This is a genomic window from Rhodoglobus galactosidasius (assembly GCF_054957775.1).
This window is the reverse complement of sequence record NZ_JBQIAV010000011.1, coordinates 56,083-96,784: the sequence shown is the minus strand read 5'-3', so window position 1 is coordinate 96,784 and position 40,702 is coordinate 56,083. Positions and strand designations below refer to the sequence as shown.

39 protein-coding genes (1 of these 39 cut by a window edge) are annotated in these 40,702 nt (G+C 59.7%); 26 read left to right on the top strand and 13 right to left on the bottom strand.

What is annotated here, in order from left to right:
• Nucleotides 1-105 precede the first annotated feature (105 nt).
• The gene (locus ACTJJW_RS13430) at nt 106-345 is read right to left on the bottom strand and encodes a hypothetical protein (protein ID WP_462645457.1); all 240 of its coding nucleotides are present in this window, start codon (nt 343-345) and stop codon (nt 106-108) included.
• Between the two features lie 174 nt (nt 346-519).
• Here ACTJJW_RS13430 and ACTJJW_RS13425 point away from each other — a divergent pair, with 174 nt between their 5' ends.
• From ACTJJW_RS13425 to ACTJJW_RS13415, 3 genes are all read left to right on the top strand, one after another.
• On the top strand, nt 520-1,992 hold the full coding sequence (locus tag ACTJJW_RS13425; RefSeq protein WP_462645455.1) for an SDR family oxidoreductase: 1,473 nt from the start codon (nt 520-522) through the stop codon (nt 1,990-1,992).
• A 40-nt stretch (nt 1,993-2,032) separates the two neighbouring features.
• Nucleotides 2,033-2,947 carry a ribokinase gene (locus ACTJJW_RS13420; RefSeq protein ID WP_462645453.1) on the top strand — a complete coding sequence of 305 codons (915 nt, stop codon included), beginning with the start codon at nt 2,033-2,035 and terminating at the stop codon, nt 2,945-2,947.
• A 76-nt stretch (nt 2,948-3,023) separates the two neighbouring features.
• Nucleotides 3,024-3,968 (top strand): glycerophosphodiester phosphodiesterase, encoded by a 945-nt coding sequence (locus ACTJJW_RS13415; protein ID WP_462645451.1) that lies wholly within the window; start codon nt 3,024-3,026, stop codon nt 3,966-3,968.
• Here the strand turns inward: ACTJJW_RS13415 and ACTJJW_RS13410 are convergent.
• Nucleotides 3,965-5,296 carry a M20/M25/M40 family metallo-hydrolase gene (locus tag ACTJJW_RS13410; protein ID WP_462645449.1) on the bottom strand — a complete coding sequence of 444 codons (1,332 nt, stop codon included), beginning with the start codon at nt 5,294-5,296 and terminating at the stop codon, nt 3,965-3,967. The two genes, ACTJJW_RS13415 and ACTJJW_RS13410, sit on opposite strands and share 4 nt — an antisense overlap.
• A 105-nt stretch (nt 5,297-5,401) precedes the next feature.
• Between ACTJJW_RS13410 and ACTJJW_RS13405 the strand changes: the two genes are divergently transcribed.
• The 3 genes from ACTJJW_RS13405 (at nt 5,402) to ACTJJW_RS13395 (ending at nt 9,677) form a co-directional block, all read left to right on the top strand.
• A complete protein-coding gene (locus ACTJJW_RS13405) occupies nt 5,402-5,746 on the top strand; it encodes a DUF6804 family protein (protein ID WP_462645447.1) in 345 nt (114 codons plus the stop codon).
• A gap of 194 nt (nt 5,747-5,940) precedes the next feature.
• On the top strand, nt 5,941-8,085 hold the full coding sequence (locus ACTJJW_RS13400; protein ID WP_462645445.1) for a DEAD/DEAH box helicase: 2,145 nt from the start codon (nt 5,941-5,943) through the stop codon (nt 8,083-8,085).
• Between the two features lie 98 nt (nt 8,086-8,183).
• Nucleotides 8,184-9,677, top strand: coding sequence for an aspartate ammonia-lyase (locus tag ACTJJW_RS13395; protein WP_462645443.1), 1,494 nt, complete (start codon nt 8,184-8,186; stop codon nt 9,675-9,677).
• 13 nt (nt 9,678-9,690) lie between these two features.
• Here the strand turns inward: ACTJJW_RS13395 and ACTJJW_RS13390 are convergent, their stop codons facing one another.
• Nucleotides 9,691-10,287, bottom strand: a complete 597-nt coding sequence (locus ACTJJW_RS13390) for a protoporphyrinogen oxidase (RefSeq protein WP_462645441.1) — start codon at nt 10,285-10,287, stop codon at nt 9,691-9,693.
• 9 nt (nt 10,288-10,296) lie between these two features.
• A complete protein-coding gene (locus tag ACTJJW_RS13385) occupies nt 10,297-11,772 on the bottom strand; it encodes an AlkA N-terminal domain-containing protein (protein ID WP_462645439.1) in 1,476 nt (491 codons plus the stop codon).
• Nucleotides 11,773-11,898: 126 nt separating this feature from the next.
• Between ACTJJW_RS13385 and ACTJJW_RS13380 the strand changes: the two genes are divergently transcribed.
• The 6 genes from ACTJJW_RS13380 (at nt 11,899) to ACTJJW_RS13355 (ending at nt 18,418) form a co-directional block, all read left to right on the top strand.
• A complete protein-coding gene (locus tag ACTJJW_RS13380) occupies nt 11,899-12,726 on the top strand; it encodes a hypothetical protein (RefSeq protein WP_462645437.1) in 828 nt (275 codons plus the stop codon).
• Nucleotides 12,727-12,768: 42 nt separating this feature from the next.
• On the top strand, nt 12,769-14,013 hold the full coding sequence (locus tag ACTJJW_RS13375) for a PrsW family intramembrane metalloprotease (RefSeq protein WP_462645435.1): 1,245 nt from the start codon (nt 12,769-12,771) through the stop codon (nt 14,011-14,013).
• Nucleotides 14,014-14,262: 249 nt separating this feature from the next.
• Nucleotides 14,263-16,512: a HelD family protein gene (locus ACTJJW_RS13370; RefSeq protein ID WP_462645433.1), complete on the top strand. Its 2,250-nt coding sequence runs from the start codon at nt 14,263-14,265 to the stop codon at nt 16,510-16,512.
• Between the two features lie 266 nt (nt 16,513-16,778).
• Nucleotides 16,779-17,531 (top strand): nuclease-related domain-containing protein, encoded by a 753-nt coding sequence (locus tag ACTJJW_RS13365; RefSeq protein ID WP_462645432.1) that lies wholly within the window; start codon nt 16,779-16,781, stop codon nt 17,529-17,531.
• 83 nt (nt 17,532-17,614) lie between these two features.
• Nucleotides 17,615-18,067, top strand: coding sequence for a VanZ family protein (locus ACTJJW_RS13360; RefSeq protein WP_462645430.1), 453 nt, complete (start codon nt 17,615-17,617; stop codon nt 18,065-18,067).
• A 48-nt stretch (nt 18,068-18,115) separates the two neighbouring features.
• On the top strand, nt 18,116-18,418 hold the full coding sequence (locus ACTJJW_RS13355; protein ID WP_462645429.1) for a hypothetical protein: 303 nt from the start codon (nt 18,116-18,118) through the stop codon (nt 18,416-18,418).
• 200 nt (nt 18,419-18,618) lie between these two features.
• Here the strand turns inward: ACTJJW_RS13355 and ACTJJW_RS13350 are convergent, their stop codons facing one another.
• Nucleotides 18,619-19,800 (bottom strand): MarP family serine protease, encoded by a 1,182-nt coding sequence (locus ACTJJW_RS13350; protein WP_462645427.1) that lies wholly within the window; start codon nt 19,798-19,800, stop codon nt 18,619-18,621.
• 94 nt (nt 19,801-19,894) lie between these two features.
• Between ACTJJW_RS13350 and ACTJJW_RS13345 the strand changes: the two genes are divergently transcribed.
• Nucleotides 19,895-20,740 (top strand): hypothetical protein, encoded by an 846-nt coding sequence (locus ACTJJW_RS13345; RefSeq protein ID WP_462645425.1) that lies wholly within the window; start codon nt 19,895-19,897, stop codon nt 20,738-20,740.
• Nucleotides 20,741-20,871: 131 nt separating this feature from the next.
• Nucleotides 20,872-21,141, top strand: coding sequence for a 30S ribosomal protein S15 (rpsO, locus tag ACTJJW_RS13340; protein WP_462645423.1), 270 nt, complete (start codon nt 20,872-20,874; stop codon nt 21,139-21,141).
• A 128-nt stretch (nt 21,142-21,269) separates the two neighbouring features.
• Here the strand turns inward: rpsO and ACTJJW_RS13335 are convergent, their stop codons facing one another.
• Nucleotides 21,270-21,872 (bottom strand): HdeD family acid-resistance protein, encoded by a 603-nt coding sequence (locus tag ACTJJW_RS13335; protein ID WP_462645421.1) that lies wholly within the window; start codon nt 21,870-21,872, stop codon nt 21,270-21,272.
• Nucleotides 21,873-21,973: 101 nt separating this feature from the next.
• Here ACTJJW_RS13335 and ACTJJW_RS13330 point away from each other — a divergent pair, with 101 nt between their 5' ends.
• Nucleotides 21,974-22,891 carry an NADP-dependent oxidoreductase gene (locus tag ACTJJW_RS13330; RefSeq protein WP_462645419.1) on the top strand — a complete coding sequence of 306 codons (918 nt, stop codon included), beginning with the start codon at nt 21,974-21,976 and terminating at the stop codon, nt 22,889-22,891.
• Between the two features lie 380 nt (nt 22,892-23,271).
• Nucleotides 23,272-24,165 (top strand): ScbA/BarX family gamma-butyrolactone biosynthesis protein, encoded by an 894-nt coding sequence (locus tag ACTJJW_RS13325; protein ID WP_462645417.1) that lies wholly within the window; start codon nt 23,272-23,274, stop codon nt 24,163-24,165.
• On the opposite strand, the gene ACTJJW_RS13320 is transcribed toward ACTJJW_RS13325, so the two are convergent.
• A complete protein-coding gene (locus tag ACTJJW_RS13320) occupies nt 24,162-24,803 on the bottom strand; it encodes a ScbR family autoregulator-binding transcription factor (protein WP_462645415.1) in 642 nt (213 codons plus the stop codon). The genes ACTJJW_RS13325 and ACTJJW_RS13320 overlap by 4 nt on opposite strands.
• Before the next feature lie 314 nt (nt 24,804-25,117).
• Nucleotides 25,118-26,032, bottom strand: a complete 915-nt coding sequence (locus tag ACTJJW_RS13315; RefSeq protein WP_462645413.1) for an NAD-dependent epimerase/dehydratase family protein — start codon at nt 26,030-26,032, stop codon at nt 25,118-25,120.
• Between the two features lie 173 nt (nt 26,033-26,205).
• Here ACTJJW_RS13315 and ACTJJW_RS13310 point away from each other — a divergent pair, with 173 nt between their 5' ends.
• The 3 genes from ACTJJW_RS13310 to ACTJJW_RS13300 all read left to right on the top strand — a co-directional run bounded on the left by ACTJJW_RS13310 (nt 26,206) and on the right by ACTJJW_RS13300 (nt 29,709).
• Nucleotides 26,206-26,586: a peptidase inhibitor family I36 protein gene (locus ACTJJW_RS13310; protein WP_462645411.1), complete on the top strand. Its 381-nt coding sequence runs from the start codon at nt 26,206-26,208 to the stop codon at nt 26,584-26,586.
• Nucleotides 26,587-26,614: 28 nt separating this feature from the next.
• Nucleotides 26,615-27,307 carry an ABC transporter ATP-binding protein gene (locus ACTJJW_RS13305; RefSeq protein WP_462645409.1) on the top strand — a complete coding sequence of 231 codons (693 nt, stop codon included), beginning with the start codon at nt 26,615-26,617 and terminating at the stop codon, nt 27,305-27,307.
• 200 nt (nt 27,308-27,507) lie between these two features.
• On the top strand, nt 27,508-29,709 hold the full coding sequence (locus tag ACTJJW_RS13300) for a hypothetical protein (RefSeq protein WP_462645407.1): 2,202 nt from the start codon (nt 27,508-27,510) through the stop codon (nt 29,707-29,709).
• A gap of 107 nt (nt 29,710-29,816) precedes the next feature.
• Here ACTJJW_RS13300 and ACTJJW_RS13295 read toward each other — a convergent pair whose 3' ends face one another.
• Nucleotides 29,817-30,491 (bottom strand): helix-turn-helix domain-containing protein, encoded by a 675-nt coding sequence (locus ACTJJW_RS13295; RefSeq protein ID WP_462645405.1) that lies wholly within the window; start codon nt 30,489-30,491, stop codon nt 29,817-29,819.
• Between the two features lie 154 nt (nt 30,492-30,645).
• On the opposite strand from ACTJJW_RS13295, the gene ACTJJW_RS13290 reads away from it, so the two are divergent.
• Both ACTJJW_RS13290 and ACTJJW_RS13285 read left to right on the top strand, forming a co-directional pair.
• A complete protein-coding gene (locus ACTJJW_RS13290; protein WP_462645403.1) occupies nt 30,646-31,776 on the top strand; it encodes an LLM class flavin-dependent oxidoreductase in 1,131 nt (376 codons plus the stop codon).
• A gap of 42 nt (nt 31,777-31,818) precedes the next feature.
• The gene (locus ACTJJW_RS13285; protein ID WP_462645401.1) at nt 31,819-32,397 is read left to right on the top strand and encodes a CE1759 family FMN reductase; all 579 of its coding nucleotides are present in this window, start codon (nt 31,819-31,821) and stop codon (nt 32,395-32,397) included.
• A 149-nt stretch (nt 32,398-32,546) separates the two neighbouring features.
• Here the strand turns inward: ACTJJW_RS13285 and ACTJJW_RS13280 are convergent, their stop codons facing one another.
• Complete coding sequence (locus tag ACTJJW_RS13280; protein WP_462645400.1) at nt 32,547-32,729, bottom strand: DUF5302 domain-containing protein; 183 nt, start codon at nt 32,727-32,729, stop codon at nt 32,547-32,549.
• A 309-nt stretch (nt 32,730-33,038) separates the two neighbouring features.
• Here ACTJJW_RS13280 and ACTJJW_RS13275 point away from each other — a divergent pair, with 309 nt between their 5' ends.
• Entirely contained in the window at nt 33,039-35,288 is a 2,250-nt protein-coding gene (locus tag ACTJJW_RS13275; protein WP_462645398.1) for a polyribonucleotide nucleotidyltransferase, read from the top strand.
• Nucleotides 35,289-35,460: 172 nt separating this feature from the next.
• Nucleotides 35,461-35,646, top strand: coding sequence for a hypothetical protein (locus tag ACTJJW_RS13270; RefSeq protein WP_462645396.1), 186 nt, complete (start codon nt 35,461-35,463; stop codon nt 35,644-35,646).
• A gap of 62 nt (nt 35,647-35,708) precedes the next feature.
• Here the strand turns inward: ACTJJW_RS13270 and ACTJJW_RS13265 are convergent, their stop codons facing one another.
• Nucleotides 35,709-36,254 carry a YbhB/YbcL family Raf kinase inhibitor-like protein gene (locus ACTJJW_RS13265; RefSeq protein ID WP_462645463.1) on the bottom strand — a complete coding sequence of 182 codons (546 nt, stop codon included), beginning with the start codon at nt 36,252-36,254 and terminating at the stop codon, nt 35,709-35,711.
• A 189-nt stretch (nt 36,255-36,443) separates the two neighbouring features.
• On the opposite strand from ACTJJW_RS13265, the gene ACTJJW_RS13260 reads away from it, so the two are divergent.
• The gene (locus ACTJJW_RS13260; protein ID WP_462645394.1) at nt 36,444-37,436 is read left to right on the top strand and encodes an aldo/keto reductase; all 993 of its coding nucleotides are present in this window, start codon (nt 36,444-36,446) and stop codon (nt 37,434-37,436) included.
• A gap of 28 nt (nt 37,437-37,464) precedes the next feature.
• Here ACTJJW_RS13260 and ACTJJW_RS13255 read toward each other — a convergent pair whose 3' ends face one another.
• Nucleotides 37,465-38,061, bottom strand: a complete 597-nt coding sequence (locus tag ACTJJW_RS13255) for a TetR/AcrR family transcriptional regulator (RefSeq protein WP_462645461.1) — start codon at nt 38,059-38,061, stop codon at nt 37,465-37,467.
• A 269-nt stretch (nt 38,062-38,330) separates the two neighbouring features.
• Here ACTJJW_RS13255 and ACTJJW_RS13250 point away from each other — a divergent pair, with 269 nt between their 5' ends.
• Together ACTJJW_RS13250 and ACTJJW_RS13245 are read left to right on the top strand one after the other, a co-directional pair.
• Nucleotides 38,331-39,713, top strand: coding sequence for a M16 family metallopeptidase (locus tag ACTJJW_RS13250; protein ID WP_462645393.1), 1,383 nt, complete (start codon nt 38,331-38,333; stop codon nt 39,711-39,713).
• Nucleotides 39,713-40,315, top strand: a complete 603-nt coding sequence (locus ACTJJW_RS13245) for a histidine phosphatase family protein (RefSeq protein WP_462645391.1) — start codon at nt 39,713-39,715, stop codon at nt 40,313-40,315. The genes ACTJJW_RS13250 and ACTJJW_RS13245 overlap by 1 nt, the downstream gene beginning before the upstream one ends.
• Nucleotides 40,316-40,368: 53 nt before the next feature.
• On the opposite strand, the gene ACTJJW_RS13240 is transcribed toward ACTJJW_RS13245, so the two are convergent.
• Nucleotides 40,369-40,702 carry the 3' portion of a GNAT family N-acetyltransferase gene (locus ACTJJW_RS13240; protein WP_462645389.1) on the bottom strand. The gene runs 125 nt beyond the window's last position, so 334 of the gene's 459 nt are visible here — the last part of the coding sequence; the start codon falls outside the window, past its right edge; the stop codon is at nt 40,369-40,371.

Here is a 40,702-nt window from a genome sequence, read left to right as displayed (position 1 = left end):
GCTTCGTTCGGAAGCTCCCGCAGCCGCCAACATTCCCGACGACGACGTGGATCAACGAACCCGAAAAGGAAGGAACGAACTCAATGACCGGCTAAAGAAACTGACTCATAAAGGTTGACACCTTCCGGTGTCAGGTGCGACATCGACGATGCCGATGCCGGCCCCTCCGCCCCCTCCGCCATAGGTGAAGTACTCGGGAGCTGGCACCCCGGCCTCGAAGTCGTCGACGGTCGAGAGGGTGGCCGCCGCGGCGGGGACCCCTCCAACCGCTGTCGGCACGATGAGCGCCGGCACGGCAACCGCGGCGGCGATTATCCGTGAGAGCGCTCTCACAGTAGTGGACATTTCTGCTCCCCTAGATCGTCGACGACCCCCATTGGCCGCCTTGTCCGACCGTCGCCGGTTAGATTCCGTCATCATAGTCATGAAAATGCACGAGTCACAAAGCAAATTATTCTGGGGCGTCGCACCAAGAGGGAAACTTCCGGGATTCACAGGGGTCGCCTCTAGAGTTCTGACATGCGCGTTCTCGTAACCGGAGCAACAGGATATTTGGGTGGCCGACTCGTTCCTCGGCTAATCGATGCTGGGCACACCGTGCGTGTACTCGTGCGCAACCCCCGCAAACTGCGTGACGTTCCGTGGCGCGATGATGTTGAGACAGTCGTCGGCGATCTTACGGATGCCGAAACGCTTACCGATGCGCTAGCCGACATCGACGCGCTCTACTACCTTGTGCATGCAATGGGCGCCAAGGGTGACTTTGAGGAGACCGAAAAGCTATCGGCGACCAACGTTGCCGAGGCAGCCAAGAGCACCGGGGTATCGCGCATCGTCTATCTTGGCGGTCTCCACCCCGAGGGCGAAGTCAGCGAGCTCAGTCGGCACTTGCGCAGCCGTGCTGAGGTTGGCCGCATCCTCATGGATTCGGGTGTGCCGACTATCGCCTTCAACGCGGGCGTCGTGATCGGCTCAGGCTCGGCATCGTTCGAAATGATCCGTCACCTCACCGAAGTTTTGCCATACATGCCTGCGCCGAAGTGGGTGCGCAACTTCATTCAGCCGATCGCCGTGCGCGACGTGCTCTATTACCTTGTCAGTGCGCTTGAGCTGCCCAAAGAGCTCAACCGCAGTTTCGACATCGGTGGGCCGGATGTGCTGCGCTACGGACAGATGATGAACGGTTACGCTCTCGAGGCTGGCCTTCACCAGCGCCCCATCGCGTCCCTACCGGTGCTGACTCCCTGGCTCGCCTCGCAGTGGGTAAATCTGGTGACTCCCATTCCGCGGCTGCTCGCGGTGCCGATCATCGAGTCGCTCCAGTTCGACTGCGTCGTGCGCGATGATTCCGTTTCTGATTTCATTCCTGAGCCAGAGGGTGGCCTCACGGGCTATCGTGCCTCGGTGCGGTTGGCGCTCGTCAAGATGCGCGACGGCGAAGTTGAGACAAGTTGGCAGGATGCCACGGTTGCTGGTGCCCCGAGTGATCCGATCCCGAGCGATCCCGAGTGGACTGGCCACACAGTCTTTACCGACCTGCGTGAACGTCGCACTCCGGCGTCTCCGGATGCGCTCTGGGCGGTTGTTGAGGGCATTGGAGGAGAGAACGGGTGGTATTCGCTCCCGCTGGCGTGGGCTTTGCGAGGCTGGGCCGATAAGCTAGTCGGTGGGGTCGGTCTTCGTCGTGGACGCCGGCATCCGAGTACTCTCAACACGGGGGATGCACTCGACTTCTGGCGAGTCGAAAGCATCGATCGCGGGCACAGTCTTCGTCTTCGCGCTGAGATGAAACTGCCGGGTCGGGCATGGCTCGAATTGACCGTTGACGATAGCGGTGACGGTGGCTCGCTCTATCGACAGCGCGCAGTATTTTTTCCTAGCGGCTTGGGTGGTCGCCTGTATTGGCTCGCGATCCTTCCGTTTCATGGCGTGATCTTTAGCGGCATGGTCAACAGGATCGTTGCGGCGGCAGAAGCTGACGACGCGGACTGAGTGTTCTCCGCGAGCTGTCGGATTGCGCTACTTTTGGCTAATGTCTGGAATCGTCGTTGTCGGCAGTGCAAATATTGATCAGGTCTTTCGTGTGGATCGTATTCCTTCGCCGGGAGAGACCGTGCTCTCGCATGGAGTGAGCACAGCCCTCGGCGGCAAAGGTCAAAACCAAGCCGTCGCCGCAGCTCGCGCTGGAGTCGAGACCACCTTCATCGGTGCGGTCGGAGCGGACTCCTTTGGCGAAATGGTTCGCACGGGTCTGAGCGACGATTCCATTGGTGTCGCGCAATTGCGCACCTCAGTCAAACCAACGGGCACCGCACTGATCGCCGTTGACGGCACGGGTGAGAATACGATCATTGTCGAGCCCGGCGCCAACAGCGAAGTTACTGCTCTCACCCGCGCGGATGCTGAAGCGATCAGTGCTGCGTCGGCCTTGATGATGCAATTGGAGATTCCGCTCGCCACCGTCGTTGAGGCAGCAGGTATTGCTCAGGCGGCGGGCACGCGCGTGATCCTGAATGCTGCTCCGATCCAAGAGTTGCCGCAGGCGTTGCTCGACACGCTTGATGTGCTAATTGTGAACGAGCACGAAGCTGCTGAGTTGGCCCGCTACAACGGTCTGGCTCCTGAGCTTGACGGGTTGGGCGAGCGACTGCTCGCCCTTGTTCCTGCTGTGATTGTGACCTTGGGATCCCAGGGCGCGTCGTTGCATCGGGCAGGATCCGAGGAGGTTGTGGTGCCCGCTCATCGGGTCACCGCGGTCGACGCCACTGGTGCCGGCGATACCTTCTGCGGTGCCTTCGCTGCGGGCTTTGTCGAGGAGATGCTGGCGGATGACGCTCTGCGATTCGCGGTAGCTGCGGCATCCATTTCGGTGGAGAGCCACGGGGCGGTGCCGTCGATCCCGTTGCGCGCTGCTATTGAGACACGCGCAAAAGAATCCGGCAATTAGATAACAGATTGATAACAGGCTCGCTATAGTGGGGTAACCGTGAACGTGCGGCAACCCGACAAAGGATGGCGAGTCAATGGTGACATCGCAGAACCCGGCACCCGCATATCGTGACCAACGCATGCGCAGAGCCGCCCTTGCAGCAGCAATGGTCACCGCAATCACTCTCGCGCTAGTGCTGAACGCCAACGTCACTCGCGTTCATGCCGCCGGCGCATTCTCATCTCTGCGCTCGCCGGGGGAGGTCGCCTTCATTGCAGGCCACCGCGGCGACAAGACGGTTGCACCCGAAAACACCTTGGAAGCTCTCGGCCAAGCGCTCAATAGCGCGGCAGATTATGTCGAAACTGATGTGCAGCTGACTGCTGACGGCGTACCCGTGCTGATGCACGACTGGACGGTTGATCGAACGACCAATGGCACGGGTCCGGTGTGGAAGTACGACTACGAAGAGCTGTCAGCACTCGACGCTGGCTCGTGGTTTGGTGAAGAGTTTGCGGACGCAACGGTGCCAACGCTCGAAGAGTTTCTTAACCTGCTGCGCTGGTCAACTAAGAATGCGATCCTCGAGCTCAAAGGTTCCTGGACTGATGAGCAGGTAAGGCTCATCGCCAACCTGATTGCACGTCACGGCGTCAGCGATCACGTCATGATCGGCAGTTTTGACATCATGACCCTACAAGCGTTGCAGCGAGTGAGCCCCGAGCTGCCGGGAATGCTTATCGTGCGCGACATTATTGGAGACCCTGGCGCGCTTGCGACAGCTGCGGGAGTAGTTGCCCTGGTGACCAGCAAGAAAGCCATTACGCAAGACCCCGAACTCGTGCAGCGCGTGCATGATGCCGGTCTCGGCATACTCATCTACACGCTCAACGACTCTGAGACGTGGTCGGATGCCGTGTCGCTGGGCGTCGACGGAATCGTTACCGATCGCCCGGCCGAGTTGGGGGAGTGGATCGCCCATGAGTTCACCGAGCCTGACGATCTTCCCTTAGCGAAGAACGTGCGCGCGGCAGGTTAGAGCGAACCGACGAGGGCTCGGTAAAAGTTGATGCCGTCGAGAAAGCTGCTGACGAGCATCCGTTCGTTCCGTGCATGAAGTGTGTCTCGCACCTCACGAGCCATGGCAAAGGGGGTGAAACGGTAGACACCGCGACTAATGCGCGTGAAGTGGCGGCTATCTGTGGCCCCGTTTTGCACGTAGGGAGTGACGACCGTTCGCGGAAAGCTCTTTTCGATAGTCGATCGTAGTAGTTCCCACGCGAGTCCAGTGGTTGGTGAGACGGGCGAGGGCTCACCGGGGGATTCCACGGTGATTCTGACGCGCTTGTCGCTGATGGCGCGGGTCACGTGCTTGAGCGTGGCCTCCAGACTGGAGTTCACGGCGATTCGAACATTGATGATTGCACTGACACGCTCGGGCAGCGCGTTCACCGCATGGCCGCCTTCGAGCATCGTCACGGCTTGTGTTGTGCGCAGCATTGCGGCCAGTTCGTCGCTCTTGCGCACCAGAATGGGCACGAGCACCGGCCGAGTCCACGACACGTTGCGCAGCAGGAACCCGGTGAACCCTCCAGCATGCTCACCCAGAATGCGAAGTAGGTCAGAGCCCGTCGGTGTCAGGCGAGCGGGGAACGGGCGTGAGTTGAGTCGAATAATCGCGTGCGCGAGTCGGACTGCGGCAGGCGTGCGCGGCGGTGTGGATGCGTGTCCGCCTGGCTGATCGACGGTCAAACGCAACGTAGCTGTGCCCTTTTCGGCGACCCCGACGACAGCCATAGGTGCTTCTACCTGGTCGAATACGTCGTCGACGATCGCACCGCCCTCATCAAGCACCATGACGGGTTTCACTCCACGTCGCTCAAGCAGATCGACGATCGCTGAAGCTCCAGTGCCGTGTGTTTCTTCGTCGTGCCCAAAGCACAGATAAATGTCTTGAGCGGGCATCAGTCCAGCTTCTAGCTGGGACTCAACCGCTTCAAGGATCGCAACTACCGAACCCTTGTTATCGAGTGTTCCTCGGCCCCAGATGAGCTGCTGGTCGCCTTTGCCACTCAACTCCCCGGCAAAGGGTGGGCGTTTCCACCCTTCAGGGGGCGCAGCCACAACATCGTAGTGAGCCAAGAGTACCGAGGGCTCGGTGGATGATCGCCCACGCCAACGAAAGACGAGAGAGTAATCGAGCACCGTTTCACGCTCTAGGCGGCTGTGGCACAGCGGATAGAGTTTGCGCAACGCTAGGGCGAAGCGGGTGAACTCGGTCCATTCGGTGGTGTCAGCGTCTTCGCGAGAAACTGTAGGGATTCGCACGAGCTCTTGCAGGTGTTCGACAGCCAAGGCACTCTTCATACGTTGACTCTATCGAGAGCGGAGCACTGATTTCACGGTCGTCACGCTGCAGACGGCGTGCGACCGCTGCGTGGTGAGTGTGTTGCGACCGGTATATTTGATCTAGTGAGCGCAACCTATCCCGACAGACCTCGCCGAGTAGTTCTTCCGGCGGCGATACTCGCTGTGCTCGTGCTTCTGGTTGGCGCAGGCATCATCGAAACTGAGATCTTCACCGTGGTTCGCTACGTGGTGAGTATTCTGGCGCTGATCTGTGTGGTGCTTGTGGTGCAGGCACGCCAATGGTGGTGGGCGATTGGTCTGGTTCCGATAGCGATTCTCTGGAATCCGGTGTTTCCGATTGGCGTCGCTGATACCCAGCTATTCGCAGGATTGCACTACATCGCCGCGCTCGTATTAATCATTATCGGCGTTGCCGTTCGGGTCACAGATTCCCAAAGTCGAGCTTAATTCGCTCGAGTAGCGCACGATCGTCATTTTCTGCGTACACTAGGAACGCATCCCTTGAGACCACCAATCGCACCGCAGTTGGGTCTGGCTCACTCGAGTGGATGTTGTCACTCAGTATGAGGTCCCATTCGTGGCAACGTCTACGAGTCTTCGATCTATGTGACTGAGCTTTTTGCCTAGCGCCAGGAGAACAATTGACCAACTCGTCAAAGACCGATCCCTCGCAGCGCAACAAGCGACCCAAAAACTCTGGGCAGCGACAAGCAGGCGGGCAGCGTCGGCGTGGGCGACCCGGTGACGATACCGGAGTCATCCCCGTACTCGCCCGTGCCGCCCGCGAGGTCGAAACGGCTGTGCAGAAGGGGCCGCTCAAGCCAGCCAACCGTGCACGCTTCCAGGTTGCTGCTCTGCTGCTGCGCGAAGAGCGCGCCAGGGTCAAGGTCGATGCGACGCTGTCGGACTCTGAACGAGCCAACGAACAAAAGCGCCTCGATGGCCTCGCCGGCATCCTCGCAAAAACGGCCGCACGTGACACCAGCCTGCTGTCGATGCTGGGGGAGGCCGCCCCGATCACTCCCGCAGCGAAGGCGCTGCGTCGCGATCTCCTGCTGGCCGCTGGCGTTGAGCTCAGCCCAGAAGAACTGATCATTTCTGTCGAACCAAAGCCTGTCGACAAACAGACCGAGAAGCAGGTCGTGCCAGCATCCGTTCGTCAGATGCAGATGGCTAACCCATTCTTAGCTCCCGACTTCAGCGCCGTGGCCGCAAAGCCCGAGCATGGCAATCGTCTTGCCAACTGGGAGCTCATTGACCCGCTGTTCCGTGCGTTCGAGCACGGCTCTGGCGGCGGCGCTGCGTCGATGGATCTGCCAGAAGCATCATCGCTTCGCACCCGCGGAAACCTCGACCTCATGCGTCACCAGGCTCGCTTCGTTGAAGTTGTCAAACAGGGGCATCGCACGTTCCTGCTGGCCGACGAGCCAGGGCTAGGCAAGACTGCTCAGGCGCTGATGGCGGCCGAAGCCTCAAATTCTTATCCACTGCTCGTCGTTGTACCCAACGTCGTCAAGACCAACTGGGAACGCGAAGTAGAACTGTGGACCCCCGGTCGCAGCGCGACTGTTGTGCACGGTGATGGCGACACTGTCGACGCGTTCAGCGACGTCGTGATCGTCAACTACGAAGTACTCGACCGCCACGTCGGATGGCTCGGCCGTTTCGGCTTCAAAGGCATGGTTGTCGACGAAGCTCACTTCATTAAGAACCTCAAATCTGAACGCTCGAAGCATGTGCTGAGCCTGTCGCGCAGCATCCGTGCGACCTACCCGAAAGCGCTCCTGATGGCGCTCACGGGCACCCCTCTCATCAACTCGATTGAAGACTTCCGCGCAATTTGGCAGTACTTGGGCTGGATCGACGGCACTAAGCCGCTCGCCCCGCTCATGTCCAAGCTCGAAGAATCCGATCTCACCCCGGCAGACCCCGGCTTCTTCTCTGAAGCCCGACGCGCAGTTATCGATATGGGCATCGTGCGCCGCAAGAAAGTGGATGTTGCAGCCGACATTCCCGCACGTCGCATCGCCGACATCCCGGTTGAGCTCGACGATGACCTTGGTCGCTCCATCCGGGCCGCCGAACAAGCTCTTACCGCGCGCCTCGTCGACCGCTTCACTCGAGTGCGCAACCTCAAACCAGACGTCGCGGTCGAAGATCTCATTCGTGTGGTCGCACATGCCGAGCTCGAGGAGTCCAAGAGCGCAACCACCGGTGAGAACGTCTTCACCATGGTGCGCCGCATCGGTCAGGCAAAAGCAACGCTCGCCGCCGACTACACCGCTCAACTGGCCCGCTCGGTCGGCAAGGTCGTGTTCTTTGCGAAGCACATCGACGTGATGGATACTGCCGAGGCCCACTTCGCGAAGGTCGGCCTCAAATCCGTCTCCATCCGTGGTGACCAGAGCGCCAAAGCACGTCAGCACGCAATCGACTCGTTTGCCGATGACCCCGAGGTCGCAGTAGTGGTCGCGTCGCTCACCGCAGCAGGCGTCGGGTTGAACCTGCAGGCGGCATCCAACGTCGTTCTCGCAGAGCTCAGCTGGACTAACGCTGAACAGACTCAGGCTATCGACCGCGTGCACCGCATTGGTCAGGAGCTTCCGGTCACCGCATGGCGCATCATTGCGGCGCACACCATCGACGCTCGAATCGCTGAGCTGATCGATAGCAAAGCGGGTCTCGCTGCGCGTGCGCTCGACGGTTCTGATGAAGAAGTCGTCGCAGAGTCGAACGTGCAGTTGCAGGCGCTGTCAGCGCTGCTGCGTGATGCAATCAAGAATTAGCAATCCGTTAAGAACTGCCTTTATAGCCTCTGGTCTCCTTCTGCCTCGAATGGTGGCGAAGCGTAGACTGAAGGTGTGAGTGACACGCAGGTTTTGTCGTGCCAAACGTCAACGGAGATGAGAACCAACAGTTGAGCAACGCCTCTTCGCAGAACACCACTACCCGCATCGAATCCGATTCGCTCGGCTCGCTCGAAATTCCTGCAGAAGCCTATTGGGGAGTGCACACTCTCCGTGCGATGCAGAACTTTCCGATTACGCGACGTGCGATCTCCGTCTACCCCGATCTTGTGCGCGCGTTGGCGCACATCAAGCAGGCGGCGGCTCGTGCCAACGCCGAGCTTGGCGTGCTCGAGTCTAAGAAGGCGCACGCGATTGACGCCGCCTGCCAGGAGATCCTCGACGGTGCACTGCACGCAGAGTTCTGTGTCGGTGTTATTCAGGGCGGTGCTGGCACCTCAACCAACATGAACGCCAACGAGGTCATCGCTAACCGCGCCCTCGAGATTTTGGGTCACCAGAAGGGCGAATACTCGTTCCTTCACCCCATTGACGACGTCAACCGCAGCCAGAGCACCAACGATGTCTACCCGACTGCGATCAAGCTCGCGATGGTCTTTGGTGTTCATCGTTTGCTTGTTGAGCACGAACTGCTGTCTGGTGCCTTTGCCGCGAAGGGTCGCGAGTTCGTCAAGATCCTCAAGATCGGCCGCACGCAGATGCAAGACGCGGTTCCGATGACGCTTGGCCAAGAGTTCACTGGCTTCTCGCACACGCTCGAGGAAGACCACGCCCGACTTACTGATGTCTTGCCCTTCATGAGCGAGATTAATATGGGTGCTACCGCGATCGGTACGGGGATTACCGCGGATTCTCGGTATGCAGAGGCGGTTCGACGCCATCTGACCGACGCCACTGGCATCGAGATGAAAACCGCCTTCGACCTGATCGAAGCCACAAGCGACGTGGGAATCTTCATGTCGTTGAGCGGTATTCTCAAGCGTTCCGCCGTGAAGCTCTCCAAGATCTGTAACGACCTTCGCTTGCTCTCGAGCGGCCCCCAGGCTGGATTCGGCGAGATCAATCTGCCGGCCAAGCAGGCAGGCTCATCGATCATGCCCGGCAAAGTAAATCCGGTGATTCCTGAGGTTGTTAACCAGGTCGCCTTCAGCGTCATCGGTGCGGATGCCACGGTCACGGCCGCTGCGGAAGCTGGGCAGTTGCAGCTCAACGCTTTCGAACCCGTCATCGCGCACTCGTTGCTTCAGTCGTTGGAATGGATGACGAATGCCTGCCGCACGCTGCGCGAAAACTGCATCAATGGCATCACCGCCAATGAGGAACGTCTTGCGGCACAGGTCGAGTCGAGCGTTGGAGTCGTTACTGCTCTCACGCCGTACATTGGCTACGCGGCGGCGGCTACTCTCGCGCACACGGCACTCACGACCAACGCATCAATTGCGCAGCTTGTCGTGTCTACTGGGCTCATGAAAGAAGAAGACGTTGCCCGGGTGCTTACCCCGGAACGCTTGAGTGGTGTTTCGCCCATGACCGCCGCGATTACCCTTCCCTGGTTGGACGAGGAAAAGTAGCCGGCTCTGAGCGCTACTTCTGTGGAGCGGTAACGTCGAACTCTGGATCGTCGTCGTCATCGTCGAGTGGCGCGAGAGCTTCGTCGCGCGCTTTTCCCGCAGTGGTGAAGGCGCGATCGATCGCGCTCTCACCACGCTCGCGAAGTTCAGCAGCGGTATGGGTGGCGTTTTCGCGCACGTCGCTCGCGGTGTGAGTCACGCGACCAACAACATCCCGCGCCGATGTGGATGCCCGATTGGCGAGATCCTTAGCCGAGCCCTTGGCGGTTTCAGCAAGATCCTTCGCTGAAGTCTTGGCGGTCTCGGCGAACTCTTTGGCAGTTCCCTTGGCCAATTCTGCGACCTCGCGCGCAGTCTCGGCAACATCCTTGGCGGTACTGGTAACGAATCCCGGTGTGGCTTTAGCAACTGCTTCAGCCTTGTCGCGCAGAATCGGCGCCTGCGTGCGCGCATAGTCCTCGACAGTTGTGCGTGCCTTAGACACACGAGGGCTCTCCCAGAGCTCCGTAGCCTTGCCCTTCATCTGGTCGTAGCGTTCGCGGCCGGCGCGCGCGCCAATAACATATCCGATGGCGATACCGAGTCCGAGCTTTATGAGTCTGGCGTTCATAGCTCCAGCCTACGGCGAGGTGACGTCTCTCTCCACCTGCGTTGGGCGAGAACGCCACAAATGCATGCACGCATAGCTACGCCACGGCGCCCAGCGCGAGGCATACTGCGTCAATCCTGTCGCGGTAGCGGGAACGCCCAGTTCTCCCGCGCCTTGGCGAACAACAAGGTCGCTGCTGAGCATGATGTCGGGGTTTCCGAGCACCCGCATTGCCGTGTAACCGGCGGTCCACGGGCCGATTCCTGGCATCGCGATCAACCTTGCTGTGAATTCGTCGACAGGGGTCGAAACGTCGAGGTTGAGATCGCCGGATGCGAGGGCTTCGGCGACCGCGAGAATACTCGCGACTCTGGTTCGGGGGCCGCGAAGTACCTCAGCGCCAGACTCTGCCAGTCGTGTCGCGGTCGGAAACAACCCATCGCTGCCGAGCTCGCGCGCAACGCGTGCGTGCACTGTGCGTGCCGCTGCAACGGAAATCTGCTGACCAATCAACGTGCGAAACAGCGTTTCTTCTGTGTCAACGCTCCCGGGGAGACGCATTCCGGGCACCCGCGCGACCGATGAGACCAACGCCGGATCCGAGGCTAGGGCGCGATCGATTGCGTGCGAATCTGCGTCGAGGTCGAAAAGACGGCGCACTCGAGCAACGAGCGGCGCGACATCCGAAATTTTTGCTAGTTGGGCTGTGCAGAGGATGCCTTGGTCGATCAATTGCATGCGCACGGTCGCTACACCGCCCGGCAGGCGCAGTGCTCGTTCGAGGCTGTTCTCGGTTGCCGTCTCGACTCCGTCGACAGCATGATTCGCAAAGAACGTCATGAGTCCCGCGCCGTCGAATGGTGCGCGAGTAGGTAACCGAAGAGTCAACGTCGACGGTCGTTCCTGAGCGAGATGCGGATGTGCTGACGTGCCGCGTCGAGCGAGGGTGCGCAACTGGCTTGGCGTGGTTTCGTACACGGCTTGGATCGTGTCGTTGAACTGCCGGATGCTAGAGAAGCCAGCGGCAAAGGCGACGTCTGAGATGCTCAGCTCTGTTGCGCTCAGCAGCGTTCTCGCGGCTTGGGCTCGGTGCGCGCGGGCCAGTGCGAGGGGGCCAGCGCCGAGTTCTGCCGACAGTACACGGGTGAGGTGGCGGCTGGTGTAGCCCAGGCGGGAAGAGAGACCAGACACTCCTTCGCGTTCGACGACGCCGTCGCCGATGAGGCGCATTGCGCGCGAAGCGAGGTCGTCGCTGAGGTTCCAGTCGGGGGAGCCAGGCACCGCGTCGGGCTGGCATCGCTTGCAGGCGCGCAGGCCAGCTTCATGGGCGGCGGCGGCGGTGCGATAGAACCGCACATTGCGTGGTTTGGGGGCGACAGCCGGACAGCTTGGTCGGCAGTAGATTCCGGTGGAATGCACTCCGGCAATGAACTGCCCGTCGAAGCGGGCATCCCGCGAGCAGAGTGCTCGGTATTGTTCATCAAAGCTCAGAGTGGGGGCGGACATGACTTAAGCGTGCCACCTCCGACCAGAGCTGACCAGCGGAAATCAGACATCACTCCTCCCGGGCTTCTGGTCGACTACTGCTCGTCGCACTGTCCTGATGGTGGACGAAGCGGCTACAGTCGCACCGTGGAATCTTCGTGGACAGCACTCACCTTTCTCGCCGCCGTCTGGCTCATCGCGTTCTCAACGCAATTGGCCGACTACGCGACAGCGCGCTTCGACCACCTCCGACTTGCTCGCGCTGTGCGAACCAGAGTGCGGCTGCATCCGGTTGCCTGGGTTGTTCCGGCGGCAGGTAGCGCGCTTGTGGTGATTGCGGTTGGCGTGGACTGGAGCACACGAACGTTCTTCGCCGACCCCGTCAACGTTCCTGGAGCTGTACTGATCGCCCTCAGCACAGTAGTTGTGCTTATTGCGATGGTCTCGGTCATCACCGTCGTCATAGTGCGGCCTCCAGCCGACAGCTACCGCCTTGTGCGTGACGAGCTCATCGAGCTCGCCGATGTGCGCTTGCATCAAGATCAGGTCGATGAGTTTCACACTCGCGTCGCTGCAATCGATGCCGCATCCAAAGATCGAAAGAGTTCGGATGCCACAACGATTTCCGCGGCGTTGCAACTGCTTGTGCGAACGCCCCAGCGGTTGATCGCTCCGGTCATTTCGCTCGCTGTTGCGATTGCGGCACTCGTGGAGATGGCGAACAATCCATCGCAGCCCTGGGTGTTCTTGGTTGCGCTGCTTTCTGTTATTGCTAGCGTGACCTTCGGCATCGCCGCAGTCCGTGCATCATCGGCGTTGCGTACAGCTGTGCGCTCGACACAGGACGTGTATCGCCGCGAGCTCGTCGGTCTTATCGTCGAAGCAGAACGGTCGTCGAAGAAACGGGTCGCAGGCCTTGGTGACCGTGTAGCTCGTGCGTTGAGCATCCTGCGGGAGCAGCAAGCCGCGCAGTAGGCCTCCCCAGAGAGGTGCTACTCGCACGCTAGGGTCTTTCACATGACCGCGAGCGATTCACCTTCCGTGACTCCCGATTTCACAGCATCCGCAGGTGTTGCCGCTCAGCAGCCGATGGCGGCTCCCGCTGAGGTCGCCAACGAAGCCCAGCAGAACCAGCTGCACGTTGGAGCACCTCCACGTCGGGGACCTGGCCTGCTCGTGCTCGGAATTGTGGGGGTTGTTGCTCTCTCATTTGTCTTGCTCTTTGTTGTTGTCTACGTGATTTCAGCAATCGGAACCGACGCTTTTGCCCTCGGCGGTGTCTTGGCTGTCGTGCCGCTGGCCGTCGTTTTCTTCACCGTGCGCTGGATTGACCGGTGGGAACCCGAGCCACGACTGGCAGTGGTCTTCGCATTCCTCTGGGGCGCCGGCGTTGCTGTCTTGCTCGCCCTTATTGTTGGCGCTGAGATCGACAACGTCATCGCAGCCCTCGGCGATCCCGGGCCCTCCTACGAGCTCTTCTCTGCCGTAATTCAAGCCCCGATTGTCGAAGAAGCAGGCAAGGCGCTTGGCATTCTCGTCATTTTCTGGGTCGCGCGCCGCCACTTTGACGGGCCGATTGATGGATTGGTCTATGCGGCGTGGATCGCTGGTGGGTTCGCCTTCACCGAGAACATCCTGTACTTCGGTTCTGCACTAGTCAGCCTCGACGGCGGCGGTGCCGGTCTCTTCCCAATGTTCTTGGTGCGGGGCCTTATGTCGCCTTTCGCCCACGTGATGTTCACCGCATGCGCCGGAATCGCTTTGGGGTTTGCTGCGCGATCCACGCGCACCGCCAGCGGAGTGGGGATCTTTGTTGTCGGGCTCGCCGTCGCGATTGGCCTTCACGCACTGTGGAATGGTGCGCTGTTCTTCGTCAACGACTTCTTCGGCTACTACGCCATAGTGCAGTTTCCCCTCTTCGTCGTGGCCATCGTGATTGTTCTTTATCTGCGTAAGCAGGAAGAGAAGATGACCTTTGACCGTCTTGCCGAATACGCGAGCGTCGGCTGGTTCAATCGTGATGAGGTGGCGGTGCTTGCTACCGCACGCGGTCGCCGACAGGCGCTTGCTTGGGCGGCCAAGAACAACAAGCGTGCTGCGATGCAGATCTACATTCAGGACGCCACGCGACTCGCATTCGCCCGCCAGCGCATCATTACGGGGCGAGACCGCATTAGTGCTACCACTGATGAAGCGGTGTTACTGGGTGCGGTTGTCGAGGCGCGGCATGCGCTCATGGGCACGCGGCATCCGCCACGCTAGCTATCGTGCAAGTTAGCGCTACCGCGAGCGACGAGATCGACCTGTGCGGCCATCCCCAGCTGCGAGTAGCCGAATAGCCCGTATCAAGACTCATCGCCCACCGGTGCGGCACTGCCTGCGACTCTGGTGAGCGATGAGTGTTACTGCTTTCAGAGTGCCATCAAGTTTCGCTGAGCGCAATAGTTAATCGGCGAATTCATAGTCAAAAACGGCGTACCATTGGAGGTCGCAATTTGGAGAGGAACCCGGATGTCATCGAGTGAACTTGCACGGGAACGGGACTACGTCCACGGCCTCTATCGCCGACTTGACTCGCTTCGGGACGCGGCGCAGCAACAGCTCGAGGCGGTGCGCAGAAGTGCACCGGGTGGAACCCATCAGAACCGTTCTGAGCGCGATGCATTTGCTCGCATCTACGAAGACCGGGTAGGTCAATTGCGTGAGATCGACGAGCGCTTGGCGTTCGGGCGGCTCGAATTGGAACCCGAAGGTGACGAGAGCGAGCGAGTGCTGCGCTATATCGGGCGGATCGGTCTTCGCGACGAGGACCAGTTGCCCCTCCTGCTTGATTGGCGGGTGCCTCAAGCGCGAGCCTTCTACCAGGCGACCGCGGCAACTCCGCTCGGTGCACGGGCCAGACGTCATCTCCAAAGCAGTGGGCGCAACATTGTGCGAATCGACGACGAAGTTTTTGACTCAGAAATTCTTGAGAGCGATGCGGTTTCGCTTCAGGGAGAGGCCGCGCTCATGGCGAGCCTCACCGCCGAACGTACCGGCCGAATGGGCGACATCGTGGCGACGATTCAGGCTGAGCAAGACGCCATTATCCGATCCGAGCTCAGCGGCGCTCTCGTTGTGCAGGGTGGCCCGGGAACAGGCAAGACGGCGGTTGCGCTTCATCGTGCTGCCTACCTGCTGTATTCGCACCGTGAACGGCTCTCGACATCCGGTGTGCTAATTGTTGGCCCGTCACGCTCATTCTTGCGCTATATCGAAGCTGTTTTGCCGTCACTCGGTGAGACCGGCGTAGTGCTGGCCAGCCTCGGGCAGTTGTTTCCTGGGGTGGATGCTCGACGCGAAGATATCGACGCGATCGCGAGCCTCAAGGGTTCCCTAGAAATGGCTGCTCTTATTCGGCGGGCTGTGCGGTCTCGCCAGGTGGTGCCTACCGAGACCCAGCGCATGGAAATCAACGGCGAAGCCCTTGATGTTCCTGCTGAGCTGATTCGTAGTGCGATGCAGAAGGCATGGGATTCTCACAAGCCGCACAATCTGGCGCGCGTGACGTTCAATAAGGCGGCGATCGCTGCGCTGAGCCGCATGCTCGCTGACCAGCTCCGCTCTCACGGCAACACGATTGATGACTCCGACCAGAAGTGGCTGCGCGAAGACATTCGCACCGCGCACGATGTCAAGGTCGCCCTCAACACCGCGTGGATGCCCCTCTCTCCCCACAAGCTTCTCAATGACCTCTACGCTCGCCCGACGTGGCTACACAGCCTCACGCCGCGCTGGAGCCCCGAGGAGAGGCAGCTGCTGCTGCGCGAGCGCGATGCGCCCTTCACCATTAGCGATGTTGCGTTGCTCGATGAGGCAGCAGAGTGGCTCGGCGAAGTGGATGTCGCACACACCGCGGCTGAACAGGAACATGCTCAGCAACGCAAGCGCGACCTCGAGAACGCGGCCGCCGCCATCCAGAACATGGGTGTTGAAGGCATGATCGATGCCGAGACTCTTGCCGACGGATTTGAGGTCAAAGTAGACCGAGCCTCGACGGCCGACATCGCTGCAGCAGATCGCTCGTGGGCGTACGGTCACATCGTTGTCGATGAGGCGCAGGAGCTTTCGCCCATGCAGTGGAGACTGTTGGGTCGTCGCAATCCGCTGAAGTCGTTCACGATTGTCGGTGACGTGGCTCAGGCAAGTGCGGCAGCGGCTGCGACTCGGTGGGATACCGCGCTCGCGGCACACGTCGGCAACACATGGCGGCTTGAAGAACTCACCGTCAACTACCGCACACCGTCACAAATTGTTGCGGTTGCCGAGGCCGTTGCGTTGGCACACGAGGTATCGATCACGCCGTCGCGCGCGGTTCGGGAGAGTCCGTGGCCGGTGGCGGTCACCGTGGCTACCGCCGAGACTCGTTCAGCGAGTGTTGTTGGGGCTGTGCGAAAGGATCGGGCAATTTCTGCTGACGGAACCATCGCGGTCATCGTGAGCGAATCGCTCAGTACCGAAACTATTGAAGCGCTCACGAGCAAGTTTCCGGGTCAGGTCGGCGAGGGTGCCGCAGGCCTCAATAAGCCGATCGCCGTGCTGACGCCTCGGGAATCGAAGGGCTTGGAGTTCGATTCGGTGGTTGTGGTTGAGCCGCAGCGCATCGTTGACGAGATCGCGCGCGGAGCTGCCGCGCTCTATGTTGCGATGACCCGACCAACCCAGCGCCTCAGTATTGTCGCTTCAGAGGGTCTTCCGGAAGGTATTGCCGTACCGAAGTAGAGTGCTCCCCGCTGTTCACCCCCCACTCGGGTAGGCCCAAAAGTGGGGGTTTCATGAAATTCTCAGGTTAGGCACTATGTATCTAGAAGTTATCCCTCGGGGGAGGGACCTTCACTCAGTAGCGAGTTTTCGCCACGAGTCGGGCCGGAGGCGGGGGAGCCTCCGGCCCAACGTATTTCTGCATGCGTTAAGGTGCGTGTGAGAGTTGGAGGGTCTGCGTGCCGCAGAATCGCGATCTTCGCGGCCGGATCGCTGGACAGTCAGCTATGGCCGCCTTAATCGAGGCGCAAGTGAATCGCGCGCCGCGAGGACGACTGGCGCGCACCTTTGGCGTTTCGCCTCTCACCGACGAAGGCAAAGCCCACTACCGCGGTGCTGTCGGCGAACTTCTCGTTGGATCGATCCTGGACCGGCTCGGTCACAGCTGGGATGTACTCCATGGGGTGCCGCTTGGGCTGTCATCGCTTGATCACTTTGCTGTCGGCCGGGCAGGAGTCTTTGCCGTCGTCGTCGTCAACTGCCAGGGCGATGAGGTTGCCATCAATGGTGATGAACTCATCGTTGCCAAGAGCATCAGGGCAGGCATCCTTGATGCGAGAGCTGCCGCGGCAATCGTTTCTGATTCGCTGGTCGACGCGCTCAATGACCGTATAGTGGTGACACCGGTGCTTGTCTTAGTTGAGCCGACCAAAGTCTTAACGCTGCAGGCACCCGACGACGTTCGGGTGCTCACCTCTCTGCAGCTCGAACAGTGGCTCCTTGCCGCTCCTGCAGTGCTCTCTGGTGAAGATGTTGCCGATATTTCCGGCACAGCCGAGGCCAGTGACACCTGGCCGCAACCTCAGCAGAGTGCGCGCAAGGCACGAAATCTGACACGGGCTTTCGTGCGCATCCATCACGATGTGCGTTCTGCGACGATGAGGCGCTTCTTGTGGGTGGTTGCCGCATTGATCGTCACTATGCTCTCTGTGTGGATCCTCGTGTCGATTGTGACTTCTGTTGTCGTGAGCGAGATGTGAGTCAGTTATGAGTTCGTTCTAAGTTGGCGGGGAATTGCTAGAGAGTCGACTGTTTGTCCAGCGCGGTAAGGCACGATTGATGAATGTTTAGGCGTCATCCATATCTGAGTGTTGCCACGTTCGGATATTTGGCCGTCGTGGTCTGGTTGACGTTGAGCCCCCAAGCGCCCGATCAGCGGGATGGGCCACTCTGGCAGCTTGCGCTTTTTCTTGATCGGTTCTCTGCAACACAGTGGCTGACATTCAACGACCTTGAGTTTGTGGCGAATATTGCCCTGTTTGTGCCGCTTGGCTTGTTCTTTGTTTTGCTCGTGGGCAAGCGTCAGTGGTGGCTTGCGCTTGGTCTGGCTATCGGGCTGACGGCGGGCATTGAGTGGGTGCAGCAGTTCATTCCGTCGAGGGTGTCTGATCCGCGCGATATTCTCTCTAACTCCGTAGGGGCAGCGATTGGGGTTGTGATTACCCTCAGCGTTGCCGCGGCTCGCGAACGTGCTCGCGCCACACTCCGCACGCGACGCAATCAGCCGACGACATAGTCGCGAAAATTATTCACAATCTGAGTGATCGAGACATACGCTGTGAGGATGTCCGGCGCACGCTGGTTTGTCCCGTACGTCGCGGTGTCTGTCGTGCACATTGTCAGCCTTGCTGCCGGCGCGGATGACGCAGCGCACGCCACTAAGTTTCTCCTGATGCCTGCGCTGATTTTTGCCGTTGTCGGCCGCGCTGCGTTCTTGCTCACCCACGTCGTGTACTTCGCCCTCTTCGTCGGTAGCGTTCGCTCTCGCCACATCCCGCGGGCGACTGCCCTGCTTCTGGTGTGGTGGATTGGGATGCTCGTTCTGCTTCGACCGGTGACTGGTGGAACTCGGATGCTGCGATCATGATCCTGTACTTGGCTGGCCAACTATTGATTGTCGCGGGTTTTCTGGAGGTGCGGGAGCGCTCGGACGGATGTCGACGATGTCGAGGTCAGCGGTTCCGTTGTTAGCTTTGTCGTGCCAAGCAAGGTCGCTAAGAAATTGGGCGATGACTGGTCGTGGTTTGAGCGCTCTGCAGGCTCGTCGGGCGACACTGAGCGCGATGACTAGCCAGGAATGCATGCCCCGCTTGACACTGTTCCGGTGAACGCGGGTGCTTCATCCACAACAGGTTGAAGCTCGGTGAGGGTTAGCGCATAGCCCACATTTTCTTGGTCGGCGCTGCGAGCAAAGACTGCTCCAACGACTTCACCGTCGAGAGTGAGCAGCGGGCCTCCAGAGTTGCCCGGATTTACTTGACCCGCAAGCGTGTAGACCTCGCGAGGGGAACCGCCTGAACCATAAATGTTAGGGCTGTTGGTGACGCTGATGTGCTGCACCAGTGCCGCATCGACAGTGATGTGGCCGCCGTAGGGGTAGCCCTCGATCGCGGTACTGGTGCCGGGGCGTGCTGTTGCTCCCATAGACAAAGCATCGGCTGTGAGTCCTGGCACCGCGATTACCGCAAGGTCATCGCGTGCGTCGAAGTAGACAATTGTTCCGGTGAGCACTTGGCCGTTGAGGGCTTCGATGACGGGCTGTTCGGTGCCCGCTATGACGTGAGCGTTCGTGACAATTCGTTCGTCGGCCACAACAAACCCTGTTCCGGTCTGAGCTTGTCCACACGCGTAGGCGTTTCCGGTAATTCGCACAACGGATTCGGCGGCAGCGGCGAGTACTGCGCTGTCGGTATCGATTGTCGGAATCTTCGCGCCAGCGGTTCCCAATTCAGAAGTGAAGAATGGCACGCCCTTGTCGGCGAGCACGGTGCGCAATTGTGCAATCCGCACTTCGACGTCGTTGGGCGTCAAATCGTGAATCGTGCTGATAACAGCCGAGTCCGCAATGGTGCGGGACAGCAGTGGTGATCCGAGCTGAGCGACGCTGAAACTTACGGTCGAGACGATGAGAGCGGCAAGAATACCGCTCACAATTCCGCCTGCAGCTCGATCGACACCTCTCAGCCTGCTGGTTTCGAGATCTTCCCGGAGCGCTCGAGCTATGGCGGCACCGATTGCGTGACCGATCGCGATGAGGGCAATTGCCGCCAGGATGGTAAGCGCGACGCGCAGCTGTGGCCACGGAATTGAGCGTGATATTGCTGGTGCGAGCAGCACTGCAACAACGATTCCCGCGACGATGCCAGCAATCACGAAGACGCTTCGCGTGAGCCCGATCGAGATGCCGTACGCCACGTATCCGAGTAGCAGCGCAATCAGCAGCAGGTCGAGTAGCGGGGCAACGTTCACGTCTCAACCCTAAACCGCCGTTTGCCGCTCAGTGTCGAATTGAGGGAAGCGCACAACCGAGATATTCTCTGCAGGAAGCGTGTGGGGGAATCAAGTGAGTGGTGTTGAGCGTGACGATAGTGCCGAAACGGTATCGGCCGCGGGTGTTGAGGGTGCAGCCGGTTTCGGTTCGTCCATGGCGGCGTGCCTCCGAGCGCAAGCGGTTCGCGAGCCACCGAGCGCGTTGGCGACTGTTTTTGGCGTGAACCCGCTCGCAGCTGCGGCGCGCGAGTTCTATTCGAGTGCGCTCAGCGAATTGGAGACTGCGGTTGCTCTCGCGGCGTTGGGTTCCGACTGGATGGTGGCTAGTGCAACACACAGCGCCAACGATCATGTCGATGCGGATCACATCGTGCTGGGTCCTTCCGGTGCTTTCTTGGTGTGCAGCAGACAACATCCGCATGCAGAGATCGTGACCGCTGGGCGCATGATCATGGTGAATGGTCGCCGAGTTGCGTACGTTCGCGATGCGCTGAGCGGCGCAGATCGTCTGACTGCGGCACTTTCGGAGCTCGGCGCTGGCTCGACAGCGGTTCGTCCGCTTGTCGCAATTGGCGGTGCCTCTGGAGTCATCTACGGCAACAAGCGCGCCCCAGTTCCGGTGCTCCAGCTCGGAGAACTCGTCAGTTGGCTTCTTCATCAGCCGACCGTCTATTCAGTGGGGGAGGTAAAAGCTCTCGTTGCTATTGCGGGCCGACTCGGGGCGTGGCGGGTTCGCCCGGCCGCAGGCAGCGCAAGTGTGCGGCTCACCGCACGTTTCGAACGACTTCGTACTGAAGTGGATGCTGCGCGCCAACGATACCGTTTGTGGCTTGTCGCTGGCGGAACGGCTGCGATCGCGGCAACAGTCACCGTGGCGGTTATCGCAGTTCCGGCGATTATCCGGTTGCTCGCCGGGTAACTCGGGGGAGTAGTCCTGCGGGGCGTCCTATTCTGCTAGAATCTCAAGGTTGCCGTCTAACGGCCGCGGATAAAGAGAGCTCAAGCATTCAGCTATGGGCACCGCGCAACGACTAGAGAGGGGATCACCTTATGGCTCTTGAAGCTAGCATCAAGAAGGCGATCATTGAAGAGTACGCAACCCACCCAGGTGACACGGGATCCCCCGAGGTCCAGATCGCGATGATGACTCGTCGCATCCTCGACCTCACGGAGCACCTCAAGATGCACAAGCACGACCACCACTCACGTCGTGGACTGCTTCTTCTTGTTGGTCAGCGTCGTCGTCTGCTGGGTTACCTGCAGAACATCGACATCACGCGTTACCGCACGCTGATCGAGAAGCTGGGACTGCGCCGCTAGTCGACTCGTCACACTTGCCAAAGGCCGTCTTCGCTTCGCGATGGCGGCCTTTGTCGTTGGTGGCAGGGTGCGACCGAGTGCGCGACGGTGGCTGCACCAGCCCGCGCCTCGACCGCGAAGCTAAAGTTCTAGGCTGCGGGACTGGTTGTCGTGTCTTTCTTGGCGCGACGGGGAAGCGTGAGGAGCGTTGTGACGCTAACGGCAATCATCAAGATTGCACCGATCGCTACGAGCGAAAAGATGTCGGCAGCGGGGAGCACGAACATTGCGACTCCGGCAGCCATCGAAACGATTCCGCTGACCCAACCGAACCAGCGGGGGTGGATGGTGCCGCGTACGCCGCCGACAAGGTCAACGATGCCTTCAAGGATCCATCCGATTCCGATTACGAGCGCGAGTGCGACAAGTGATTGGAAGGGATTCGAGAGACTCAGGATGCCGGCGATGATGATGAGAAGGCCGAGAATTCCGGTGACCCAGCGCATGGGGGAGTCGAGATTATTGGCGACGAACGCCGCCATGATTCGGTACATGCCGGAAGCGATCAGGTAGATGCCGAAAAGAACGGCCACTGTCAGGAGCGTCGCGCCGGGAAACAGCAGACCGATAACGCCCAGTACGAGCCCGATTACGGCTACGGCCATCAGTTGCCCGCGGTGTGCGCGCAGCAGTCTTGGCTGAAGGTCTTCGGTCGACGGGGTGCGGAAGTTCGTGCTGTCAGACGAGCTCATAAGAGTCCTAACCGGTGGGATTAATCGGTGTACGTTTGGGTTCATTCTCCCAGTTCTGGGACGCTTGTGTGCAAGAACGACGCACCCGTTAGGCTTGAGATATGTCGCGTCGTGTTACTTACTCTCAGCTCGGTGGGCCTGAAGTGCTCACGATTTCCGAAGTTTCTGAACCCCACGCAGGTGAAGGCGAAGTGCGAGTGCGGGTGAAATTCGCCGGCATCAACCCGTTCGACTCCAAGGTCTTTAGCGGTGCATCCACTTCGACTCCGCAGAATGTCACGTTTCCCAGCGGCAATGGCAACGACTTTGCGGGCGTCGTCGACGAGATCGGCGACGGCGTCAGTGAGTGGGCGCTCGGCGATGAGGTGCTCGGCGGCAAAGGTTTCAGTGCCCAGGCTGACTACGTGGTCGTCGCTGCGAGCAAGCTCGTGCGCAAGCCAGCAGCTCTCAGCTGGGAGCAGGCGGGCGGCCTCGACATTGCCGGTCGCACCGCATGGGCCAGCGTCGAGAGTCTTTCTCTTACTGCGGCAGACACCGTGCTTGTCAGCGCTGCTGCCGGTGGCGTTGGTGTCATTGCCGCGCAGCTGGCCAAGCTGAAGGGTGCGAAAGTCATTGGCTCCGCGAGTGAATCGAACCATGAATTCTTGCGGTCGCTCGGCATCCACCCCGTCACCTACGGTGAGGGCATGGTTGAGCGCATTCTCGAGATCAGCCCCGAGGGCATAACAGCTGCGCTAGATAACAACGGACGCGAAACAGTGGATGCCGCGCTCGCGCTGGGTGCTCCGGCTGGCCGGATTAACAGCATCGCTGACTATGCCGCTCAACAGGAGTACGGCACGACGGGCGTTGGTGCTGCAGGCGCGACGCCCGATGACTTGGCGGCGCTTTCAGCTCTCGTTGCTGCGGGAACGGTGCAGGTGCCGATCGATTCGGTGTTCCCGTTCGATCAGGTGTCGGCAGCCTACGCACAACTCGTGGAGGGTCACTCGCGCGGCAAGATTGTGCTCGCTCTATAACGATCACCCACCAAGGTCTTGTGATGGGGCGTTGTCTGGCGGTCATAAAATCAGCCAATACTGGCCTTGAGCAGGAGGTGGCAATCGCCATTTTTTGTTCCTTCCACCAGCGTTATAGACGGTATTGACGGCTTTGCCTCGCTGACAACGCCTAAGCCTCGATCCACCGGTCAGTTTTGGGCTCGCGTTCGATTTTGATTTGAACGCATGCTCTGCAGGCAGATTCGATCGCCAGGCTTCGCTGCCCGTTCGTTCTATCGCCTTCCTGGTTTCGCCTGCCCACCGCTCGACCCGCGGATGCGACGCGCTTCCACTCGTTCACCTGCCACATACGGCATCCTATTATCAAGGAGACTAACCGGTTTGGGGAGGCGGGAAGAATGGCGCGAGGCGATTTGGTCTTAGGGGAGAGTTTCGAAACGGGCCCGTATTCATCGACCGTACCTCGCGAGTTTGTGCATCGAGCGAGCGTGTCAGAAGTCTTCCTGACGCACGTCGAGCGGAAGCCGTCGGGCGGCTTTTTGTGCTGGGGTCAATGGCCGCGTAGGCACTCGTTTTACTCACGTCCATCGGTGGAAGTCGACCCAATGCTCGTTGCTGAAACGGTACGGCAAATGACTATCCTTATCGCGCACTCCATGCTGCGCGTGCCGCTCTCCGTTAAGTTTCTGATGCCCAGCCTTTGGGTCGGGATCACCAAGGAAGGCGCTGTGGGGTCAGCTGTTACGAGGGTCCTTGTCGACGTAGAGGTAGATGAGCTCAAGACCCGCCCGGACTCCACCGTGAAGTCTTTCCGTGCACACGGCGAGTTCAGCGCCGACGGACGTACGGTTGCCCTAGGGAGGGGTGATGCGATCCTCGTCGATCCCGCGGCGTACGCGAAGATGAGGGGCGGGCGCCAAGCGGCCAAAGCGGATGCCAGTAGCTTCCGAGTCGATCATCGACAAGTGGGATGTCTGCTTGCAGAGGATGTGGTGCTCGGTGTACGAGAGCCCGGCGGACGGTGGCCGTTGATTGTTGACACCGGCAACCCGATTCTTTTCGACCACCCGTTAGATCACGTTCCGGGAATGCTCCTCATCGAGGCTGCAAGGCAGTCGGTCTTTGCTCTAAATCACGGCCGCGGGCGCCGGATTGCGGAAATTGACGCAACTTTCGGACGCATGACGGAGCTCGACGAACCAGCATTCATCGACGCGACCCGCGAGGGTCGTGTGAGGATCATCCAGGCCGACGAAGTCGTCACGAGCCTCACCGTTCGCCTCGCCCCTTAGCGCCCCGGGGCCTCTACAAGTCTCGTTAAATCACGCAGTTCGTCGTATCGCTCAGGCACGGCGATGGACGGGAGCAAAATGTCCCACATTTCCTGAATGCGGCAGAGAAGGTCTTGTCGCGAGGTCAATACATCCGCTACTAGCTGTACGCCCGTGAATGACGGGATGATGAACCGTGCCACGATGTCGGGGGCGACGGCCGCATTGATGTCGCCCTCGCCGATACCTCTGCGGATGAGATTTTCGAATGTCAGAAGCCAGTCGCGATAAGGCTCGATAACGCTGGGAGGGAAGGAGGCCGCCTCCGTCGTGAGGCGGATGCCTGCTTGCACGATTGGGTCGGTCATCAGTTGCCTGCCCAAGTCGGCGCACAAGAGAATCATCGTCTCGATGGCCGGACGTCCCATATCGATGATGACTTTCCCCGACAACTGCGAGATGTGGTTCTGTTTTTCGATCACAGCAAGAGCAAGTTCGTTTTTGCTGCCGAAGTGAAAGTACAGAGCACCTTTGCTGACATCCGCTTCTTCCACCACATGAGTGAGGGAAGCATTTCCGTAACCCAAGCGTTCGAAGACCACCGCCGCTCCATGAATTATTGTGTCCCGTGTCGCGAGAGCCCGTGCTTGCCGTGCCATATTCCTTCTCACCTACTGCTGGGCAACGTCGCCCTTGGATGCGCTTCTCTCGTGCGCCGCTCGTGTCATAGTGTGGTGGTTTCTAAACCAACTCCTGCCGATACTAGCGCGCGTCGCTGGAACGGATTGAGACCGCAGCCGAGGCCTCGAGATCAGTGACGTCCCAGATTCGTCTTGCATCCTGCCAGCGGTCGAGACTGACTAGATTCGATTGGCTTCGACAGTGCCGTATTCGGGCGTCAACCGTTACGTGACGGGCAGTGGCGTTGTGTACCACGCTACTGTTGCGCTTCTACCGTTCGACGCCGAAGGCTTTAGGCCAGTTGTGAGCGATACCAAGCCACGTCCTTCCGCCGCAATTCAAAGGCAGCGGGGGAGTCCAGCCCGGTCAGATTCCAAATCCGTCGGGAGTCATACCAGTGGTCGACGCTGGCGAGTGCCAGTTGATGTTCGCTGATCCCGCTCGCAGTTGTCATCTCCAACGCCTCGGACCATGTTCGATTATAGTTCGGGAGATTTCGGCCAATTATGTTTTCGATAATTCCTCCAATTTCCCGGATGGAACTAGGGGATGCGTGGGACGCAATAAGGACTTGTCCCGCTGTGAGGGGTATCACTGAGGACGCGAGAGAGGCGATGAGTTTCCCGAGGTGGTCTACGCGTATGACGGAGATCTTGGCGCGCCCTCCATCGGTGAACCCGTCTAGCAAGCGTCGAATTTTCAGTACACCAGGAAGGAATCGCATATCGCCGTCCCCGAAAGTGAGTGTCGCCCGAACAATGTGGCCGCCCGCGGCCAGGACAACGTTTTCTGCCTCTAGTCGGGTTGTGCTGAGCGATGAGGCCGGATTCGGCTGTAATGCCTGCTCTACTGCACCACGATGAGGTCCTGTGCCGTAGACGGAGGTGGTGCTCAAGTAGATGATCCGCGCTACCCCGGCCGCCGAGGCCTCTTCGACTAGGTTGACCGTGCCATCAACGTTTACTAGACGCTGCAACACCGGATCTCCGCCGGTGTATGACGCTGCGTGAATAACTGTGTCGACCCCATCGAAAGCCTGCGCGAGTGATGCTCGGTCCGTGAGGTCGCCGAGGTACGTCCCGTTGGAAGGGTCGCTTGGATTCGCCCTCTTTAGAAATCGCAAGTGGCTGCCTGAAGTTCGTCGCAACGTCTCGGCAATAGACTTCCCGACAAATCCAGTCGCGCCGGTGAGAAGGACTGTACCCATTTGCCCAGTATCCACGTCATCACACCCTGCTGTATTTTGCCACCGTCAACCGCGACATTGTCAGTGATAAAATTTGCTCCTTAAAAAAATACCGTTCGGTCGGTATTGTAGTAAAGTGCCTGTTATGAGGATGGGTAGTCAAAGCGGACTACCCCACAAGAGGGGAAATTGCAATGTTCAAGAACAAAAAGGGCGTAACACTGCTCGCAGTTGGCGCTGCCATGTTTGGGCTCGTCGGAATGTTGACTCCGACAGTTGCTTTGGCCGGGAACTCCCAATATTGCAGTGGTACCTACGTCTGTGTCTACAAGAACAGCGGCTTCAACATCGGGTTGGGGTTGCGCACTGCGGGATTCGGCCTTCAGAATATCTCGTACGCAAACGACGATGAGGTGTCGTCTTGGGAGAACCGCACGGGTACTAATGCACGCTGGTACGCCGGATCGTACGGTAGCGGGGTGTGCAATAACATGGCCCGCTACTCGGAGTTGAGTTGGATGGTCTGGGGGCAGAACGACGCAATGTCGTCGTGGGCTGGCAATGGTTCTTGCTGATCCGACGCAATCAGTTAGCCTGACTCCTATGCATGGGTCCATACTCCAAACTGATGGGATATCACGCCTCTTCGAGACGCCATCGGAGCAAGTTTTTGGTGTGCGCGACGTCAGCTTGGAACTGGTTCCGGGTGAGTTCTTATGTCTCATGGGACCGAGCGGTTGTGGCAAATCAACGCTCTTGTCGCTGCTCTCGGGGCTCGATCTTCCGACAACCGGCCATGTTTTCTTTGCCGGCGTAGAGCTGTCGAGCCAATCACCAGAGAGGCGTGCCGCTGTAAGACTCAGAGAGATTGGGATGGTATTTCAGGAGCACCAGCTACTCCCTGAGTTCACAGCAGCCGAGAACGTGATGCTGCCCCTAGAGCTCCAGGGGCAGCATCACACTGTTGCTGAAACTGCGGCGATCGAAGCACTGGACCGGGTGGGGCTTGCAGACCTTGCGCGGCGCTTTCCGTCCGAAATGTCAGGAGGACAACGGCAACGGGTTGGGATAGCTCGAGCGATCGTGGGTGAGCGCAAGATCGTGATGGCTGACGAAGCAACTGGCTCGCTTGACCACGAGAATTCCCAGATGGTGTTCCGCTTGTTCCGGGAACTTGCCGCGCAGGGTTACGCGGTTCTCGCAGTGACACATGACCTCACGGCAATGAAGTTTGCTCACGAGACGTTAACTATGGTTGATGGATCGATCGACCGCAGCGGGGCCAGGAGAGAATGATGAGGACAGTGGCAGGCTGGAGGGCGTCGCTAAAACTAGCGAGACCACGCTCCGGATACTGGTGGGTCCTACCGGTACTGATTGTCGGAACAGCGCTGGGCTTGGTGTTCGTCGTGCTCATGCGGATGGAGTTCAGCCCGGCGTCCGAACGTGAATACCTCTACGGAGGGATGGACACTGCGGTTTATTTTAATGATTTCGTGCCAACTTCTGAAGCGGGGGTCGCTATCGAACCTACCAGGCAGCAACTCTCCAAGGTCGCTGGATCCGAGGCCTGTGCTGAGATTAGCTCGATCCTTCAGACCGACACCCGGGATGGTAAAACGTATGCCTATCGAGAATTCCAGGACGGGTGCGATTCACGTGGCTGGGGGTACACGTTGTCCGAGGGGCGGTGGCCGGAGCAGCCGGGAGAAGTTGTCGTAACCAACGCAACCGGGCTGCTGACAGGCTCGACCCTTCAAGGGCTAACCCCGGGCAAACTGTATGTAGTCGGACAGGTCGAAAACGCGCACGCTGTCCGGTCTGAAGCATTGCTCGCTGCTCCTGGTACGTGGCGCTCGTGGGATTGGCCTGGGGCGAAAGCTGCCTTTCCTCGGTTGTCCGCGACGGTTGTTGGCTACACCACTGCTATTGACTATTTGGTAGTAAGCGATTTTTACAGCGAGTTGGCGACATCCGAGCCCGCGGCAGCTAACGTCGAAGTTGCCAACCTCGCGGTGCGCGGTGCGCCGGTGATAGACCGGATGCCGTACTTGTACAAATGGGTAGCGGTGCCACTTGCCGTGCTTGCCGCCGCTATCGCTCTGGCGCTGCGAGGGCGTTACTCCGGTGAACGTCGCCTGCTTCTGGTCGAGCAGGGGATGGGCCCACGTTCGGCCGCGCGCTCGGTGCACGTCGCCGAGATACTAATCCTTCTTCCCGCAGTAGTGCTAGGTGCGCTTGCAGGGTGGCTGCTCGGTTGGCTTTCTGACCCGGTCGTTACGGCGATTGTCGGGCACGAGCCCTCGTCCACACCAGCCCCCTGGGATCCGTTTTTTCGTGTGAGCATTAGCGCGGCGGTCATCTGGCTGTTTGTTGTATTGGCCTCTCAATGGCCGCGGCGCCGAGGTGCCCGCTCAGAGGAAGCACGCAGCCGGCGAACCAACGTTCGGGTCCTCTCCACGTCGCGTGGTGCGCTTGCGATCATTGTCGTTGGGCTCATCGTCCTATTTGGGTTCCCGGTTCGAGATATACCCAACATTTTCGCCGTCGTGCTCCTACTCGTCCTAGCCTTAGGCATAGTCTCTCCAGAGCTAATTGGTTGGATAGCTAAGCGGCTTCCAAGCCGCAGCCCGGCAAGCAGACTCGCATGGCGTCGCATCGGCGAGCGTCGCTCAGCATCGGCGCTTGCCGTCGTGGGCGCTGCGCTGACGGTTGGTCCGGTGATCGCAATGGCCACGCTGATCGCGTCATCGATTGCCGTAAACAACGAGAACGCGAGGATCCCACCCCGAGAAGGTCAGGCGCTCTACTACATATCGGGTGACAACTCCACTGACAAGACGGTCACCGAATCGGTAGTTGATGCAGCTGGCAACGATACGACGATCATTACCGTATCCACCCCCATGACTCCGGAGGGAGAGGGCATAGTGGCGACACCGGGCGGCCTCGGTGCAGTGGACGTTATTGACGGAGTCAGCGACTTAGAGATGCTGCTTGGTGAGTCAATTTCCGGCGAGGCACAACGCACGCTCGAAGACGGCGGGGTTATGTGGAATGCTAACTATAGCGACGCTCGGGTGTGGACGATTGGAACGACCGAACCCCGCGCGATCCAACTAAGCGGCGCAATCTCGGAGAGCTTTGAGGGGCGCTGGGCACGGGAGACGGCAGGGTTCATCCTCAGTGACACCGCCGAACACCGTGGCCTCACGGTGACGCCGCGACTGCTTGCCTTCGGAGGGGTGACAGCCGACGAGGCGAGTCGAGCGGGTGACGCTCTAGTGCGGCAGGGATTTGACGGAAGTCTGCTCAGAACATTCCGAGCCGAAGATCCCTTCTCTGTAACTCCCTTCCAGCTCGGGCTGATTGGTGTGCTCGCTTTCTTCGGGGTCGTGGTGGTTGCCGGATCGACTCGGGGTAGCGTTGAAGCGCTGAAGAGACAGAATGCAAGCCTGATCGCGTTAGGAATTCCACGTTCGTGGCTTGGCAGTGTCTATCTTCGAGAAGCCGGATCTGCCCTTGTCCTCGGTGTCATCGCTGGGACGGTGATCTCTCTTGCCGTGATGTTCATAGGCTTAGCGCAACTAGGATTCCCGGCCGAGGTGCCCGTCCTCCCGCTGGTTGGTTATCTTGCCAGCCTTACCGCTGTTTTGGCGGCTATTGGTGCAATTGGTTTCATTCGTGTACGGACATAGTAGCGATTCCCGGTTCCATAGGTGGGATTGGGCGGACCGCTCGAAAGCTCCCTGCGAGCTATCGAGAGGAAACATGGCTGGTGAGCTGAACGACGAGTTCGCAAGCGTTATTCGAAGCGCACCGTCTCGAGCCGGTAAAGCGCGAGCGCAACCGAAAGCCGCGTGCGGCCGCGTGCAGTGCGCACATCGAAGCCGAGCTTGCCACTGAGCTCTTCGGCGCGGGACTGCACCGTGGAGTGATGAAAGCCTAGAGTGCTGGCGGCAGCGCGCAGGCTGTCGCTCGCAGCAAGAGTATCGAGCATCGCGATGACGCGCGGTGACTCGCGAATGACAACGCCAACCGACTGAAGGTCGCAGTTCTCGGGTGCTCCCGCCGGACTTATTTCGGAGAGAAGCAGCAGCGAACCGAGATCGTCTGCGTACAACACAGGTTCACCATCGGAGGTCAACCGCAGGGCGGTGAGCGCGGACTGCCACGACCGCACCAGTTCACCGGGGGCGGCAGCGATGCCGATTCCGGCACGCGGCGCACTCACGGCATCCGTGCTGAGCAGTATTTCGGCGCGAATGGCACCCACCACGGTGGTGAGCACTGCTGATGGTCCGGCCGCCGCACTCGTGGTGCTCGCGGGCTGGACAATCACGCGATAGCGCGTTGAGGGAGCAAGGTCCAGCGACCGCGCAGCGGCTTGGCGGTCGCCTAGAGTGCGTGCAACATCCAGTAGTTTGTGCACGGCACTATCGGTGCCGGAGTTGGCGTGAGTGTCACTCAGTGCGGGCATAGCGGCCAGCCGCCTTTCATAGATTCGCCACTACTGTACGACTCAGAGTGCCTAACCCGCCATGTGGCGGTACGGTGCCGGAATTATGACTACGCAGCGTGGTTGAACCGGATAACTGATTCATCCAGACACATATTGGGAGACCGGAGCACTAATGCAGTTCGGAATTTTCACCGTTAGCGACGTCACGACTGACCCCACAGACGGCAGCGCCCCCACCGAGAACGAGCGCATCAAGGCCATCGTCACGATCGCGAAGAAAGCGGAAGAAGTCGGGCTCGATGTCTTCGCCCTTGGCGAGCACCACAACCCGCCGTTCGTCTCCTCAAGCCCCACCACGACGCTTGCCTACATTGCGGCTCAGACCGAAAAGCTCATCCTCTCGACGAGCACGACTCTGATCACGACTAATGATCCCGTGAAGATCGCCGAGGACTACGCGATGCTTCAGCACCTGTCTGATGGTCGCGCTGACCTCATGATGGGTCGCGGAAACACCGGACCGGTGTACCCGTGGTTTGGCAAAGACATTCGCGAGGGCATTCCCCTCGCGATCGAAAACTATTCGCTGCTGCACAAGTTGTGGCGTGAAGAGTTTGTGAACTGGGAGGGCAAGTTCCGCACGCCGTTGCAAGGCTTCCAGTCGACACCTCGACCTCTGGATGGCGTTCCACCGTTTGTGTGGCACGGTTCGATCCGCAGCCCAGAGATCGCCGAGCAGGCTGCCTTCTACGGTGACGGCTTCTTCGCGAACAACATCTTCTGGCCCAAAGAGCACTACATGCGCCTCGTCAGCTACTACCGCCAGCGTTTCGAACACTACGGTCACGGCGCCGCTGCGCAAGCCATTGTCGGCCTCGGTGGTCAAGCATTCATGCGCAGCAATTCGCAAGCAGCGAAGACTGAGTTCCGTCCCTACTTCGACAATGCTCCTGTCTACGGCCACGGCCCCTCGATGGAAGACTTCACCGAGCAAACACCACTCGCCGTTGGTAGCCCGCAAGAGGTCATCGACAAGTACGCAGGAATGCGCGAACACTTCGGTGACTACCAACGCCAGCTGTTCCTCATGGATCACGCTGGCTTGCCGCTGAAGACCGTGCTCGAACAGCTCGACATCCTCGGCGAAGAAGTTGTGCCGGTGCTTCGCAAGGAGTTCGCCACCAACCGCCCAGCCGAAGTTCCGGATGCTCCCACCCACGCATCTCTCGTCGCCAAGCGTGACGCGGCTCTTGCCGCCCCCGCAGCTGTCGACCCCTCGGGCGCTACAAATCCAGCCGTCTAGTCACCACAACCCAGGCATCCCGCATCAAGAAAGAAGCACACCATGACCGACGTCAAGAATGTTGCCGTCATCACGGCAGGTCTCAGCCAGCCATCGTCAACCCGACTGCTTGCCGATCGCCTCACCGAAGCAACCGTAAGCGACCTGCACGAACGAGGCGTAGAAGCAGAGGTTACAGTGATCGAACTGCGCGACCTCGCGCACGACATCACTAACAACCTGCTCACGGGTTTCCCGAGCGCCAAGCTTGACGCAGCAATCAGCGCAGTCACCGGTGCCGATGGACTCATCGACATCCTCGACCCGCAATCGCTCACAGACCTACCCGTACTGCTCGGCGCGACCGGCGGAACCGATCGGCACTCGCTCGCGATCGACTACGCGCTGCGACCGCTATTCACTTACCTGCATGCTGTGGCAGTGCCGACTGGCGTGTATGCGGCATCCGCAGACTGGGCAAGTGGGGGCGAGCGCGCATCGAGCACACTTCCGGCACGAATTGCTCGCGCGGCAGGGGAGTTAGCGGCGCTCGCGGCAGTGTCTGATCGTTCCGATCAGGTGATCGACCCGTTCGCGCTCCCCGAGGACTTTAGCCCAGTGGGCAGCTTCGGCGCCCAATAACATTCGGCGGCTCAGAAGTAGTGAGCAACTCTGCAGCAGTCAGCACCCAGCGGCGGTGCGCCGAGGAGCAGCCAGCCGGGCTGCACGGCGAGCTCCGTAATGGTGTGACCCATGCGGTGTCGCCGGGTGGCAGCGGTTATTTAGCTCATTTACCCGGTCTTGCGACGGAAGTCCCGCTTGTGATCGGCTCGTTCGTGGGTGCCCTGGATTGCCGATTCGGCATCCAAGTGTCCCGGACGCGCCGTTTCCTTATTTTGCTTACGGTCCAGTGCCTCGCGGAACCTGCGCTTGTTTTCGTCGCTGGCGGAGGTGGACGACTCTGATGGTTCCATACCCGTAAGCGTAAACGACTCACGGCGTGAGCGTGTCGCTATCGCTGATTTCTCGGGTCAGAGGGTGCCTAATGGTACGATTATGAGCGTTGTCCACTTAGACGTAGGGCAACGTACGGAGCAGGCTGGCAAGAAGCTGGTCACCGGTGGTAATTTTCCGAGTCGTTCGGAGGCTTTCTACTGTTGGCCAGACATGCGCCGCCACTCTAGGCATGCGCATGAACCATCGCGTCCTTCTGCCCGCTCCTGCTCCTTGACGAGTCGCACACCACACGGGTGCGCGACGTAAAACAAAGGAGAAACCCCCGTATGGAGGGTCCAGAAATCACATTCGCCGAAGCCGTTCTCGATAACGGCAAGTTCGGCAAGCGCACCGTGCGCTTCGAAACCGGTCGACTCGCACAGCAGGCACAGGGTGCCGTTGCTGCGTACCTCGACGAAGAAACCATGATCTTGAGCGCCACCAGCGCGGGCAAGCACCCGCGTGAAGGCTTCGACTTCTTCCCCCTTACCGTGGATGTTGAAGAGCGTTCCTACGCGGCAGGCAAAATCCCCGGCAGCTTCTTCCGTCGCGAGGGTCGTCCATCGACGGAAGCGATCCTCGTCTGCCGTCTCATTGACCGTCCGATGCGCCCCACCTTCGTTGAGGGACTCCGCAACGAAGTTCAGATCGTCATCACGGTTCTGAGCATTGCGCCTGACGAGTTCTACGACGCGCTGTCGATCAACGCTGCATCGCTCAGCACCCAGATCTCGGGACTCCCGTTCTATGGTCCCGTTGCCGGCATCCGTCTGGCTCTGATCAACGATCAGTGGGTTGCCTTCCCGAAGCACAGCCAGCTTGCTGACGCTGTCTTCGACCTCACTGTTGCTGGCCGCATGGTCACCAACGACAAGGGCGAAGAAGACATCGCCATCATGATGGTTGAAGCTGAAGCGACCGAGAACAGCTGGGAGCTCATCAAGGCCGGCGCAACCAAGCCCGACGAGGCTGTTGTCGCTCAGGGACTCGAAGCATCCAAGCCCTTCCTTAAGCAGCTTGTTAAGGCTCAGCTTGAGGTCGCGAACAAGGCTGCCAAGCCTGTTGCCGAGTTCCAGCTCTTCCCGCCGTACTCCGACCAGGCGTACAACGCAGTCAGCGACCTCGCTGAGGTAGAGCTTCGCGATGTCTACAAGATTGCTGACAAGGTTGAGCGCCAGACCGCAGACGACGAGCTCAAGGCTCGTGTCAAGGCTGAGGTTCAGTCCAAGGTCGACGCTGAAGAACTCGGCGAAGACGTGCTCGGCATGGTCGGTGGCGCATACAAGGCAGTCAGCAAGAAGGTTATGCGCCAGCGCGTACTGACCGAGGGAATCCGTATTGACGGCCGTGGCCTGAGCGACATCCGCGCGCTCGATGCTGAGGTAGAGGTCATTCCTCGCGTTCACGGTTCGGCAATCTTCCAGCGCGGCGAGACCCAGATCTTGGGTGTCACCACACTGAACATGCTCAAGATGGAGCAGCAGATTGACTCGCTGGCACCGGTGACCAAGAAGCGCTACATGCACCACTACAACTTCCCGCCATACTCGACGGGTGAGACCGGTCGCGTTGGCAGCCCGAAGCGTCGCGAAATCGGTCACGGTTTCCTCGCAGAGCGCGCCATCTCACCGGTGCTTCCTCCCCGTGAGGAGTTCCCTTACGCGATCCGCCAGGTTTCTGAGGCTCTCAGTTCCAACGGTTCAACGTCGATGGGTTCCGTTTGTGCTTCAACCCTGTCGCTGCTTAACGCTGGTGTGCCGCTGCGCGCACCTGTTGCCGGTATTGCCATGGGCCTGATTTCGGATGAGATCGATGGCGTCACTCGTTACGCGGCTCTCACCGATATCCTCGGCGCTGAAGACGCTCTCGGCGACATGGACTTCAAGGTTGCCGGCACGAGCGAATTCGTTACCGCGATTCAGCTCGACACGAAGCTCGCTGGACTGCCGTCGTCGGTTCTCGACGGTGCACTCAAGCAGGCTAAGGAAGCGCGTACCGCGATCCTGTCGGTCATCAACTCGGCAATCGATGCTCCCGACGAGATGGCCCCTACGGCTCCTCGCGTGATCTCGGTCCAGATCCCGATTGACAAGATCGGTGAGCTGATCGGTCCTAAGGGCAAGAACATCAATCAGATCCAGGATGACACTGGAGCTGACATCTCGATCGAGGATGACGGAACCGTCTACATCGGCGCTGTCGATGGTCCTTCTGCCGAGGCTGCACGCGCGGCGGTTAACGCCATCGCGAACCCGCTCAACCCTGAGGTCGGCGAACGCTTCTTGGGTACGGTCGTCAAGATCGCTACCTTCGGCGCATTCGTTTCGCTCACCCCGGGCAAGGACGGACTGCTGCACATCTCTGAGGTTCGCAAGCTTGCCGGTGGCAAGCGTGTTGAGAACGTCGAAGACGTGCTCGCTGTCGGCCAGAAGATTCAGGTTGAAATCACCAAGATCGATGACCGCGGAAAGCTTTCGCTTGCTCCGGTTACCGATGAATCCGACGCAGAAGCAGCGGCTCCCGCTGACGAAAGCTAGATTCGGCTTACCTCAACTGCAGTAACACACAGTGCCCATCCTCTGAGAGGGTGGGCACTGTGTCGTTAAGTCCCGGTGGATTGGGGGAGTCGCCCCAGTTCGGGGGTAGTCACCCTTGTCTTCCCTAGCAAAGGGTGGGGACCGCGGCACTTCAGAACGGTACGGTGGTGCTGTGACTCGAATCACTACACCTTTCGACGCCTTCATGAGCGACATGCTTGTGTGGCTTGAGACCGCGTGGTATCTGTGGGTAGCTCTCGGCATTGTTGTGCTTGTCGTGGTCGTCAGCGTGGTTGTCGCGAAGATGCGCAGCCGTGGCTACGAGCGCGTGCCACACTACTTCCGCCAGAACAGCTAACGCATAAGCTTTGGCGCTCTCCTGTGTCCCGTATTCCCGAAGCGGGATGTTTGACGTGCCCTCTAGGGCGCTGTGTCATTTGCTGTGTATGACAGCCCAATCAGCTGGGCTCGTGCCACAACGTGGTCGCGCATGACAAACCCAAGCATGGCTGGCGTACTTCCTTCAGCGATGTCGAGACGTTCGGTGTTCAACGCGCTCAGCGTGAAAACGTACCGGTGCTCGCCGTGGCCCGCGGGCGGGGCCGCCCCCTGAAACGACTCGAGTTGCAGGTCGTTGGGCAGGGTGATGGCGCCATTTGGCAGGAGCGATCCATCGGCGCTGCCCGTATTTTGTGGCAGTGACTCGATTGAGGCCGGAATATTGAACACGGCCCAGTGCCACCAGCCGCTACTTGTCGGCGCATCAGGATCGAACACTGTCAGTACGAAGCTCTTGGTGCCAGAAGGGAACCCGCGCCAGTGCAGCGTGGGGGAGCGATCCTCGCCTGCCGCATTTGCTATCCCTGAGCGCGCCCACTGGGGCAATGTACCGCCGGCTTCGAAATCAGGGCTCTCAAGTTCGAATGAGGGCACTACTGGAAGGTTCCAATTCGGGTCATTCACGATGGCAGTCCTCTCGAGGGTCAACACTGTGCTGCTGCCATTATCGCGAGGATGCAATCGAAATGACACCGACTGCCTTCGCAGCGCCCAAATATGACAGTTTTCGACACGGAGTAGTAACGATCGACCTGTGCTGCACGCATTGGGCGTTGCCTCGATCTATCCTTGCCAAAAGCCTTGTGGGAGGCCCCTATGACGCAGGTACACCCGACTCAATCACTGCCGGGTTCTACCAGCGCGCGAGCAACCCCCCAGCCTCATTTCATCACGCGAGTGATCGGCTCTTCGGCCCTTCGCGTGTACCCTCTTGCGCTCAGTGGGAACGTCTTTGGCTGGACTGCCGACGACCCCGCAACTACGGCCATTCTCGACGCCTTCACCGACGACGGAGGAAACTTTGTTGATACCGCTGACTCGTATGCATCCGGTCGCAGCGAACTAATGATTGGCAAGTGGATGCGCGTGCGTCGCAACCGCGATGACATGGTCATTGCCACCAAAGTCGGAAAGAGCCGCGACAACCCTGGAATGCGTGCTGACGCGATCAAGCGTTCTGTGACTGCGTCTCTTGCCAGGCTGGGTACGTCGCACATTGACTTGTTGTACCTGCACGTTGACGACGAGAGCGTCGATTTTGATGAGACTCTGCTGGCCGTCGACGAGCTGATTGGTGAGGGCAAAGTTCGCTACTTTGGTGGCTCAGATCACACCGGCAACCGACTCATCCAGGCGCGCATTGCGTGCGGCCAAATGGGGGTTGCTCCGATGGTGGCCGTGCAGTCGCACTACAACCTGCTGCACCGCGAAGCATATGAGACGGGGCTTGCTCCTGTCGCCGCAATCCAGGCTTTGGGCGTCATGCCCCGCTTTGCGCTTGCCAGTGGATTCCTGAGCGGCAAGTACCGGCAGCGTGCCGACTTGGCCCTCAGCTCGCGGGGGCATGACGCGGCACAGTACCTTCGTCGTCGCGGTTTCAAAGTGCTGAATGCGCTCGACGAGGTCGCTGATGAGCACGATGCCAGCGTCACGACTATTGCCTTGGCCTGGTTGCTCAACAAGCCTGGAGTGGTTGCACCCGTCGTTAGCGCGAGCAATGCCACACAGGTGCCGGAATTGCTCGCGGCCGCCCGTGTGCAACTGACGCGGCATCAGTCAGCCGAGTTGGATCGAGCTTCGGCCTTCTAGAGCTGCGAGCTGCGAGCCTCTAAAGCTGCTAGACGGAGACGGAGACGGATTCGGCGAGCACGCGCTTGACGACTCGCGCCATTGCCGCTCCCGCAGCAATTGTGTCGCCAGCGTATCCTCCAGCGAGTGCACCATCTTTGGCGAGCATGAGCTCGTCAGCGGCGTCGCCGGGGAACGGGTGGCTTGCGTCGCGCATCAGCTCATAGAGAGCTTCGTTGTACCAATCGCGGTGCTCAGTGATCAATCGACGTACCGGATGCGCGGGGTCAGGAAATTCGGCGACGACGTTGAGGAACGGGCATCCACGAAAGTCATGCTTCGTGAGCTCAGCTGCAACGCCCTCAAGCAGGCCGAGAACAGCGTCATGAGGAGATGCTGCGCCCTCAACGATGGACTGCACGTGTGACTCTGCGGCTGCTCTGCGGTGCTTGACGTACTCAAGAATCAAGTTGTCTTTTGAACGGTAGTGCTTATAAAAGGTTGCCTTCGTCACGCTCGACTTCGCGATGATGCGGTCTACTCCGACGTTCAGAATGCCGTCTTGGTAGAAAAGTTCGTTGGCCGTGTCAAGAATGCGACCTTTGGCCGGAGCGCGCTGTGCGGTCTCTGGTGTCTCAAATACCATCACAGCGCACTCCTTCCGGGGAAATTCGGATCAGGAACTTTCCCCACTTAGCACATCGCTCGATTTGGGGGCATGCGACGTGGTTTTTATGCACAACCCGGTTCGGGTCCGGGTTGTCGGCTCTGGGGGCCTAAAAAGAACCGTAGCACATGAGGACATACAGACAAGTCTGTCTGTCCTCATGTATTGCCCCCAATTTAGGGGGCAACTATCCTGAGAGTTGTTCGGACAGACTCTCGCTCCCCGACAAATGACGTAGGCTGATAGCGATGAACGACGCTGTGATTCTTCCTCTTGACCTCCCCGAGCTGTCCTTCACCGCAACCGGCGACAGTCTCGTTCGCAGAACCGTATTGCCGAGTGGTGTACGCATCCTCAGCGAACAGGTTCCCGGTGCGCGCAGCGCCACTGTCGGCTACTGGGTAGCGGCTGGTTCGCGAGACGAACTTTCTGGCACCTTTGGTGCCACTCACTTCCTTGAGCACCTGCTTTTCAAAGGAACACCGTCACGAACAGCGCTCGATATTGCGGTCAGCTTCGATGCCGTCGGCGGCGAGCACAACGCAATGACGGCCAAGGAATACACCTGCTATTACGCCAAGGTGCAAGACATTGATTTGCCTATGGCGGTCGAGGTGATCGGCGACATGCTCACGTCGAGCCTGATCGATCCAACCGAGTTTGCCAATGAGCGTGGAGTGATCTTAGAAGAACTCGCCATGGCAGATGACGACCCCACCGATGTTGCCAGTGAGCGCTTCTTCGAGGCAGTCTTTGGTGAGCATCCACTGGGTCGACCCATTGGTGGCAGCCCTGAAACAATCAATGCCATCTCGCGGGATTCGGTGGTGAAGCACTACCGCGGCAACTACCGGCCGCAAGACCTCGTGATCACCGTGGCGGGCGCAGTCGACCACGACGTGCTCGTCGCTGCGGTCTCTGCCTGCCTCGTTGGTGCAGGCTGGGACCTCACTCGTGAGGCGACACCTGTTGCGCGCCGAAACACTGCAACAGCCGCTTCTGCCAGCACCCCACGTCAGCGCCTTCAGGTAACTCATCGCCCAATCGAACAGGCAAACATTATTGCGGGCGTCGAAGGACTCTCAGCCACTGATGAGCGTCGTGCAACGCTCACCGTGCTCAACTCGATCTTAGGCAGTGGCATGTCTTCGCGCCTGTTCCAAGAAGTGCGCGAGAAGCGCGGCCTGGCGTACTCGGTGTACTCGTTTGCGCCCAGCTACTCCGATGCGGGCATCTTTGGCATTTATGCCGGATGCTCTCCCGCGAAGTCTGCGCAGGTTGCCGAGCTCATGCTCGAAGAGTTCAGCAAACTCGGCGATTCTCCGGTCACAGACGAAGAGATCAGCCGCGCGGTTGGCCAACTGCGGGGTGCCTCAGCTCTCGCGCTCGAAGACTCCGATTCGCGCATGTCGCGACTCGGTCGCAGTGAATTGACGCTCGGCGAATTTATCGACCTCGACGCCTCAATCGCGCGGATCTCGGCGGTCACGGCCGACGGCATCCAAGAACTTGCTCGCGAGCTCTCATCGCGTCCTCTGTCTATCGCGGCAGTCGGTGCGGTCACCGATGAGATGTTCTCCGGGTTTACCTCGGCAGCGCTGCCCGGAGTTAGATCAACAAAGGAATGGTGATGGCTCACTACCTGTACCTCGTGCGTCACGGCGAACAGCAAGACGCAGAACACGGACTGCCCGATGGCCCGCTCTCGGGCAAAGGAACGCGTCAGGCGATGGCAATTTCTGAACGCCTCAGTGGCGTTCCGTTCACTCGCTCCTTTCACTCGCCTTTGCAACGCGCGGCCGAAACCGCGGCAATCATGACCGAGCGGATGCCCGCCCTCGAGTCGCAGCCCACGACACTGCTCATGGACTGCATCCCGAGCGGCCCCACCGTCGATATGCCTTCAGCGTTTGACCACTTTTTCGGTTCTGTGACTCCCGAAGAGATCGATGCGGGGCAGGCCCAAATGGAAGACGCTGTTGCCGAATTCCTCACGCCGGCGCGCGAGGATCGCCACGATCTTCTTATTACCCACAATTTCGTAATCGCATGGTTCGTGCGCGAAGTGCTCGGTGGCGACCAGTGGCGCTGGCTTGGGCTCAATCAAGCCAATTGTGGTCTCACGATCATCCGGGTGCGCAGCGCGAAGCCCCCCGTTCTCGTGGCTCATAATGATCTGGGGCACCTGCCGGCGGAACTCCGCACCGGTTTGCCCGAAGAGCAGCCCTACTAGTAAAGCCTGAACAAACCTGGCCCGACTGAAGCGGCCCGGCCAAAGCGGCTCGACTAGTGAAGCACCTTGCGATACCAGGTGGTTGCGTTGGGGTTGTCGTTATACGGTTCGACTGAGTTGAATCCGCTAGACCGGTAGAGGCCGCCTGCCGCAGCGAGGCTCTCATTGGTGTCGAGTACCAGCTCTGTGGCTCCCCACCGGAGGGCACGACGTTCGAGTTCGCTCAGCAGTTGTCGACCGAGTCCTGCGCCACGTCCTTGGGAACGCACCCACAGGTGCTTCACTTCGAAACGACCAGATTCGAGCTGGCGGATGCCGCCACACCCGAGCACGCTGCCCGATTCTTCGACAATAACGAACACCCCGAGCGGCGGCTCGAACTGTTCC

Coding starts and splice junctions, on each gene's coding strand:
- ACTJJW_RS13430 (WP_462645457.1), bottom strand. CDS start 345: ATGTCCACTACTGTGAGAGCGCTCTCACGGATAATCGCCGCCGCGGTT.
- ACTJJW_RS13425 (WP_462645455.1), top strand. CDS start 520: ATGCGCGTTCTCGTAACCGGAGCAACAGGATATTTGGGTGGCCGACTC.
- ACTJJW_RS13420 (WP_462645453.1), top strand. CDS start 2,033: ATGTCTGGAATCGTCGTTGTCGGCAGTGCAAATATTGATCAGGTCTTT.
- ACTJJW_RS13415 (WP_462645451.1), top strand. CDS start 3,024: ATGGTGACATCGCAGAACCCGGCACCCGCATATCGTGACCAACGCATG.
- ACTJJW_RS13410 (WP_462645449.1), bottom strand. CDS start 5,296: ATGAAGAGTGCCTTGGCTGTCGAACACCTGCAAGAGCTCGTGCGAATC.
- ACTJJW_RS13390 (WP_462645441.1), bottom strand. CDS start 10,287: ATGAACGCCAGACTCATAAAGCTCGGACTCGGTATCGCCATCGGATAT.
- ACTJJW_RS13385 (WP_462645439.1), bottom strand. CDS start 11,772: ATGTCCGCCCCCACTCTGAGCTTTGATGAACAATACCGAGCACTCTGC.
- ACTJJW_RS13375 (WP_462645435.1), top strand. CDS start 12,769: ATGACCGCGAGCGATTCACCTTCCGTGACTCCCGATTTCACAGCATCC.
- ACTJJW_RS13370 (WP_462645433.1), top strand. CDS start 14,263: ATGTCATCGAGTGAACTTGCACGGGAACGGGACTACGTCCACGGCCTC.
- ACTJJW_RS13365 (WP_462645432.1), top strand. CDS start 16,779: ATGGCCGCCTTAATCGAGGCGCAAGTGAATCGCGCGCCGCGAGGACGA.
- ACTJJW_RS13360 (WP_462645430.1), top strand. CDS start 17,615: ATGTTTAGGCGTCATCCATATCTGAGTGTTGCCACGTTCGGATATTTG.
- ACTJJW_RS13355 (WP_462645429.1), top strand. CDS start 18,116: ATGTCCGGCGCACGCTGGTTTGTCCCGTACGTCGCGGTGTCTGTCGTG.
- rpsO (WP_462645423.1), top strand. CDS start 20,872: ATGGCTCTTGAAGCTAGCATCAAGAAGGCGATCATTGAAGAGTACGCA.
- ACTJJW_RS13335 (WP_462645421.1), bottom strand. CDS start 21,872: ATGAGCTCGTCTGACAGCACGAACTTCCGCACCCCGTCGACCGAAGAC.
- ACTJJW_RS13330 (WP_462645419.1), top strand. CDS start 21,974: ATGTCGCGTCGTGTTACTTACTCTCAGCTCGGTGGGCCTGAAGTGCTC.
- ACTJJW_RS13325 (WP_462645417.1), top strand. CDS start 23,272: ATGGCGCGAGGCGATTTGGTCTTAGGGGAGAGTTTCGAAACGGGCCCG.
- ACTJJW_RS13320 (WP_462645415.1), bottom strand. CDS start 24,803: ATGGCACGGCAAGCACGGGCTCTCGCGACACGGGACACAATAATTCAT.
- ACTJJW_RS13315 (WP_462645413.1), bottom strand. CDS start 26,032: ATGGGTACAGTCCTTCTCACCGGCGCGACTGGATTTGTCGGGAAGTCT.
- ACTJJW_RS13310 (WP_462645411.1), top strand. CDS start 26,206: ATGTTCAAGAACAAAAAGGGCGTAACACTGCTCGCAGTTGGCGCTGCC.
- ACTJJW_RS13305 (WP_462645409.1), top strand. CDS start 26,615: ATGCATGGGTCCATACTCCAAACTGATGGGATATCACGCCTCTTCGAG.
- ACTJJW_RS13295 (WP_462645405.1), bottom strand. CDS start 30,491: ATGCCCGCACTGAGTGACACTCACGCCAACTCCGGCACCGATAGTGCC.
- ACTJJW_RS13290 (WP_462645403.1), top strand. CDS start 30,646: ATGCAGTTCGGAATTTTCACCGTTAGCGACGTCACGACTGACCCCACA.
- ACTJJW_RS13285 (WP_462645401.1), top strand. CDS start 31,819: ATGACCGACGTCAAGAATGTTGCCGTCATCACGGCAGGTCTCAGCCAG.
- ACTJJW_RS13280 (WP_462645400.1), bottom strand. CDS start 32,729: ATGGAACCATCAGAGTCGTCCACCTCCGCCAGCGACGAAAACAAGCGC.
- ACTJJW_RS13275 (WP_462645398.1), top strand. CDS start 33,039: ATGGAGGGTCCAGAAATCACATTCGCCGAAGCCGTTCTCGATAACGGC.
- ACTJJW_RS13260 (WP_462645394.1), top strand. CDS start 36,444: ATGACGCAGGTACACCCGACTCAATCACTGCCGGGTTCTACCAGCGCG.
- ACTJJW_RS13255 (WP_462645461.1), bottom strand. CDS start 38,061: ATGGTATTTGAGACACCAGAGACCGCACAGCGCGCTCCGGCCAAAGGT.
- ACTJJW_RS13250 (WP_462645393.1), top strand. CDS start 38,331: ATGAACGACGCTGTGATTCTTCCTCTTGACCTCCCCGAGCTGTCCTTC.
- ACTJJW_RS13245 (WP_462645391.1), top strand. CDS start 39,713: ATGGCTCACTACCTGTACCTCGTGCGTCACGGCGAACAGCAAGACGCA.